The organism is Nitrospira sp., assembly GCA_005116745.1.
Classification (GTDB): Bacteria; Nitrospirota; Nitrospiria; order Nitrospirales; family Nitrospiraceae; genus Nitrospira_D.
In genome coordinates, this window is record SWDS01000010.1 from 236,308 (window position 1) to 292,706 (window position 56,399).

The window sequence follows — 56,399 nt, forward strand, 5'->3', positions numbered from 1 at the left end:
ATCGGCCTTTTGCGCGTCACCTCACCGCTGGAGCTGTTAAGTAAGTGCCATTCGGTACCGACCCGATTCGTCAAAAAATTCTTTTATAATGTTTTGAGTGAACACCTGATTCGTCGGCGAAACCAAGGGATCCCTTGTCTGGGCTGCCGGTATCATTCAAGTCGATACGGTAGTAGCCACGAACTTGCTCCATGGCCACCTCGAATGGAACGCCATTCGGATAAAGCGTCCCGGGCGCATGGGCTCCTCGTGTCAGCGTACGGATCGTATCTACTTCCGCGAGTTGCTTGTCTGAAAAGATGTAGATGTCGGCAATGGTGTGATCACCCAGTTTGTGGCCGGGTGTGGTCGAGGGAAGCAATTCACCGAGGGTGCCCTTCAGGCGTGCTTGCTTGAGGCGTTGCAAGAGAGCGACGATCTGGCTATCCGTCGCTTGTGAGGGAACGATTAAGCCCAGGGTGTTCATCTCCAAGATCGTCGTCTGGACCTTAAACATGACAGGCGCGGCTTCCGGATCCTCGATGACCGAGACAGTGGGACCTTCAGTCCCGGCGGCTTGTTTGTTCCTCGAACTGGGGACGATCAGGGCCACGAACAACCAGAGTCCCATGAGGATGCCGAATACCACGAGCAGCGGATGAGCGCCGGCACGCTTTCCCTCTTCGTAGGGTCCTTTGTCCTTCGTCATGGGGCGCGATCTCCGGCGTGAGAGGTGGTGTCCGGCTGTGGTTTTTGTAATCGTCGCTTGGCTTCATCCCACAGCTCGTCCATTTCGGCCAGCGTCATGTCCGTTAGCGCCGTGCCTTTCACCGCTGCTTGCGTTTCAACCAGATGAAATCGATCGATAAAGCGATTGGTCGACCGGCGAAGCGCCTCTTCCGGGTTGACCTTGACGAAGCGGGCGAGATTGACCAGAGAGAACAGAATATCTCCTAGTTCCGCTTCAATATCGGTTTGCCTGCCGGGCTGGTTTGGGCCTGACTCTGCCTGAGCCAGCGCCTCCTTCAACTCGCCGACTTCCTCCGCCACTTTTCCGAAGATTTGTTCGAGGCCTGTCGCATTCTGCGGCCAATCAAATCCGACCCGGGCGGCTCTGGCTTGTGTTTGATAGGCCCGGAGCAGGGCCGGCAAGGTTTTCGGCACGCCGTCCAGGGCGGAGCGTGCGCCACCGGCCGCCGTTCGCTCGGCACGTTTAATGTCTTCCCATTGACTGATGACCTGTTCGCTATTCGTGACGCCGGCAGTTTGATCGCTGGTCCCGAAGACATGGGGGTGCCTGCGAATGAGTTTCTCCGCGAGCGTCTCCAGCACCTCGTCAATCGTGAACGATTTGCTTTCAGCGGCGATCTGGCTGTGAAAAATAACTTGTAGGAGCACATCGCCTAGCTCCTCCCGCAGTTTGGCATCGTCGCGCTGGTCGATCGTCTCCAAAACCTCGTACGTTTCTTCAAGCAGGTAGGGCTTCAACGACTCGTGGGTCTGCTTCCGATCCCAAGGACAGCCGTTCGCGGCGCGGAGCGCCGCCATGATACCGACGAGGTTGGCAAATCGTTCTGACATGGCTCTACCGTCGGAAAAAAAACAGTCTCGATGCAATGGATTGGCTCGCCACTGTATACCGAGAACTGCCGTCGCTTCAATGGCGTCGGTGAGCGACGGGTAGAACTTGACGGTGGGTATGAATCGGCGGAAAATGTGCCCGGCTTGTTATTGCCCCTTATGAACAGCGCGTACGAAACGAGCCACGTGCCATACGTTCAGCCATTCGTTTGCCACGCACCTAATCGAAAGCGGCTCTGACATTCGAACCGTCCAGGAGTTGTTGAGGCATTGCGATGTCAAAACGACAATGATCTATACGCACGTCCTTCATCGCGGGCCAGCCGGGGTCCGTAGTCCGCTGGATGGGATGTAAGCCTCTTCAATGAGGGGATGTTATGCGGATCCGTATAACCTCCCGTGAGAAATGGCCCCGCAGTCGCAACTCATTGGACTGACAATGGTTATAGCGTATTGTTCAGGAACAATAGCAGTGTGTTACACGGACAGATATAGACAGATCCGGTTCTTATGCGGATGGGCCTAAACATAGTTGAGCCGACGCTTCGCGTCGACTCAATGGCCCCGCGGATGGACCTCCGCTGGCTGACCCGCGAAGCGCGGCCCAACCCGCAGATCAGCGGACACCCGCTGCGCAAAAGTCGTTTGTTCTGCGGCCGCCGCTGATCCGCGGGGGCCGCTGAGGTCAAAAGGTGCCTCCCTCTCACTACCAGGGCTACTGCTTCCGAATCGACGAGGCAAAGCGTCTCGCCAGCCTCGCGGGAGCGGAAATTGATATGCGTGCTGTTGTCGACGTCTGCGAACGTCTAGATGCACTGGGGGATACTTCGAAGTTGGACTTTGTTCTTTGGGAAGCACTGTCTGGTGCCGCGGTTATCCGCTACGGTCGGTGCTTTAAGCAGGGCGTTCGTCATTACCTTCCTACACGAGCCCTTTCGGCGGCACCGCACGAACTTCAAGAAACACATGCGTTCGTCATCGCGCTTCGAGACAAGCACGTTGCTCATTCGGTGAACCCATTTGAAGAAAATGAGGTCACGGTGCAGATAGGTGACCATTTCAACTCATCACAAGAAATCACCTCAGTGAACACCGCCCATGGTCGTGTTCTTGGTCTGTTGTTCGGAATGCCCGCCCAGTTGGGCGAGCTTGCGAAATGGTGGCTTGGTTGGCTGAATCGCGAAGGCAAGATTGAACGCGAAAAGTTGGTGTCCCTTGCTAGAACATTCACTCTTGAGGCATTGAAACGCCAACCCCAAGGAGTTCTCGGTGCCGATACAGGCCGCCATACAGTTACAAAGAGACGGAAGCGTCCATGACCTCTAACATGGCGCTCAACCTCGGTCCCTTCGGTCGCTGGACGCTGCGCGATAACGCCGCGCAGCGCCGGTTAGCTCTACGTTAGGCGAGCAAATATGCCGTACCGATCATCCGCTGGCTTGCTTCTGATTGTCAGCGCATTCGCATTCGTCTTGGGCCTATGGCGTCTTGCGAAATCGCGTCGGTGGCGTTTGTTTGCCGTGGTGACAACTGCGTTCTTTGGGTACGCAGCCCTCCTCTACGCCGTCTATCTGATCCCTGACACCCACCTCCGGCTGTGGACCGCGGCCGTGGTCCTAATTGGCTTTCCCGTGTGGATCATGGCTGGCCCCATCGTGTATGGCATGTCGTCGCCTACACCAGAACAATTGTTGGGCGAAGGGTCACCTCATTCTTCTGCTCGCAGCATTCGGCGTCGGGGAGGAATCGTCTTTTTCCTCGGCGCGGCTGCGTGGTGCTATGGCGCATTCGGTTCAAATCTACCGCGCCAGATCGAACTGGTCGTACTCGCAGTAGCGCTTTATGGGTTTCTTCTCGGTGGCTATTGGCTACTCAATGGGCGGAAGCTCGCCTAACCACACAATCGAGAGGGACGCCCCGCAAGAGGAACGCCACTCATTGTGAACGTTGAGGCTGTAGACCCTCCCCCCAGGCCCCTCTCTCCCATAGAGATAATTTGACGCACTGCGAACAAAGCATGGGGGCAAGTCTTGTAATTACGCATCCAGCCTAACTGGACGCTCAACCGGAGCGCGGTCTTATTTTTCAGCTTTCCATGCCGCGCCCGGTAGCTTTACGTCAGCCGGACAGACAAACGCAGCAGAGAGCCACGATGAAGTGTTTCGTGATCATGCCCTTCGCCCCGGAGTCTGGAAACGTCTATGCCATGATTCGCTGAAGCCACCTATGGGTCCGGATCTTCCATGATGCATCCCTGTAGCCAGCGGCTGCAGGTGTCCGATGCATACATCAAGAATATGGCCTCAATTCCGGGCTACAGAATTGAATTGAATCGTCTCCGTGGCAAGTCTACAATTACCGCATGATTGATTGGTCTTCTTGCCCAGCCGTTGAGCGTGACCCCGAGCGTGTGAGTGGCGCGTGGGTGTTTCGCGGCACACGTGTTCCTGTGACTGCCCTCTTCCAGAATCTCGAAGATGGGGCACAGGTCTCAGACTTCATTGTCTGGTTTCCGGGTGTCACGCTCGAGCAAGTCCGCGCGGTGCTTGAGCATGCTGCCCGCTCTCTAGAAGCAGCTTAGGTGCGCGTTCTGTTTGACCAGGGTACTCCGGTCCCTCTTCGCAAGTACCTTGCAGCTCATCAGGTCACTACCACTTTTGAACTTGGTTGGAACTATCTGAAGAACGGTGAACTGCTGCAAAAATCGGAAGAGAGCGGCTTTTCCGTTCTGGTCACGACCGACCAGAATCTCCGATATCAGCAGAACCTCTTGAGTCGCAAGATGGCAATTGTTGTGCTGACGACAACCAGTTGGCCACGCATCGAACGCGAGGTTGAGAGGGTGACAAGGGCGGTTGATTCTGCCGAACCAAGCAGTTACGTTGAGATCCTTATTCCGTGACCGCTACTACTCCGTTAGTCATGCGCAGCTGTCAGGAACTCCACTCTTGTATCCCACTTCTTCCTTTCTTCTGATGGCGAACACCGGTCACAGGGGACGGCCCGCTGCACAACTCGCTGCTGAACCGGACCGTTAGGCGTCATTGATAGTACGGCTCATGCTTCACCCCAATCAATTTAACGTCAACGATGCTTGGATTGCTTTTCGGCTCAATGATGCGCCTATTGTCATCGAGCGAGATGGCGACTTTGATTGCATCGCCTTGATGGACGCGGCGAGTTGCTACATTCTCGGTATGGAAATGTATTCTGCCCGCGCCACGGGTCCGTCCGCACCAGAGTTGCGCCACTTGCTGCGGCAGGGGCAGGGACGCGAAGGCAAGTTGCCGCAAAGGCTCTTCGTTGCAGAAGGATACGTTGCAGGCGCGATGTATGAGGAAGCAGCTCGCCTGAACATCGAGGTTGTCGTTGTTCCGGAGGATGACCTGCTCGTGTTCATTGGCGAAGCACGTGACGGGTTCAAGGAACGGTTTGGGAGAACCCAGTGACGCCTATGTTGCGCCATTGTCAGCAACGATGAACCAGCGTACGTGGTCCACAAAGGATTTCGAGTCAATATCCTGGCAGGACTGCCATGTTCCGAATACAAGTGCCAGGCAGAGCGAACGCAGTGCTGGCTAACTGGGCGGATTCAACCGGTCGACGCAACACCTTTGATTGAGGAGGTGTTTATGGGCCGACCTGCGGGATGGATGCAAAAGTTGACGGGGCGAGGCGCGATGCGCTCACCGGGTGCCCCGTCGGCTCGCGCACGGACGGCTGGCGCCTTGCGACCGAATAGGCCCTATGGTAGGGTACTGGGAATATTTGGGTGAGGGGAAAAATGGCAGAGGAAGAGCAAGGGTTTGTTGTTCGTGATCGGCGAGCCAGCGGAGGAGCCGAGGCCGCTCCGGTCGCAGCGTCGCCTTCAAAACCGTCGATCTCCGCGACTTCGGCGGCGGAACCAGCGCAAGTGCCTCCGGTCACCTTCTCGTCGTTTGTGATCTCATTGGGCTCGTCGTCGCTCATGCTCATGGGCGAGCAACTGGACCCGAATCAGGCATCGATACCTGTCAACCTGCCTCAAGCCAAGGAAATCATCGATCTGTTGTCTGTCTTGGAAGACAAGACGAAAGGCAATCTGACCTCTGACGAGCAGACGGTCCTGCGTGACATGCTGTATGCACTACGCATGAAGTATGTCACGCTGGCATCACCGAAGTAGTATCCCATCTTTCGGTCCTACTACGCCGCCGGGTCTCTGGACGCTGCGAGTTGTGCGGCAAACTTTGAGACTGTCTTGTAAGTCGGCTATAGTGAGACAGGCTTCTGTTTCCATGCACTAATAGTCTCTAGAGGGGCGAGTGAATGCCAGAGCTCAACCATCCCACGGGTGCATTTAGATCAGCCTCTGGAGGACTTCCGGAGGTTCTGCCCGTGGTGATGGGCGGTCACGTCCGTACAGCGTTGGCCGACCAACCGAAGAAGCTGGAGCGAAAACCACCTCATCTTCGCCCTGTCTGGATCGTGCTGATTCTCTTGATCCCCTGCGTGGCCCTCACGCTGTATTACTCACAAGTTGTTGCGCCGGGCTCCGAAGAGAACGGCTCTTTCCTGCCGACGACGAGCTACGCACTGGTTCTCCTGCTGGTCAATCTGGACCTGATCGGCTTTGTTGTGTTGGTCCTGTTGTTGTCGAGGAATCTGATCAAGGCCTATTTCGAACGCCGGCACCGTCTCGTTGGGTCAGGATTTCGCACCAAGCTCATCGCGGCCTTTATCGGCTTTTCGCTGATCCCGACGCTGCTCCTGGCAATCGTCGCGAGTGGGCTGGTTAACAAGGCGGTCGATGTCTGGTTCAGCGAGCATATCGAAAAAGTGATGAAAGATTCGTACGAGGTGGCTCGCATGCAGCATGCGGGGCATGTCGCGCTCGCAGTGAACAGCGCACGGGCGATTTCTCAAGAATTGTTTCGCGAAGACCTGTTGACGCCCGTCCAGCGGGATCTCTTGATTGCCGCGATGGCTCGGAAACGCATGGAATACGGCGTGGCCGGGATCGAAGTGTTTTCCAACAAGATGGAGACCCTCACTAAGGCCCTTGATAGCGACATTCCCTCCGGGGTGTTGGATCTGCCGATCAGTCAGCTGGTCTTACAAGTCATTAACGGCAAGCAGGAGTTTACCTCTGTCCAGGAAGCCCAGACGGGACGGTTAGTGCGCGCCGCCATCCCGGTGGCCTCCGGAAGCCGGCGAGGCGAGATTGAGGGGGTCGTGGTCGTGGAAACCTACGTCCCTGAATCCCTGTTGACCAAGATGGAGGGGATTGGCCGTCAATACACGGCATACAAGCAGATCAAGGCGATGAAAAACCCGATTAAGGCCGGGGCCTACCTGTTTGTGGCCGTCGTGGCGGTATTGATTCTCTTCAGTGCGACGTGGTTCGGGTTTTATGTGGCGCGCGGTATCACCGTTCCGATTCAACGATTGGCGGAAGCGACCGAAGCCGTCGCCCAAGGCGACCTGTCGGTACAGGTCGATGCTAGGGCAACTGATGAAATCGGGACGCTGATCGAGTCGTTCAATAGGATGACGCAGGATCTGCAGGGCAGCAAGTCGAAGCTTGAGGAAGCCAACCTGACTCTGCGGAATACCAATGTCGAGTTGGATCGCCGCCGTGCCTATATCGAAACGGTCGTCGATACGATCGCCGCCGGCCTGCTCTCGATCGATCGGAGCGGAATGATCACGACGTTCAACCCATCGGCTGAACGTATTCTTGGGTTGGCTGCCGACCGGTTCAAAGGACGGCTGGCCAATGAGGCGTTCAAGGAGTTCGGCCTCGACTCGTTCCAGACTGCCTATGACCGTATGCTGGCCGATGAGCGAGACGATTTGGATTTGGAAGGGCAGTTGGATATCCAAGGGAAGCTGATCACGATTGGGTTGAAAGGTTCCCGCATGCGGGATGAGGCGAACAAGGATTTGGGGTTTGTGTTGGTCTTTGAAGATCTGACGGAATTGATCAAGGCGCAGAAAGTGGCCGCGTGGCAGGAAGTCGCGAAACGCGTCGCCCATGAAATCAAGAATCCACTGACTCCGATTCAACTATCGGCGCAGCGATTACGTAAGAAGTTCTTCGAGAAGTCCCCGGACCTGGATCGCGTGTTCGACGACGCCACGAATGTCATCATCAACGAAGTCGGGAGTCTGAAACAGATGCTGGACGAATTTTCAAAATTCGCCCGTCTGCCTGTTCCGCAAATGACGCGGCAATCCCTGCACGACGTGGTACGGGAAGTGATCACGCTCTATCGCGAGGCGCAGAAGGATATTGAGCTGATTGTGGAACTGGATGAGGATCTGCCGGCCATCAATTTCGATCGGGAACAACTGAGACGTGTGTTCGTCAATCTTTTCGACAACGCGGTTCAAGCCATGAATCAAAAAGGGCGACTGTGGGTCGGGACGAAGTATGATACGAAACGCCGTCGCGCGGTCGTCGCTGTCGCGGATGAGGGGCCAGGGATCACGCCGGAGGATCAGGAACGGTTGTTTGTACCGTATTTTACCCGTAAGAAGACCGGAACCGGGTTGGGGTTGGCGATCGTCCGCCGGATTATTACGGACCATGATGGACAGATCCAAGTTGGGAACCATCACCCGAAGGGCGCCGTATTTACATTCGATTTGCCGGTGTAGAGTAGACCGGTGAGACGTACACGGTAAGGAGAGGGGGAGTATGTCGGCATCGATTCTAGTGGTGGACGACGAAGAGGCAATTCGCACGTCCCTGCGAAGCATCCTCGAAGATGAAGGGTATGAGGTGTCAGTAGCCGCCAATGGGGTCGAGGCGTTGAAAATCTATGGGACTGATCCACCGGATCTCATGATTCTGGACATCTGGATGCCGGTAATGGACGGACTGGAGACGTTACGTCGTGTCAAAGAATTTGTGCCTGCGACTCAGATCATGATGATGTCCGGGCATGGGTCCATCGAAACGGCCGTGAAAGCCATCAAGCTGGGTGCGTACGACTACATCGAGAAGCCGTTGTCGCTAGAGAATGTCACGTTCCGTGTGAAGCAAGCGTTGGAGCAGTTCCGATTGGCGCAAGAGAACCGGTCATTGCGGACCAAGGTTCAGCAAAAGTTCGAATTGGTCGGACAGTCTCCGGCCATGCTGCGGCTACGGACGCTCATTGAAACGGCAGGCCCCACGAACAGTCGCGTATTGATCGGGGGCGAGAACGGAACAGGCAAGGAGTTGGTTGCTCGAGCCATTCATCTGCACAGCACCCGATCGGATCATTCGTTCGTGGCCGTCAATTGTGCCGCCATCCCTGAGACATTAATTGAGAGCGAATTGTTCGGTCACGAAAAGGGTTCTTTCACCGGAGCCACATCCATGAAGCGCGGTCAGTTCGAGCAGGCCGATGGGGGCACGCTGTTTCTGGATGAAATCGGCGACATGAGCCTCAGTACGCAGGCAAAAGTGTTGCGGGCGTTACAGGAACAACAGTTCACGCGAGTCGGCGGGACCAAATTGATGAAGGTCGATGTGCGGGTGCTGGCGGCTTCGAACAAGGACTTGGAAAAAGAAATCGGCAAGGGACATTTTCGAGAGGATCTGTACTACCGTCTCAACGTGGTCCCGATCGTTGTGCCTCCACTGCGGGAGCGGCGAGAAGATATTCCGGCTCTTGTGCGGCATTTCATGAAGACGCATGTTGAAGAGCAAGGATTGCGAATGAAGGATGTCTCGCCGGAGGCGATGGCCGTATTTCAGCAATACGAATGGCCCGGGAACATCCGGGAATTGAGGAATTTGATCGAGCGGCTCATGATCATGGTGCCGGGATTTGTGATTGAAGCCTCGCAGGCCACCGTGTCGCTACAGGGACGAACCGTCGGGGTGGTGCCGGTGGGCAATCACACGGCCAATCCACTTCTCAGTAAATCTTATGACTCCCTACGAGACGCTCGGAATGCGTTCGAGAAGGAATACATCAGCCGTAAACTTCGGGAACACCATTGGAATATTTCACGGACCGCGGACGATCTCAAGATCGAACGAAGTCATCTGCACCGGAAGATTAAATTGCTCGATGTGGAGATGCGTCCGGAAAGCTAAGGATCGCAGCGGCAGGATCAGCGCGCGGCGCACGCGGAGCAGACGAGATCCTGAAACTTCGTCTGGGGGTGGCTCTGTACATATTCGTCGAGAGCGGTGTCAGACATATGCGCGGGATGAGATTTCTTGCATGATGGGCAGACAGGGATCAATTGCTGTAATGTCGCCATGTCGCGCAGGGTACGATCGAGCTCGCTGATGACTTTTGTCAGTTCCTGTTCCCAGTGATTTCGTTCCTCTGTTTCCTGTTTGAGTTTGAGCGTAGCTTTGACTCTCGCCAGGAGTTCCACCCGTTCCACTGGTTTTCTGATATAGTCTGTCGCCCCGGCGTCGAAGGCGGCTTGTAAGAAGTCCCTTTGGTCCCGCGCCGTCACGATGATAATCGGAATCCCCACAAATGCGTCGATGGCTTTGATGCGACGGCAAGCCTCCACTCCGTCCATGTCTGGCATCTTGATATCCATCAAAATAAGATCCGTCTTGACGCCGTTTGCGCCTTCATGATCGTAGTCCAAATGCATGAAGACATCACGAGCGGAGGAGACCGTGATCAAATCCCGATACCCCGCGGTCTTCAAGATGTGATGGAGTAACAGACGTTCATCGGGAGAGTCGTCAACGATTAAAATAGCCACCAACCCCTCCTTGGTCGGATTGTTCGCCGGAAGAGTGCAGACATGTGACAAGCCTAGTATAGGGCGTATTCCAAGAGCGGCAAGAAAAAAACAGAAGGCGGGGTAGATGGAGTCGTGTCGGGTGGCTTCAGACAGCCGCGTTGACCTCTGTTGGACCCTCCGCTAAGATGCGCCACGAACATATGTAAGGCTGAGTTTCAGCCTCATCACAACCGTAGCTTTTCGGGATATCTATTCATGACGACCTATCGTGATGCTGGTGTGGATATCGATGCAGGCGATGAGTTTGTCGATCGCATCAAGCCGTTTGTTCGATCGACGTTTCGCCCTGAAGTTCTGACCGACCTCGGGGGCTTTGGCGGCCTCTTTGGTTTTCAATCCGGGAAATATAAGGAGCCGGTGCTCGTATCCGGAACCGATGGGGTCGGGACTAAACTGAAGATCGCGTTCATGATGGACAAACACGATACCGTCGGAATTGATTTGGTGGCGATGTGTGTCAATGACATCGCAGTGAGTGGGGCGGAGCCGCTGTTTTTTCTCGACTATTTCGCCACCGGGAAGTTATCTGTTTCAAAGGCTCAGGAAGTGGTAGCCGGTATCGCCGACGGCTGTCGTCAAGCCGGATGTGCGCTGATCGGAGGTGAAACCGCAGAAATGCCTTCATTCTATCCTGATGGGGAGTACGATCTGGCCGGTTTTGCCGTCGGCGCCGTCGATCGCCCAAAGATGATCGATGGTCGGCACATTGTGCCCGGGGATGCCGTCATCGGATTGGCTTCATCCGGACTTCATAGCAACGGCTACTCACTGGCCCGGCGGGTGCTGTTTGAGCAAGCCAAGTTGACGGTTGCCAGTCGTCTCTCAGAGCTTGAGGGGACTATCGGCGAGGTGCTTCTGACACCCACCAGAATTTATGCGAAGCAGATTTTGGCGCTCGTCGAACAATTTCCGATTAAAGGCATCGCCCATATTACCGGAGGGGGCATTACGGAGAATTTGCCACGCGTGTTGCCGAAGGGCGTGCGGGCGAAGATCGCTAGGACGGCCTGGTCGGCACTGCCGATCTTTGGAGTGATGAGCCGGTTGGGACAGGTCGATCGTGAGGAGATGTATCGGGTGTTCAACATGGGTATTGGATTGATTCTCGTGGTCCCACCTGATTTCGTGTCCGGAGTGCTAGCTTGCGCCGAGGCTCTGGGAGACCGAGGCTGGCAGATTGGCGAAATCGTTTCCTCCACCGGAGAGGAGCCGGAGGTCGAGTATGTCGATTAGCCGAACGACTCCGTTGCGGGTGGCAGTGCTGGCATCCGGACGAGGCTCGAACTTGCAAGCGATCATCAATGCGATCGAAGCAGGGCAGGTGCAGGCGAAGCTCGTTGCTGTCATCAGTAACAAAAAGGATGCAGTTGCATTGGAGCGGGCACGGAAGCACGAGATCAATGATCTGTTCGTCGATCCGAAGCCATTTGCCGGACGGCCGGACAGCCGTGAAGCCTACGACCGATCATTGCTGGAAGTACTTCAGCAACATAATGTCGAACTTGTCTTACTCGCAGGGTACATGAAAATCGTCACGGCAGTGCTGGTCAATGCCTATGCCAACCGCATGATGAATATCCATCCCTCTCTGCTGCCGTCATTTCAGGGACTGGACGTGCAGAAGAAGGCCATCGATTGGGGTTGCAAATTAGCGGGCTGTACGGTGCATTTCGTGACAGAAGGTGTGGATGAAGGCCCAATCATTATCCAAGCAGCTGTGCCCATCTTGGACGACGATACGCCAGAAACCCTCGCCGCCAGAATCCTCGTCCAAGAACACAAAATCTATCCCCGTGCCGTGCAGTTCTTTGCTGAAGGCCGACTACGGGTCGATGGGCGACGAGTCCTTATCGACGCCGCCAAGCCGGACGGAGAGGCGATCATCAGTCCCACATAACGGGTCTCACATTACCGGTATCCTTCATGGCGTAGGTAACTTATGAGTGCCTGCACTGTGAGTGGCGCATTACCTTCGGATCTGTTGTTCACCAGCACATAGGCCTGGCGATTCTCTCCCACAGCCTGCCTGATGAGGGTTACGGCTTCTTTGCGCATCTGAGGCAACACTTCCACGATCTTGTTGTAGGGTGCCGCTCGTTTCTTGGCTGCTTCGTAGCTCATGTTGAGTGGCGTGAGTAGGCGGATCACGGTGAACGGCGCGGTGAAACGTTCTTCCATGTTTTTGTGCTGTTGCAGCAACGGCGGCATGTAGGACCAGTGGTTGTAGGCGTGTGCCACACCATGGCTCTCTAAAACCTTCCGATAGTTCTCCTCAAGCAAACCTGCATTACGGATCTCGACCGCATACCGGAAATCATTCGGTAGCTGGCCGAGGAACTGATCGAGCCGTGAGCAGAACTCCTCGCTGGTCAGGCCGTGCCTCTGAAACTCAAAAATGAATGGCCCCATGTGCGGCTCGAATTTGGTTTCACGGTATGGCGCCAGAACCAGATCATTGAACAGCCTTGCGTCGAGAAAGCGAGGATTCGGTTGTCCGGCCTTGGGACCGTAGCGAACGTGATTCGCAAAACGTGGAATGGTAATTTCTTCCCAGACCTTGAAACACATCTCGAAGTCTTCTGGAATCTGCGTGAGATAGTGATTAAGCTGGTTTGTGGTGGGAGGGTGGTAGAAGGTGGAATCGCTGCCGACTGTCAGAAAGAGCGGTTCGCCGGTATGGAGATACTGACAATATTCACCTAAACATTCACGTGCAAAGGTGGTTTTCGTGTACGGCCGCTGATAAATCTGTCCTTGCCAGCCTTCATAGGCCCACGTTGAAGTGCCGAAGCGAATCAGAGGAGAGAGGGACATGGGGCCTGTATTGTTCAGCGAACTAGTGGGAGCAGGAGTAGAGTCAGTCAAGGTGTGTTGTAAGGAGAATGACTACAACCGGCAGTTTTAGTGAAGATTTGGTGGAGGGCAGGGGAGTTGAACCCCCGACCCCTACGTTGCGAACGTAGTGCTCTCCCAACTGAGCTAGCCCCCCACCCATGGGATATCGTGACCGCGACCTCAGGATCTCGCATGGTTTGCTGCACATGCAGTATGCAGTGTTATTGCTGCGTTCGAAGAACGGTTATGAATGTAGGGTCGCGTTTCCCCTGGGTCATTATACACAACCTGTTACAGAGTCTCCACCAGTACTTGATCACACAGGAACGGAAGATATCATCATCCTAATAGGGCATTCCAAAATTCTCGACTTCATGTCTCCTCAGGGATGGCATTGCCTGTGGTTGCATGATGGCCTATGACGATCGTGATGCTTCTTGCAAAATTGCAGACTGGTAGCTCTCGAAGCAAGGCAGGCTAGGGCACTGTCATGGCATTGAACTTCCTCCGCCAGAGGTAGTAGCTGGCATTGAGGAACTGATGCTGTCGATACAGATCTTTGACCGTGACCCAGGCCGCTGCCTCCGGTAAGAACGCAATAATCAGAACCTTTGAAAATCGCTTCTTGAACGACCGCCAATCTCCTTCCGGCTGAGAGATTGAATTCCAAATCGTTCCGCTACTCAGTACGGGGGTGATCTCTGGTGTGTAGGATAAGCAGTACAGATTTTCTACGAGCATACTTCATACTCTCATCTATCTTTCGGTCCACCACATTTTGAGTTCTTCAACGATTTCAAACTCTTTGGCCAAGCCGATGATCAGCTTTATTGGCAATGCTGGAGAGTGGCATCGCTTATGCTCGGAATCCCCATATAGTTGGGTATCACTATAAATATCTCGTATGTAATGTAGGGAGAGTATGTCGTCTCAATTTTACTATAAACTCCGAATCCTTATTCACAAGAAACGGTGGTTGCTTCGCGGTACGCAAATAGTCCGTGGATGGTGGATGGTAGGTCCATTCAGGAGGTACGTGGTCCGCTACTACCAACGGCGCAATTATGTCCAACCCATTCGGATTGAGAGGCAGGACATATTTCAAAAATTTGATGTTGATCCTGTGGTTCATTCGCTGAATGAACGAGGGTATGCAAATGGATGGGAGATTCCAGAAGAGTATGTGTCGCGGATCGTCCAGTATACGAAGGACACGAAGTTCCTGAAGTACTGGAATCCGCATCGAGAGTGTGAGGCTATAGATCAGATTGCCAGGAACGAGAAGCTGGTGGAGATTGCCCGGCAGTACTTAGGTGCTGAACCAATTTTGTGGTTGAGTCAATTAAAGTGGTCGTTTGGTGATCAGGCGTCCAAAGAAGAACGGCAAGGTTTGCTGTCGAGTAATAACGAGCCTGAACAACATGATGGGGATGCATTTCACTATGACACGTTGGATTTTAAGTCCTTAACCATTTTTATTTATCTCACCGATGTAGACGCTTCTTGTGGTCCGCATGTTCTCATCGAGAATACTCATAACGCTAAGAGTTTTAGAGACATTTGTCAGATTATTCTGAGTGATACGGCTGCTCGGCAGAGGTTTGGCGATCGCATTAAGGTGATTCTGGGAAAGAAGGGGACCATGTTATTCGAGGAGACCAGCACTTTCCATAAGGCTAGTCGATGTCAGACCAAGAGGTTGATGCTTTCAATCGACTATGTGTTGCAGCGATCACCACCTCCTGAACATCCGGTTCTAGCTTGAGGATGAGGAACCTTTCGAATGACTATGATGTGGGAACTGCTGTCCGAAGCCGATGAAAATTGAGGGTCGGATGAACAAGGTCGCGTGCTCTATCCTCTAGCGGTAGACAACCGTCACGCGTTTGAGGAAGTCTTCCAGCTGTACAATATGTTGTTCGATTGTTGAGTGGTCCTCGAGTTGTGCTGCGCGCTCCATCGCCGCTCCGATTTCAGTAATTCGATCAAACCCAAATCCGCCTCCATCGCCTTTCATGCGATGGCCCAGATTTTGAACAGTCCTGAGGTCTTGCTTGCTCAGTGCGCTTCGAAGTGTCTGGACATCCTTTTTCCGGTTATCTAGGAAGATCGGAACAATAGTTTCAAGGTCTCGACTAATCTCTACAGTGAGTTGGTCTGTTGGTTCGGGTTGTGAGGTGTACATCGTTAGACGACGTGCTCCTTGTACGCTCGAAGCACTTCCAGTAATGTGGATTTCTTTACAGGCTTCGTGAGATGTGTGTTGCAGCCTGCTTCAAAGATGCGGGCCGCTTCTTCCTTGAGGGCCAGTGCAGTGAGCGCGATAATTGGTGTGGGTGGAAGATCATGATCCCGTTCCCACGAGCGGATTGCCCTTGTCGCGGTATAGCCGTCCATGACGGGCATTTGCACATCCATCAGGATGACGTCGTAGTGAACGGACTTGAATTTGTCCAACGCGATGGCGCCATGTTCTGCTACGTCAAGGAAGTAGTCGGTCGGCGTCAGATATGCTCGTACGAGCAATTGATTGTCAGGGGAATCTTCCACTAACAATATCCGTAAGGGCCGTGTCGAAGCCGTCGACGGTGGCGTTGTGACTACCACACTCGTTGGTGGTGTTTCTTTTGTCCGGCCGATGGCGATTTCGATAGTTTGTGCAAGATCGGACCGTCGGATGGGTTTAATCAGATACCCGCCGAGACCAAGGTCATACGTCCGTGCGATATCGTCCGCCCAATGATGGGAAGTCAGCATAATGACGGTCGGGCAACTCCCCTTGGGCAGGGACTTCAGCTGTTCCACAACATGAAAGCCGCTCATCTCAGGCATGCGGCAGTCGAGGAGCAAGAGCTTGTACGCCTGTCCTTGTTCGGATGCGTGGCGGAGTTCGTCCAACGTGGTCATCCCATCGCTCGCTTCCGTCACCTGAGCCCCCCAGGCACTCAGTAGTTCACGGAGGATGAGGCGGTTGATGGGATGATCGTCCACGACCAGAACTCTGATTCCCTTGAGGTTGATCGGTGTTGCAGATTGCTGATGGCGCGGTTCTGTTTGAGCCTGAAGCAGGAGGGAGCAGTGGAAGGTGCTCCCCGTTCCCACAATACTTTCAGCCCAGATCCGTCCGTTCATATGTTCGGCAAGGCATTTGGTGATCGCGAGGCCGAGTCCGGTCCCTCCATACTGCCTGGTCGTTGACGCATGTGCCTGCGTAAAATTGTCGAAGATCGAGACGAGTTTGTCGGACGGGATCCCGATTCCGGTATCGGTTATAGAAAACCGAACAGCACCGGCGATATTCTTATCGGAGTCGTTGGTAACACGTATGATAACCGAACCTTTCTCTGTGAATTTGATGGCATTGCCGATGAGATTGATCAATATCTGCGTCAGCCGCGTTGGGTCACCGACTAACTGATACGGCACGTTCCGATCCACATGGCAGGCAAGCTCTAGTTCCTTCTCGTTGGCTCGCATCGCCAGTATATCGATGGCCTTATCGATGACTTCATTCAGGTCGAATGCGATAGATTCCAACTCCAGCCGGCCGGCTTCGACTTTCGAGAGGTCCAAAATATCATTGATCAGATTCAAGAGTGTGCCACCCGCACGTCGGAAGATCCGTAGATACTTTCGTTGGTCTGGTGTGAGCGGAGTATCCCAGAGGAGATCGGCCATGCCGACGATGGCATTCATGGGGGTTCGGATCTCATGACTCATGCTGGCTAAGAATTCACTCTTGGCGCGGTTGGCCACTTCGGCGGCTTCCTTGGCAACACGGAGCGCTTGTTCCACTTCACGCCGTTCAGCCGCTTCTAAGGCAAGGGATGTCATGGTTGCGAGTAGGCTGATGAGGTCTTCTTCATGCCGAGTCCATCGCCGAGATGTGCCGATGGACTCGGCACAGAGTGCTCCTACGAGCTTTCCGTTCTGCCTGATCGGCGCACTCAGCATGGCATTGATACGGAAGGAGGCCAGGTACCACGGTGCTAGGTTCTTGAAACGTGGATTTCTGGAAACATCGTGAACTGCGATGGTGCGCTGTGTGCGCGTCAGCGATCGAAGATGTGCAGGCCAGTCTGAGAGCCAAAACACGAAGGAAGGGTTGGAATGGTGTCGTCCGGATGTGCACACATTGATCAGTTCGATGGCCGCGCGCTCATGAGTCAGCAGCCAGAGGCTGGCGCGTTTGACGTGCAGCATGCTGCAGCAGGCCTCTGAAATAACGCAAAAGACACGGGAAATGTCGCTGCTGTTCAAGGCCTTACTTTGTGCTAGTTTTCGGAGTGTGCCTTGATACTGCTTGAGCCGTGTGGTCGCACTCTGCTCCAATAAAGGGAGTGTTCGTTCAGAGAGTTTCCGTTCAGGGGAAGTGGTTCGTCTGGTCTTAGTGCGGGAATGACGAACAGCTCTCATGGTTGCGAGACTCGCTCTTGATGTCGTACCCATGGATGGCGTGACATGGGGGTGTGAATGACCAGCGAATAGTTGGGGCGGTCTCTAGTCGTCGTGTGACTCTTGAACCAGCGACAGAATACTGGCTGATTTGGTCCGATTGCGTCCCTCTTGTTTCGCTTGATAGAGGGCCTGATCGGCGGCCCTGATGAGATCGGTAGGAGAAGAGTTTCTGTTCGGGACCATGCAGGCATACCCAACGCTGATCGTCACGAGCTCCCCATCTGTGTGTTTCATACCTAGGGATTCAACCCGGCGTCGAAGATTTTCCGCGACCTGTGCGGTGCCATCAATCCCTGTGCCTGGCAGGACCGTCACAAACTCATCTCCGCCATAGCGGGCAACCAAATCGCCTGGCCGATTCACGGAGCTCGAAATTGCCGCAGCGACCTGTCTGAGACATTCATCGCCGATTGTGTGGCCCTTGGTGTCATTATAATTTTTAAATCGGTCGATATCGAAGATAATGAGTGATACCGGAGTTGATTCGCGCGCCCCTCTCCTCCATTCCTGATCCAGAAAGTCATCGAACTGGCGTCGGTTGGTGATACCTGTCAATCCATCCAAGCAGGAGAGACGGAGCAACATCTGATTGGCTTCTTGGAGTTGGCGCATGACCTCGAGAAGTTCCTGCTCACGTGCGCGGCGGCGGTCGATTTCGTGGACAAGCCGGAGCACCGACCGTACTCTAGTCAGGAGCTCGACCTTATTGACCGGTTTGGCGACGAAATCCATGGCTCCGGCGGCAAACGCGAGTTGAAGATCGACCGGATCGGTCTTGACGGTGACCATGATAATCGGAGTGTCTCGGAACCGGTCGGCGGCTTTGATCTGGCGACAGGCTTCAATACCGTTCATCTGCGGCATCAAAATATCCATGAGGATCAGATCAACTTGCCCGCCGCTGTGCTTACCTCCGTCCAGGCCGAGATGCTGAAACGCGGCTGCGGCGGAATCCGCGGTCAGAATATTTTCATAGCCGGCAGCCGACAAAATGGCCTGCAACAGGAGTCGATCATCTGCGGAATCGTCGACGATGAGGATGCTCATAAGTTCACACAGTCTTGGGGCAAGAAGCTTTTAAACGGTACCAGCTACTCTTGATAAACGCTAGGATAAAGCTTTTTGAGGCAGGGTTGACAGAGTCCGTGGCTAAACTCCGCTTCGGAATGTTCGCCGATATATTCTTCGAGTTGTTGCCAGAATCCACCATCATTACGGATGTTCTTACAGGAGGCGCAAATCGGAATGAGCCCGCGAAGCACTTTGACTTCACGAAGGGCGCGTTGGAGTTCCTCATTGCTGCGGCTAAGCTCCGTTTCCCGTTTCTTGCGGCAATCCATCTCGTGCTTCAAGGTAAGCGCCGAGGAGACGCGGGCAAGCAACTCTACTCCGTTCACGGGTTTATTGATGTAATCCATGGCGCCGGCAGAGAACGCTTCCTTGAGGCTATTAAGGTCATTCTTCGCGGTCACCATGATGATTGGAATGTTTCGAAGATGCTCCTGCTGTTTGATATGTCGGCAAGCTTCCACGCCATCGATGTCGGGCATGAGAAGATCCATCAGAATCAAGTCGACCTTGACTGATGTTGGTGGGCCATCAAGGTTTAAGGCGGTAAACGCTGCCCGGGCCGAATCAACGGTGATAATCTCATCATGACCGGCCTTTGTCAGGATAGACCGCAGTAGGAGATGCTGGTCGGGAGAGTCATCGACTATGAGGATCGCCATACCACTTCTTAACGGCTAAGAGTAGACGAAACTAAAGCCACCCATGGAATAGGATTCAGTATAGCAAACGATGCTAGAGACGATCAGGAGAGCTTGCTTTTGACCAGGTCGCTGATTTGCTTGCCGTCGACGGATTGCTCGGCGAGGCGGGCCATCACAGCCTTCATGACGACTCCCATATCTTTCTGGGTGCGGGAGCCTGTCTCTGCAACGACCGCTACGACAATGGCCTCAAGCTCTTGAGGGGAGAGCGGTTTGGGGAGGTAGGCCTCGATAATTTCAATTTCCTTTCGTTCCTTAGCAGCCAGTTCCGTCCGTTGAGCTTTTTCAAATTGTTCGACGGATTCCCGGCGCTGTTTGACGAGAGTTGTCATCACGCGGCTCATTTCAGCATCATCAAGGTCCCGCTTCAACTCGACTTCTTTGTTCAGGACGGCGGCTTTAACCATTCGGATGACATCCATGCGAAGTTGATCGCGTGATTTCATCGCATGCTTGAGGTCTTCGGTCAGGCGATCGGACAGTGACATGGGAGGCCTCATGGATTAGTGATTGAAACGGTTTTCGAAGCATACCCTCTTGGTTTCAATGAGTCAACGAGAGGAGTACGGAATGGTATTCAGATAAAGGGATGGTATGATACCGGTACGGATTGTATAGGTATCATCACGAAGGGGAGGGTGTGTATGTCGGAGAAAACGATATGGATGACGGGGTTCAAGAAGGAGTTGAGCGCTGCTGGCGTAGGGGTCGTGCTGTTGGCGATGGGAGGTTGTGCCAGCGATGCACCAAAGCCTGCCCAGACGGTGACGCAGGACCAGGTTCGAAGCAATGCTGACAAAGCGTTTGAAAAACTGAAGCAAGAGGAAAAGAATCGTGCGATCGACTCTGGAGTAGGTCCTTACTAATTAAGGTTGATCGCCCGGCGTGAGAGTCGTCGCAGGGGTTTCAATAGCGGCAGTTCCCAGAGTAAGTGCTGGTGGGCACGCTGCTCCACATGGCGAGGCTCATGAAACGTGCGGAGAAGTGTCATCGAGACAATCAAGCGCAATAGACCGGAGAGAAAGAAGATAAACGGGAGATTGGAGACGGGCTCCAGCATCAAGTTCCAAGCCTGCAGCCTATCCGGTAGCGTGTTGATCAGTATGCTTCCGATCACGGTTCCTATTGCCCATCCAATACCATTCACAATGCTTGAAATAGCAACCGCTTTCCCGCGATCCGTAGGCTGGACCACGTCGAAGACGTAGTTATTCAATCCAAGTCCAAGTCCTGCCCAGACCACGCCTCCAAAGAAATTGACGATGACAAGAAACGGCCATGCGGTCCCGAACAGATACAACATCGGCAGGAATGCTACAAGTAGCCCAGTGAAGGTGAGCAATGCCTTATTCCCAAAGCGATCGCCGAACTGCCCCCAGGCTGGCAGGGTCAGAAATTGGCCGATGATGCCGGCGGCCAGCCAGGTTCCATATTGCCAATGTGCGAGATGCAGGTCCTGAAGCAGGTAGATGACGAAGAATGGACCAGCAACCAACACAGCCGAGTGCATGAGACCTGAAAAGAGCAGGAAGTGGCGGAAATTTTTAGACGTGCCGGTGCGGAGAAAGACCAGAAATCCAGTTGGATTGCCACTCGGCTCATGCGATGGTAAACCGCGTACCTTCAGTAGTAAGAGAGCTGACGTGCTCCGGCAGAGCCCAGCCGTGAGGAACATCACGGCAAAGCCGATCCAAAGGAGTTGCTGTTGCTCGAAGAAACTCAATAGCGCTCCAGCCAGGCAGAGTGCGAGAAAACTGGTCATTGCAATGGTGCGTGATCGTCTGGCGAAGTACGTGCCTCGTTCGTTAGGCTCAAGCAAGTCGGTGATGAGACTATTCCATGCAGGAGAAGTGAAATGAGTAAAGGTGAAATACACGGCGACGGCTGCGATGAGCAGCCACGGTCCTTGATCAGGCCAGAGCAAGGGCAGTACGAGAATGGGGATCCAGGCGAGGGATTGTCCGATGATGCCCCAGAAGACTTGAGAGGCCAGGCTGGGGAACCAGTGGGCGACTTTGACAGAAACCAACTGCGCCCATGTGCCTAAGAGCTGGGGAATAGCCGAGAGAATACTCAATTGGAATGGTGTCGCGTGCAAGAGTAAGGCAAAGGCCGAGAGATACTGCTCGCCTCCGCCTTGGGCAATAGCCTGGAACAGTCCATCACGAATGCCAAAACGACGACCGGATTCGTGTGGCATGATGGGAGCGGGATCGTTGTCAGGAGTATGTCTAGTTGAATGTGGTGATGCTGGTTGGGCGGTCATAATAGGAAAGCCAAGAGCACTCTAGCATAGAACCAGCCTGGCACAAGGATTCATCGGATGATGGCTGGCAATCATTGATCCCCATGGCGTGCTTCAGTACGATAAATTCTATGGCGCAGGATGCTCCGGCAACAAGATGGTCAAGAGGTTGGTTGGCCGTTGGCGTGGTGTGCGTCGCCTTGCTCCATGAGCAGGTAGGGATTGCCAAGGACCTCCTGCCTCCCAAAGCGCAAGAGTCCACGGAGATTGGATCGACCCAAAGCCCCTCCTTCGACTATCAGGAAAAAGACATTCCGCAGTCGCTTTTTACTTGGATCAAGATGGCGAAAGGGTTCGAGGTAGAATGGGATACGTTTGGACGTAAAGGGTGGTATACCCAGGATCCGCGGCTGAAACCGATCGGACTGAGTTCTATATTCACGCCGGAGATTCCAGCAATCTATATTGTTTTTGAAGTAGCCCCCTTGGAGGATCCGGCACAATTTGCAGTGCAATGGCATGTAGAGAAACTCAGCGGCCAGTTGAATGAGAAGCCGTTAGGGAAAGATGTATTGGAGGTGTCAGGACACGAGCGATATGGGTACCTTGAGTTGAAACGGTCAGGCGAGAAATGGCCGGTGGGCAATTATCTGGCGAAGATCTATATTGCGCCGCTAGGCCAACAACCGTTTCACGCCGTCAACCACGTCGGCGTGATGCGTTTTACCATTGCAGATGCTGTTCCTACCTGGTCTCCTGAACAGAAGTCGGTCAGGTAGGTCCCTGGAGAAAGGATATTCATGGGAGCGCGTGTGAAGGTCACAGATCCAGAAAAACTAGCCTTGCTCTATGAACGGTTTCGAGATGTGTGTTTGGTTGAGAAAGAGGTCTGGAAAGAAATCTTTATGCCACGGGAGGTGACCGGAGGGCCGGTCAGAACGAACATTCAGGATCGGTATGACGTTGAGATTAACGACCTCGACATTGAGCATGCCATTGAGGCCAACATCTCACGGGGGAGTACGATCTTGGGCGCGGCCATTGATGAGTACCGCGCCCACATCGTGTTTTTCAAGAAACAGGATTAAAGCCTCTCCAACGCCGCGATCCGTACCTCAAGCGGGGGGTGCGTTGAGAATAAGCTCATAAACCCACCAGTGTTGCCTGAAATCTTCATCGTTGCGAGTGCGTCTTGCGTGGAGTATTCGAATTGAGCACGATTCACCCATCGATCAATCGCTCGGAGCGCACTGATCATCGAGTCTTTCCCGTACACCTTGGCAGCAAACGCATCGGCTCCAAATTCTCGACGACGTGAAAACCAACTGATGACGACGGAGGCCAGGATGCTGACGATGATCTGTATTACCAGTGACAGACCGAAACCTAAGGCTGCCTGATCCCGCTCCGCGAAGAAACGCCGTACCCACATGGCGATGTAATACACAAAGGTGTTCATCAGCCCGGCTAGCACAGTCGTAGCGAACATGTCTCCGTTATAGACGTGACCCATTTCATGAGCCAGAACAGCCTTTACCTCATCTTCTTTGAGGTTCTCCAGTAATCCGGTTGACACCGCCACCATCGAATTGTTTTTGCTTGGTCCCGTCGCGAAGGCATTGGGATCGGGAGAGTTGTAGATCCATACCTCAGGCATGGTGATATTTAACCGTTGGGCGATTTCCTGCACGGAACCATACACAACCTGTTCCGCGTGAGAACGAGGCTGGGTGATCTGCTGGCAGTCGAGCATGGCGCGCGCCATTTGCTTTGAGAATGCCAAACTGATGAATGCCCCACCGAACCCGAACATGGCAGCCCATACCAACGATGTTAGATCGACAGAACCGCGGACATCGACTCCGAACATCGGTAAGATCACGTTGATCACAATGGGGATGGTGATTGACAGCGTCACCATGATGAGAATATTTGCGATCAGCAGCAGACCTACGCCTTTAAGCCACTTCATTATGAGCCTCCTTGGAAACAAACGACCGCCTCATGTGAGGCAACGAGCTGAACTGCCATGATTATACACAAACCCGTTGCCTGCGACACACTGTCAGTCATAGAGTGCATAGGGCTATGAGTAAGACCTCATTATTCAAAGTCAAGATGAGTGAGGTCTCTGAAAGTACGTGGATAACCTTGACCGTCTCCCGACGCTCCTGTTAGAAAGCCATGATCATGAGGGTTGATGCAACATGCTTCTGGACACTGGTGATAGGGAGTTGGTTGACCCTAGTGCCTATGTCGGTTGGACTCGCTGCGGATACTTTCATGCCAGGCCCGCCGACCATTGTCTCCATTTCTCCTGATGGAGTTCAACGGGCTACCATTATTCTCGACAGTTATTCCTACTCACCGAACCATCTGGTCGTGGAGAGCGGCAAGCCAGTTGAGTTGACCTTGACGAGTCGTACGACATTCATACCCCATAACTTCGTCATGAAGGAGTTGTTGGCCGGTCTTTGGATTGAGCAGGACGTTGGTGCAGGGAAAACTATCATCGCGAAACTCGTTCCCACTCACCCTGGGTTCTTTCCGTTCTTTTGTGATAAACGACTGTGGCCCATCCCCAGTCATCGAGATAAGGGAATGGAAGGACTATTGGAAGTCAGGTAATGGATCTCCCCACGACGACCCTATCTTCCAAGCACGAGCTGCTCTGTGACCTTCTCAAGCAAGTTTCCCGTCTGTTTTACACAACGTTAGTTGTTGTGCCGGCGAATGTTCGTGATCAAGTAGGATTGGCGTATCTCTTTGCCCGGGCCGCCGATACGATTGCCGATACGGAACTGATCGACCGATCGCGTCGTCTCAGTTTGCTTCACCGCTTCAGCGAGCAATTTCTCGGTGAGCAGCTCGACTGGGCTCAGATTCGTACGATTCAGCAGGCTGTGGGACCGCTTCAACGCGTGTCGGCTGAACGAACCCTGCTCGAACGGTTGGACGAGTGTTTCCGCCTTTTGCTCACCTGTTCGCTGGACGACCGACGTAGGATTCAGCGGGTGATGACGACCCTGACTCAAGGAATGGAAATGGACCTGAGTACGTTCCCTGGGGCTTCCGTGGAGGATCTCACCGCGCTCAAGACCTTTGATGATCTGGACCTTTACACCTATCATGTGGCCGGATGTGTCGGCGAGTTCTGGACCGATCTCATGTGCGCTCATCGCAAGGCGCTGGCGAGCTGGAATATTCAGCAGATGTCGGACATCGGAGTACGATTTGGCAAGGGGCTGCAACTGACGAACATCGTCAAGGACATTGCCCATGATCTGCAAAATGGGCGTTGTTATATTCCAGAAATGATGCTCCATGAAGCTGGACTGAAGCCGCAGGACCTGTTGCAGCAGACCAATCTTCCTCGCTTCAGACCTGTGCTCCGCAAACTCATTCGTCTGGCGGTTGAGCACCTTGATCAGGGTTGGCTCTATACGATGGCCATCCCACGCTACGAAACTCGGTTGCGGCTGGCTTGTATGTGGCCGATTCTCTCTGCCGGAGAATCGCTCAAGCTCGTCATGGATTCCCCTGATCTGTTGAATCCCGCCGTGAAGGTCAAAATCCCGCGCAGCAAGGTCTATCAGATCATAGCGATGACGACAGGTACCGCTGCGTGCGCATACGCCGGAACTGCCTATTGGGGGCATTTACGCAAGCAGATTGTGTGAGGATCTGCAGGCCTTCGTCCTACCCTATTTTTTTCTGCGGTTCCAAGAGCTTGTCGCCCTTCTTGAAAACGGCGTAGATTGCCTGTGAGGGGCAAGCGTCGAGGCAGAGCCGGCAGCTTTCAAGACAGCGCGAAGGATCAAATTTGTAAGGTGGTGTTGAGAGCCAGGCGCTGGTCGGGCAAATCGGCACACAGACGGCCTGGTGCGTGCAGCGGTCAGGGTGGCGGACGAGGTGATCACGAATGACTAACATGGGCTTGACTCCTTCAAAGAGGCCTTGAGAGAAGATCTCGAACATATTTCTTTTCGGCAAGCTGCTCATTTCCATTCCTTGACGAGTTCTTTGAGCCGATCTTTGAGCTCAGGAATCTGTTCGAGATTATTCTGAATCGCACCGATGATCTTTTCCAGCCGAGCCGAGCGAAGCGCTTCCTTATCCTTCTTCACCACACGGTCATAGTCCTCATAGGCTTGTCCGTGTTTGGGTTCCAGATGTTTCCTGGCATCCACCAGGGCTTGGCCCAACTCCCACGGTTCCGGCGCCGGGAGAGAAGCGATCGTAAACGACCCATCGGTAAACACGATGACCGAGGCACTCGGTTTCCCGGTCAAAGGAACCACGGCTTCAATCGTTTTGCGTTCGCAGACGTTCCAGTCCAGCGTGAGTCCAGGAAACTGTTTGGTGAAGGCCACCTTTTCCATGTTGGCCTTCCATTTGTCTTCGGTTGGCATGGATGTATAGTGGTATCGAACAGGAAGCCTTACAGTTTTTTGAGCGGTACCAGCTGTTCTGGAACCGGATGGTCAGGCATGAGCAATCGAGTGACGATTTCACCGTTCAGCACGTGCCGCTCCATGATCTCGGTGACATCGTCCTCCGTACCGACCCAGTACCACACGCCTTCAGGATAGACTACGACACTTGGCCCGAGGTCACAATGATCGAGGCAACCGGCTTTGTTTGCTCGGACAACCCCTTTGAGATTTAACCGCTTCGTTTCACTCTTGAAGTGCGCATGAAGTTTTTCCGAACCCAAGTTCGCGCAGCAGCCGCGTGGATCGTCTTTTGGACGCTGATTCGTACAGATGAAGATATGTCGTTGAAATGATGGCATTGGGTTAGGTCGCTAGACGGGCATCGTCAGGGTATTGAGCCGTTCCATCAGGAGCGTCACATCGTCGCCCCTTAAGAATGGAGATGGGTGCTGGGTTGTGTTCAGGATAGTCGAGATCTCATGTAACCGCAATGATGCTCGTCGGAACTCGTCGCCCTTGGCGAGTTCCGATACGTGCTCAGCACGTAACTTATCGAATTCAGTACAGATGTCACGGAAGTCACGTTGTAAGTTTTTGTGTATCGAACACGGGGTGCAATACCATTTTGGACTTTGATCTGATAGCGGAGACAGGCGATCGTAAGGGCGGCCGAAAAAGTCTTTTCCCAGGGAAAGCTTTGTCAGTGGACCGTTGCCGGCTCCGCAGGCCTGACAGGATTCGCTCCAGGAGTCCATCTTCACCTCCATACTAAACCACATCGAAGAAGGGTGCATCTTACAACACGCTTTTCCAGACTGTCCACGGGCAGCACCGCAGATGGTGTGGCGATCAACCCGATCACGTTGTGGATCCATGTATAATGACACAATGAGGCTTGCAGTGCTCATAGCCGGAAGGGGGGACCTTTTATGGTCATCGGTGTTCCGAAGGAAATCAAAGATCATGAGTATCGTGTCAGTCTGACGCCGGAGGGTGCAGCGACCCTTCGGCAAAGTGGGCATGAGGTCTGGCTTGAATCGTCTGCCGGGCAGGGCAGTGGATTTAGCGATGATGAGTATCGTAAGGCTGGGGCCTCGGTTGCCGGTTCGAAAGAGGAGGTCTTCAAGAGAGCTGATTTGATTGCGAAGGTGAAAGAGCCGTTGCTTGCTGAGTGCCATCTGTTTCGTCCAGGCCAGGTCCTGTTCACGTATTTACATCTTGCCTCACTCGTGGATGTGACCAAGGAACTTCTGAGTGGTAAGGTCACGGCTATTGCGTATGAAACGACCGAGTCGAAAGATGGCAGTCTTCCGATGCTCAAGCCGATGAGTGAAATCGCCGGACGAATGTCGGTGCAGATTGGTGCTCAATATCTGGAGAAAATCAACGGAGGTCGAGGTGTGCTGTTGGGGGGAGTTCCGGGAGTGGAACCGGGCAAGGTCGTCGTACTTGGAGCCGGGATCGTTGGAAGCTCGGCGATTCGTATTGCGGTCGGGATGGGAGCCCAGGTGACGGTGATCAATTTGGATGTTGAACGGTTGCGGCGTCTCGATGATCAGTACCAGGGCCGGATTATCACGCGCGCTGCGAGTTCTACGACCATTGAGGAGGCTGTGTGCTCAGCAGATCTTGTTATCGGCGCTGTACTGGTCCCCGGAGCCAAGGCACCCACGCTGGTGTCCCGTTCGCTGGTCTCACGGATGAAGCCTGGGTCGGTGATCGTGGATGTTTCTGTCGATCAGGGGGGCTGTGTTGAGACCACAAAGCCGACGACTCACTCGGCGCCTGTCTATGTCGTTGATGGCGTCGTACATTATTGTGTTGCTAATATGCCAGGAATCGTTCCTCGCACATCCACCTACGCTCTGACCAATGCGACGTTGCCGTATCTGCTGCGGCTCGCGTCTGACGGTGTGGATCGAGCGATTCACGCTGATCCGGGGTTGGCGAAGGGGGTTAACCTTAAAAATGGAAAAATTGTTCATCGAGGTGTGGCTGAAGCTCATGGGTTGCCTTTTACCCCCGTCTTGTAAGACAATCAGACGTTCGGTTTGTCTACTTGGTCTTGTCGGGGCGTAGCGCAGCCCGGTAGCGCACTGCGTTCGGGACGCAGGGGTCGGAGGTTCAAATCCTCTCGCCCCGACCAAACCAAGCTTCCTCCATCAGAAGTCTACTCTTTCCAAGTCAAGGGCGACAGGATACAGGCCTCCAGTAATCCTTGTCTGTTTTCACCTCGCTCGGCTAGGTCCTCCCGATAACTCTATATCGTGATTGACAGTGAGAGGATGAAACCCAACGGTGTTTTTCTTTCATGGCAAACTGCATGTTCTGCGAGCGGTCTCTACATTCAGGTATGTCATACATTGCTCGTGCCGAGCATTTACAAAATCTAGATCGTGGGCTCAGTTTCTAGCGTGGAAATGTAAAACGCGTGACGCATCTGAAGAGGTGTGAGAGTATCCGCTGGGTAACGCCGCGCAGGGTAGTTGACGAGTCATGAGTATGGTAGAGCCAGATGCCTCAATCGGGCGATGAACCACCCGTTCGAGTACACGTTCTCGTGGTCGGTCGTGTGCAGGGAGTAGGGTTTCGTGCATTCGCGGCACGTATCGCCACCAGGCTGAATCTGTTGGGGGGCGTCCGCAATCTTGTTGACGGCCGGGTTGAGCTGGAGGTCGAGGGTGGGAAACTGGTGATTGAAGACCTTCTGCGAGAATTGAAAGTCGGTCCTCCAGCTGCGCATGTCAGGACGATTGCGGTGGAATGGAGCGTCGCAACCGGCCGGTATTCACACTTCGACATTTGGCAGTAAGGAACGAGGAGTCATGAGTCGACAGGAAGACGAGGAGTCCGAGTTGAGCGAAGCTCGACGGCACACTGCCGATGATATGGACACCTCAGAACCTGTGACCGCATCTGATCAGGGCGAGCGAGAAACAGGTCGATCAGAAGGTCTTGACACGCTGAAGAGCTACTTGCGGGAGGTTCGTCGATCGACACTGCTCACCTTCAAGCAAGAACAGCAGCTCGGCAAGCGAGTGATGGCTGGCGATGAGCAAGCCCGGCAAGAGATGATCGAATCGAATCTGCGGCTTGTCATCAGCATCGGGAAGCGCTACATGCACCGAGGGTTTCCGTTTTCCGACATCGTGGAGGAAGGCAATTTAGGACTGATCAAAGCAGTCGAGAAATTCAATTATAAGCGGGGCTTCAGGTTTAGCACCTACGCGTCTTGGTGGATCCGGCAATACATCGAGCGGGCGATCATTAATCAAGGTAAGCTGGTGCGTCTGCCTGTGCACGTGGTGGAGCGTCTCAATCGTTATCTGAGTCGTGTCGAGCAGTTGGTGCAAACTCTCGGGCGGGAGCCGAGGGCGGCCGAAGTGGCTGCCAAGATGAAGACATCGGAAGAAGAGGTATTGGACCTGAAGCAGTTGGTGCGTACGACCTGCTCACTCGATAGTCCGCTGAATGACCACACTGATACTTTTCTGCGCGATGTGATCGAGGATCCCGTTGGGCTCTTACCTGATGAGACCGCCGATGGGGTTCGGCGGAGGACGGAACTGATGGCGTGGGTAAAGGAGTTGCCTGAGAAAGAGCAAACTGTTATTGTGTCAAGGTTCGGACTCGACGGTGACGAGGCGAAGACGCTCGAAGAAATCGGTCGTACCATGGGGCTGACTCGTGAGCGCGTCCGACAGATCGAAATGGCGGCGTTAGTTCGGCTTCGCAACACGATCGGCAGAAAAGCCATGACACAGGCAGACTTGCTCTAAATCCAGTGACCACCGTCAACTATCAGGCACTCATTCGCGAAGTGCCGGACTTTCCGAAGCCCGGTATTCTCTTTTATGACATCACCACACTCTTAAAAAATCCTGCTGCGCTTCGGAGTCTTGCCGACCAATTGACGACTCGGTATCAGGATCGAGAGATCACCAAAGTTGTCGGGATTGAGTCGCGGGGGTTTATTTTTGGCGGGATTCTTGCCGCCCGTCTCGGAGCTGGATTTGTTCCAGTTCGTAAGCCTGGAAAACTTCCGGCTGATTGTTATGAAATCAAATATAGTCTTGAGTATGGACAGAACAGTCTTGCCGTGCACCGTGACGCGATCCAAATCGGAGAGCCTGTGCTGATCGTCGACGACTTGTTGGCGACCGGAGGAACGGCAGAAGCGACGGTCCAGCTTGTTCGTCAACTTGGTGGGACGATTGTCGGACTGGATTTTCTGGTTGAACTGAAGAGTTTGAGGGGACGCGACAAACTCGCTGGGTACGAGGTTCATTCAACCATTACCTATCCATAATGGTTAGGTATCCTTCTGAGCCACTTGCCCAAGGGGCACAGGGCGTGGTATACAAGCCGGAATTTTCTGACCCTCCAACTACGTACCTTATTTCTGGAGCGGACTCTCTTTATGGCAACAAAAATACAGGCAAAGAAGAAGGGTGAGGCAAAGACGAAATCAGTGGATGCTGTCATCAAGAAATCTCAGTCAGCGACCACGGAGGCAGCTGCGGTGCCTAAGGTGACGTCCGAGGTTGAGATAACGGTGCCGGTGCGGCCTAAGGAAACGGCGAAGGAGCGGGAAGCACGGGAACAGCGTCAGGATGTGCTTCATAAAATGCTCATTAGCAAACGCCAAGAGATTATTAGAGAGATCGAAGAGAGTTTGGGGCAGTCGCTGACTGAAGATCAGCAGCGGCGCCTGGAATCAGCGCGTGATGTCGGCGACCAAGCCTTAATGGATCTTGAGCGTGAACTTGGGATTTCGTTGATGGAGATGCGTAATCGCCGTCGCCAGTCGATCGATGAAGCTCTCACTCGGTTACATGACGGGACGTACGGGATGTGTGCCGAATGTGGGATTGAGATTAGCGAAAAGCGTCTCCAGGTGGTCCCCTTTGCCAAGCTCTGTGTGGAGTGCCAATCGCGCGTGGAATTGCTGGAGAAAATCGAACGCGAAGAGGATCGCGACTAGCTTACAACATTCCCTCTCCCTTCACCCTGCATCCTTTCCTTTCCCCTCATGAATGGGCAGATTTCAGAGCGAGCGGTCGTTCTTGCTAGTGGCGGATTGGACTCCACTGTCACGGCAGCCATTGCACGACGCGATGGGTATGCGTTGTACCTACTGACCATTGCATACCAACAACGTCACGCGGTGGAGGTTGAGCGGTCGAGACAGGTGGCGACGGCTCTAGAAGCTCACCAGCATGTGGTGATCAACGTCGATTTAGGGACGATTGGTGGATCGGCCCTGACCGGCAATCTGTCGGTGCCGAAGCTTCGGACTGAATCTGAACGGAGCCGGGATGTGCCTGTGACCTACGTCCCAGGCCGAAACCTGATTTTTCTATCTTTGGCTGCGGCTCACGCGGAAGCGCTGGGAGCCTCGATCATCTACTTCGGCGCCAATGTCATTGACTATTCTGGTTATCCAGACTGCCGTCTGGAGTTCATCCAAGCCGTGGAGGCAGCACTTCAAACGGGAACAAAAGCAGGAATCCAGGGCAAGGGCATTGAGATTCGAGCGCCACTGCTTCGGATGTCGAAGGTGGAAATTATCAGGCTGGGCCTGACTCTGAACGTTCCCTTTCATCTTACGCATAGTTGTTATGACCCAATCGGGGCGATTGCCTGTGGGCAATGTGACAGCTGTCTGATTCGGAAACGGGGATTTGCGGAGGCGGGAGTTGTAGATCCGATTCAGTATGCGGTATGTTGAGCCAATAGTTCGACTCGAATAAGCAGATCAAGATCTATGCAATCATCATCACTAATACTGTGTGCGAGTCTTGTTGTCGTGATTCTTGGTGCCACATCGGGGTGTAGCCAACATGAGGTGGAACCAAAGGGAACGGCTACCGTGGCCTCTGCACCGGTGGAATTGCGGGAAGGAGAGCAGAAGTTCAACGCCAACTGTTCACTCTGCCATGGGATCGGCGGAGTCGGAACGACTCAAGGCCCGTCGTTTCTTCACAAGGTCTATGAACCGAATCATCACGGCGATGAAGCGTTTCAACGAGCGGCGGCTAATGGAGTAAAGGCGCATCATTGGCAGTTTGGCGACATGCCGAAGATCGATGCCGTCAAACCTGGTGATGTGGACCACATTGTAAAGTACATCCGCTGGCTTCAGAAGCAAACTGGCATTTTTTGACCGTCCTACCTCATTGTCTCTCATCATCTAGAACAATCTGACGTGATTACTGTCGGGTGGGTGTCCATTTCTTGGCCCGTTCTTCGGATTCGGTAATCTGGCTGCGAGTCATTCGTGTGGCGATAGTGTCGCGTGATTCAACAGCTCGCTTCTCACCATAGGCTGCTGAAAGGCTGTACCACATGTGCGCTTCAACAAGACTCTGAGGCACGCCCCGCCCGCGTTCATACATCATTCCGAGCTTGGCAAATGCGAGCGCATGTTGCTGTTCGGCTGCTTTCTGAAACCAGAACAACGCCATGTGATCACTGTACGGGGCTCCCTGTCCAAGTGAATAGAGTGTTCCAAGATTGACTTGAGCACCTGCGTGTCCTTGATCGGCGGCCTTTTTAAACCAATCCTTGGCCTCGAGGTAGTTTTGTGGAAGACCATGCCCTTCGCTATAGTGTATGCCCAATTGATTTTGAGCATTGGGATCGCCGGTCTGAGCATGTTTGAGGACTTCGCTCACGGCTGGTTCGCCAATGAGTAGTTGTGGTGGACTAGAAGGGGGAGTGGTGCAGCTTGATGTGAGAAAGGATACCAAAAGAAGTCCTACGAGAGTCACATACTGGTAGGGTAGCCGGTGAGCCATTCTGAATGATTGTGAACGTGATTAATGTCTGCTGGCCAGTTAGCGAACTACAGCTCGATATCCTACGCAGTGGGAGGGCGCAACTTCAAGGGGGCCAATCGCTGGTAAGGGGTAGACTGATGGAGAGCCCTGAAGGTAATCACGTTCTCCAAAGGCGTTCGTGTAGCCTACGGTATGAGTGGCGAGCAGGATAAGCCGACTTCAAGGAGTGTATCTCAGTTGGTGGTCGCAGATGACAAAGAGCAAGCTGAAGAAACCCATGGGCTACTGTTCTTGAAGTGAATTATGGGCTTTGGGCTTCCAATTCCGTGCAAGAAATTGTGCCTGTTCGATTTGGGTCGGCGTCATATTCGTGGCCAGACGATCTCGCCACTTCGCTCCATTCTCCTGCCCGTTAGCCGCCGCCAAGTTGTACCACTGGTAGGCTCGGATGACATCCTTGGGAACACCCCGTGCCTTTTCATGATAGGTGGCGATTAGGAACATCGCTGGTCCATGCCCCTGGTCCGCGGCAAGGTGGCACCACCGTAGAGCTTCCTGATAGTCCTGCGGCATCCCACGACCGATGTCCGACAGCACACAGAGCCGATAGAAGGCACCGATATGTCGCTGGGTGGCCGCCATGCGGTACCATCGAACGGCTTCCCTATGGTCTTTCGGTAAGGCGTTCTCATATCGCAAGCCCAGGTTGTACTGATCCTCGGCGCTCCCTTGTTCTGCGGCTGACTGCAACTCATCGATCCGTGACGTTGTGTCCCGCACGTCGACGTAGGGGGATTTCGGTGGATCGATGCATCCCGACAGGGTGCAAAGAGCGGTCATCATTATGAGATATCGCAGGCAGGTCTTCATAATCCCTCTCATTCGAAACGTCCCTGCATTGGCTGCTGCCTATCTGAGCAGCAGCCAATGCAGGAACTACTCTAGCACATCTCGCTCTCTAGAAAGCTACCATACCAAGCGTACCATCACGAGCTTCTTCTGCCACGCCCTATTGCTTTCACTGAAGAGAAAAGATATTTGTTAGCCTTGGCATCAAGGTGAAATCTTGGCTCTTGTTGTGGTGCGGAACATTACGAGAAGCACCCTCCTTATGGGAACCTTGTTCCTTGTGTCCACGTTATCGGCTCAGGCTCAACAAGAGTTTTCGCCTGGGTCGCTCGAAAAGGGCATACTCTTGGTCGCGAGTCCCTCGCTGAGTGATCCCAACTTCCATCAAGCCGTCCTGCTCATTATCGAACACGGACGAGGCGGGACGGTTGGGCTCATTCTGAACCGCGCTACGAATGTGCTGGTATCCGAAGTCTTGCCGGATTTTACTGCGCTGAAGCGTACTACTCACCGGTTGTTTGCCGGAGGGCCAGTCGAGCAAACGCAGCTGATCCTGTTGTTCAGACTCACGCAGCTCTTGCCTGATACACGTCAGATTGTCGATGGAATCTACGTGGGCACGCCTCGCGTCCTGGAACGCATCATGACTCAGCCTAAACCGACCGAGACCTTCCGCGCATTTTCCGGATTCGCCGGATGGGCACCGGGGCAGCTCGAACATGAAATGCTCGAAGGGGCATGGGGCGTTTTGCCGTCAAATGCGTTCAATATATTCGACATAGACCCGGCCACACTCTGGCCGGACAGCATCAGCCGTCTTCAGGCCCCCAGAACTATTTCCATTGTGCGATAGACGGGTAGACCGGTTTCTCTGTGCGCCTGTTGGAAAGGTGAGGTCGTCTTAAGCGACCTAGCCCCGTTCGATTCAATCACTCGACTCCTGCTGCACGACATGCTCCGAAGAACGTTGTGATGTCTTCCACGACGGGGACTCTCTGTCGGTTCCACCATGACAGGGCTTCGATAAGATCGGTGTGATCGGCATTCGGATAGATGCGTGATCGTACGCAGCCGCCTCGTTGCTTGATACGCTGCTCCAGCCTTTCAAGATTGGCAAGTTTCACGGCTGTGTCTTTGTTGCCGTAGAGCAGCAGCATCGGCGGTTGTGTGCCGTCGATGAACGTGGTGACCTGCATGTTTGGATAATTCTGCGGTGGGCCGAATATGTCTTCCAGATCAGGTTCGTCAGGAGTAAAGGCGTAGGGGCCGGCGAGGCCGGCGAAATCGTGAACGGTCAGTGAGCGGTCTTTTCCCACGTCGGCAAGGTAGTGGGGATCAGCGGCGAGCAACGCGCCGATATGAGCTCCGGCGGAATGCCCTACCACATGGATTCGAGCTGGATTGCCGTGCCACTCGACGATGTGATCAGAAACCCATGCCAGAGCCCTCGCCCCGTCTTCGACGAATACTGGAAAACGCACTTGGGGATACTTTCTGTAATCGGGAATGACGACAATAAAGCCCTCCTTTACGAATGTCGCAGCGATAAACCGATAATCTTCCTTGGCCCCATAGGTCCAGCGTCCACCATAAAAAAAGACAAGCACGTCGAGTTGTTTCTCCATAGTGTTGGCGGGAATGTAGACGTCGAGTTTCTGTAATAGCTCTGAGCCATACGCCCGATCATGCTCAACAGCCATCTCGACCAAGTGGGTGGGAAGGTTGGCGGCTGTGAATGCCGCTTGGGTACAGGCAGACATCAGAAGCAGGTGGGCAAGGAGCAGGATTCTGGAGCATCGGTCTTTCACGTCATTCATCGGATATGGCCTCACATCGTTCTCGCTACGGCAGAAGTCAACTGTTCATAGCATGGGTTGATCGCGAAGGACTCCTGCACGTCGTAGTTCGTATAGTAACTCCTTAACTGCTTTGTGTCCTCTTCAAGAAGTTGACAGGGTTTGGAGGTTCCAGTAGGATGACAAAACCTTTAATGCCCATCCAGTGAGGTGGGCAAGGAGCCAATCATGAATTTCTGTCCGGCCACGGCCGGTTTCACATCAACCTTCTCACTGATAGGCAGTGGGGAGGTTTTTTTATATCAGGATTCGACAAGAACCTGGATCGCATAATCATCTTGCCCATGACGACTTCTACGAATAAACCGACAGATCGAAAAAATGAAAAATTGATCATGGATGCGGGGGATATCTCTCGCGCCATGATGCGCATCGCGCACGAGATTTTGGAGCGGAATAAAGGGGGGAAGGATCTGGCACTGGTGGGAATACGAACCGGTGGTGTGCATCTCGCCCATCGGCTTGTGAAACGTATCCAAAGCATCGAGGGTGTACAGGTTCCCATCGGCGAATTGGATATTACCTTATATCGTGACGATCTGGCCTTACGAAAGAATCAACCGATTCTGAGAAAAACGTCCGTACCATTCGACATGACGCATAAAGTCGTCGTGCTTGTCGATGATGTCTTGTTCACTGGAAGAACGATACGGGCGGCGATGGATGGGCTGATGGACTTGGGACGTCCAGAGGAAATCCAGCTGGCGGTATTGGTCGATCGTGGGCATCGACAGCTGCCGATTAAAGCGAATTATATCGGGAAAAATCTACCGACCTCCCGAGAGGAGCAGGTTCAGGTGCTGTTGGATGAAGCTGGGGAAGATGACCGGGTGGTCATCTTACAATCCTGAATCGGAGGATCCCATGAGCCTCAAGCGCAAAGATCTGCTGAGCCTCGCTTCGTTGTCTGTGGACGAGATCATGCTTGTCCTGGAGACCGCAGATTCTTTCAAGGAAGTGACTGGGCGCGAAATCAAAAAAGTGCCGGCTCTCCGAGGCAAGACCGTCGTGAATCTTTTCTTTGAGCCGAGCACCAGAACGCGTACGTCCTTCGAATTGGCGGCCAAGCGTCTCAGCGCCGACGTGATTAACTTTTCTCCCTCCTCTAGCAGTGTGGTGAAGGGAGAAACATTGCTCGATACCGCCCGCAACATCGAAGCCATGCAGGCGGACATCATCGTCCTCCGCCACTCCTCGGCCGGCGCCGCCGAAACCCTGGCGCATGGCGTCAAGTCATCCGTCATTAACGCAGGCGATGGATGGCATGAGCACCCGACGCAGGCATTACTCGATCTCTACACGATCCGGCAACGAGGCATGAATTTCAATGGGCTGCGCGTGGCGATCGTGGGAGATGTGTCGCATAGCCGTGTGGCTCGATCGAATATCTATGCGCTCATCAAGCTGGGCGCCGAGGTGCGTCTGGTGGGACCGCCAACGATGATGCCGAGTCGGGTGGAGAAACTAGGCCCGAAAGTTTACTACAACATGGATGAAGGTTTGCGCGACGTACATGTGATTATGATGCTTAGGCTGCAGTTGGAGCGGCAGGGACGTGCGCAGTTTCCGACGATCCGGGAATACTCAAGGCTCTATGGCTTGACTGCTGAGCGAATGCGACTGGCCGACGCCGGCGCGATCGTGATGCATCCGGGACCGATTAACCGAGGAGTGGAAATTGCGCCAGATGTCGCCGATAGTTTGTCCTCGGTGATTCTCGATCAGGTGGCCAATGGCGTCGCCGTGCGCATGGGAGTTCTGTACCTCATGTCCGGGGCAAATTCCTAATCTGATGATTCATGAGAGAGGAGCGTTGCGTGTCGATATTGATTAAGGATGGTCGGGTCATTGATCCAGGTAAGTTTGACGGCATCGCCGATGTGCTGATCGAGAACGGTCAGATTGTCGCGCTAGGGTCGAATCTTTCAGCCCCGGTCGGCGTCCGGACCATTCACGCTACGGGGAAGTTGGTGGTACCGGGGTTCGTTGATGTCCACGTCCACTTTCGGGAACCGGGATTCGAGTACAAAGAAACGATTCAGAGTGGCAGTGCTGCGGCGGTTGCGGGCGGATTTACAACGGTGTGTTGCATGCCAAACACGAACCCGGTGAATGACAATCAAGCCGTCACGGAGTTTATCCTAGAGCGATCCCGGCTGGCCGGCCTCGCCAATGTGTTGCCGATCGGGGCCATCACGAAAGGCTCGGAAGGGAAGGAACTTGCGGAGATCGGTGATTTACGGCGGTCTGGTTGCGTGGCGATTTCTGATGATGGTAAGCCGGTCATGAACAGCCTGGTGATGCGGCGAGCGATGGAATATGCCGTGGCCTTTGATCTGACAGTCGTCGACCATTGCGAGGATCTGCATCTGGCAGAAGGCGGCTGTATGAATGAGGGGTTGATCTCAACCGAGCTTGGGTTGCCGGGGATCCCGTCAGCAGCTGAAGATGTGATGGTGGCGCGGAATCTCTCACTTTCGGAGCTGACAGGAGCTCGTTTGCATCTTGCCCATATCAGCACCGCCGGGTCTGTTCGCATGGTGCGGGAGGCGAAAGCTCGGGGTATCCGCGTGACGGCCGAAGCCTGTCCTCATCATTTTACGCTGACGGAAGAACTAGTGCGCGGCTATAACACCCACGCCAAGATGAATCCCCCTCTGCGTACCTGGGCCGATGTCCAGGCGATCAAGGAGGGCTTGCGGGATGACACGATCGATGTGATTGCGACCGATCATGCCCCCCATGCGACGCAGGAGAAACAGCAGGATTTCACCGAGGCCCCATTCGGAATCGTGGGACTTGAGACGGCGCTTCCGCTGACGTTGGGGTTAGTAGAGGAAGGGGTGCTGTCGCTGGAACAAGCGATTCAGAAACTGACCTCGGCTCCGGCTGCGGCATTCGGACTCAAGAAAGGGACGTTGACGGTCGGTGCCGATGCCGATGTCGTCCTCATCGATCCGCAAGAACTGTGGGAAGTTGACCCGTCCAAGTTTCGATCCAAGAGCCGCAATACGCCGTTTGTGGGGTGGAAGGTGAAAGGGCGAGTGATGACAACCATTGTAGGGGGCAAGATAGTGTTCGAGGACGGTCCGGTGGAGCGGTAGTGCTGTGCGACGGTTGCCCCACTGGGGGATGGTCGGGTGTCTTGCTCTTGAGTGGGTCGCGCTGGCTGTCTGGGTTGGAGGCATGATCGTACTGAGCGGAGCGGTGATCCCGGCGGTGTTCAATACATTCGGAGGACAGGATTCTGGGGGCATGTTGTTGACCCGAGCATTCGACGGGTACCATCGTTTCGTCATCGGAGCTTGTGTGATCCTCAGCGCTGCGGTGTGGTATCGTTGGTGGAGTGGGAATCCAATCGTGGCGGTCGGTCGGGGTGAGGTGATCGTCCTGGCCAGCATGGTGCTCATAGCCGGGCTCATCATGATGGTATTGCACCCCAATGCCGTGGCGCTTCAAGCCCAGGCATTCGCAACAAAAGATGAGACAGCCAAGAAAGCGGCGTTAGAGGCGCTGTTTCGTGTGCTTATGCCGACTCGGTCGTTGTATATGATGAATCTGGTCTTGGGCATCGTGCTTGTCGTGATCAAGGTGAACGGTTCACTTGATCTGAATAGAAAGCAGTCGTGAAAAAAGCATTACTGGCACTAGCAGACGGAACGGTGTTCGAAGGCCGCGCTCTTGGCTACGAGGGCGAAACGGTTGGAGAGGTCGTCTTTAATACGGCGATGACCGGTTATCAAGAGGTTCTGACCGATCCATCCTATAAAGGACAGATCATCACGATGACCTGTCCCCATATCGGAAACTATGGTGTCACACCTGAAGATGTAGAATCCGGTCGGTCATGGGCAGAGGGGTTCGTGGTCATGGAAGCCAGCCGTCTCGCCAGTAACTGGCGAAGTCGACAGACCCTTCAGGAATCACTTGCGGAAGCAAAGGTGGTTGCGATCGAGGGCATCGATACGAGAGCCTTAACAAGGCACTTACGCGAGCATGGGTCACAGCAGGGAGTCATCACGCATCTTGATCTCGACCCCGATCGAGCTGTGCAACGAGCCAGGCAGGCTCCCGCTATTATCGGTCGAGATTTGGCTGCTGAGGTCACCTGCGCACGTTCCTATGACTGGACAATGGGAACCGGAGATTGGGCACCGTTGGCACACGGTAAGGAACGTGGACCGTCCAGGCCTTGGCGAGTTGTAGCCTATGATTTCGGTATTAAACACAACATTCTGAGACGATTGGTGGATGTCGGCTGTCAGGTGACGGTAGTGCCAGCTGCGACATCAGCAGAGGAAGTCTCGGCTCTACAGCCAGACGGCATTTTCCTTTCAAATGGACCTGGCGATCCGGAAGGCCTTCCCTATGCCGTGAAGACAATGGAGAAACTGATCGGCCGCTATCCGATCTTTGGCATTTGCTTGGGCCATCAGATTCTCTGCTTGGCCTTTGGCCTCAAGACCTATAAGCTGAAGTTCGGTCACCATGGGGCGAATCATCCTGTGATGGATCTGCGGACGAGAAAAGTCGAAATCACGTCGCAGAACCATAATTTTGCCGTGCAGGGTCCTACATCATTCCGTGAAGTACCGAAGTTCCCACCAGTGGTCGATACCCGCTATGGCAACCTGTCGCTCACCCATGTCAGTTTGAACGACTACTCGATTGAGGGGATGGCCTGTCTCGATCACCCGGTCTTCTCGGTCCAATACCACCCGGAAGCGGCACCGGGACCTCATGATGCTGCCTATTTGTTCGATGAATTCGTGCGTCTTATGGAGACTCATCATGCATAACCGTGTTCTCATTGGGGTCATCGGACTGGTGCTGTCTGGATGCACGTTTAATTTCCCACTGTTTCCAGGCCCGGGGCCTCTGCAAGAGGCGCAGGTCGAGGGGACCGGTAAAGCAAAAGTGCTGCTGATCGAAATTTCCGGGATGATCAGCTCTCAGGAAAAAGATGGACTCCGGTCCGCACCCAGCATGATTGCAAGCGTGAAGGAACAGCTGACCCGGGCGGCTAAGGATGAGAACATCAAAGCCGTTGTGCTTCGTATCAACACGCCTGGGGGAACAGTGACGGCGTCGGATATTATTTATCACGAGCTGAAAACGTTCAAAGCCAGTCGCAAGGTCCCCATTGTGGCATCTATTATGGATCTAGGGACTTCAGGGGGCTACTATATCGCCGCCGCCGCGGACACGGTACTGGCGCATCCTTCATCCGTGACCGGCAGTATCGGCGTGATCATGCTCACCATGAATGCGCGAGGGCTGTTGGAGAAGGTGGGCGTGGAGGCTACGGCTGTGACGTCGGGGCCTCGCAAAGATATGGGTTCGCCGTTTCGGACCATGACGACTGAAGAGCGCGCCATCTTTCAAGGGCTGATCGATTCGTTTTATCAGCGGTTTTTGAATGTCGTGCAGGAAGGCCGCTCTAATTTACAGATGGAGCAGATCAAACGGTTAGCTGATGGACGAATCTATACCGGAGAGCAAGCGAAGGAGGCTGGTTTGGTCGATGGGATCGGCTATCTCGAGGACGCAGTCGAATTAGCCAAGAAGAAAGCTGGTCTGACGGAAGCTCGAGTCGTGACGTACCAACGGCCTGGAGAATATTCGAACAACGTCTATTCCAAACTGTTGGCGCCGAGTGGGCTTGCTAGTCTTGCCGATCTCGATCTCCTGACAGTTGTCCGTGGGGGAACTCCCCAGTTCATGTATATGTGGATGCCATAGGGAGAGAAGGCGCCAATCGCATGACTGAGAGTATCGAGACTGATAAGATGATGCGAAGCGGCCTTGATCGTGAGATTCGAGATGACAGAGTCGGCAGATCAGCAGATCGACCTCCTGTTTTCAACGCCCATCGAGCGTCGTGCGTTGCTTCGCCATTGGGCTCGCGGAATATGGGGAGTGACGTGCCTTTCGTGTCTTGGAACAACGGCTGGTGTGCTTGCAACTCTGGGGGGATGTGTCCGCGCGCCAGGAACGGCACGAGATCAATTCATCTATATCTCTGAGGAAAAAGAAATGGCGATGGGCATCAGCGGCTATCGCGAATTACTGCGACAGGCTCCAATCAGTAACGATCCTGAGTTAACTGAGATGGTCAACCGGGTTGGTCAGCGAATTGCCGCGGTGGCCAATAAACCAGAGTATGAGTGGGAGTTCGCCATTATTCGGGACGACCGCATGATCAACGCCTTCGCGCTTCCGGGTGGCAAGGTTGCCGTGTTCACGGGCATTCTAAAGTTGACGAAGAACGAAAACGGGTTAGCAACCGTGATTGGGCATGAGGTGGCGCATGCGCTTCAACGCCATGGGGCAGAGCGGTATAGCCGAAGTATCCTTGAAACGATCGGCCAAGTCGGTGCGTTGGCAGCCGGAGCCGCAGTCGGTCGTCCGGATGCGGCGATGGCGGCGATGAGTGCCTATGGAGTTGGGGTTTCGCTGCCGTTTGGAAGAAAACAGGAATCGGAGGCCGACTATATCGGACTGAAGTTAATGGCGCAGGCTGGCTATGACCCTCGAGAGGCCGTGCCATTTTGGGAGCGCATGAGCGGGTGTCCCAGGCAGATGATCGATAAGGTCTGTTTTCGGTCGAAACATAATGTCCCGGAGTTTTTGTCCACACACCCCTCCGATCTGGCGCGTATCAACCAGATTGAAACGTGGCTGCCGGAGGCCATGAGGTATTATCATGCGGCGCAGGGCGATGCTCCCTCTGTACCGCCGGTCCCGTATCACCCACGGATTGGTCCCGCGCTTCCGTCCAGCTGATCGACCATCACAACACCATGCCAAAACGTACGGACATTCAGTCAATCCTCATGATCGGTTCCGGTCCGATCGTCATCGGCCAAGCCTGTGAATTTGATTATTCCGGCACACAGGCCTGCAAAGCCCTCAAAGCGGAGGGGTACAAAGTCATTCTCATCAACAGCAATCCGGCGACGATCATGACGGATCCAGAGATGGCTGATCGGACATATGTCGAACCGATTACCTTAGATGTGGTTGAGAAGGTAATCGAGCGAGAGCGCCCGGATGCCTTGCTTCCGACCATGGGCGGACAAACGGCGCTGAACACCACCATGGGATTGGTGAAGCGAGGGGTTCTCGAGAAATACAAAGTCGCGCTCATCGGCGCGTCGGCGGAAGCGATTCATAAAGCGGAGGATCGGGATGCCTTCAAACAGGCGATGCATCGAATCGGCCTGCGAGTGCCGACGAGCGGCACGGCGCATACGCGACAGGAAGCGCTGGCCATTCTGGAGACGGTCGGCTTCCCCGCGATCATTCGGCCGTCCTTTACCATGGGGGGGACCGGCGGAAACATCGCGTACAATCGTGAGGAATTCGAGCGGCTGATCGATTGGGCGTTGGCCATGAGTCCGGTCAGTCAGGTGTTGATCGAAGAGTCGGTCATTGGATGGAAAGAATATGAATTGGAGGTCATGCGCGACCTGAAAGACAATGTTGTGATCATCTGCCCTATCGAAAATTTCGATCCGATGGGCGTGCATACAGGAGACAGCATCACGGTCGCGCCAGCCATGACGTTGAGCGATAAAGAATACCAACGGATGCGGAACGCAGCACTGCGTATCATCCGAGAGATCGGGGTTGATACGGGAGGATCAAACATTCAGTTCGGTATCAACCCTGCCAACGGGGAGATGGTTGTCATCGAAATGAATCCTCGGGTCTCTCGAAGCTCAGCGTTGGCCTCAAAGGCCACCGGGTTCCCGATCGCCAAGATCGCGGCCAAGCTCGCTATCGGCTACACGCTGGATGAGATCTCCAATGACATTACCGGTGTCACGAGGGCTTCCTTTGAACCGGCGATCGATTACGTAGTTGTTAAGATTCCGAGATTTGCTTTTCAGAAGTTCAAGGGGGCCGATCCGACCTTGACGACGCAGATGAAATCGGTCGGGGAGGTGATGGCGATCGGACGTACCTTCAAGGAGTCTCTCCAAAAAGCCATTCGCTCCCTGGAGTTAAACCTCAATGGGTTGGCGTCCCGGTTTGGGCTTGATCGAGGTATTTCAGCCGAGTTTAACCGGTCAGAAGCGATCGAGAAGCTCAACCGGGTGCTGCGGACACCAGTAGCTGAACGACTGTGGTATGTGGCCGATGCCATGCGCCTGGGATTCACGGACGAGGAACTGTTTGCCACGACCAAGATAGATCCCTGGTTTTTAGACCAAGTGAGACAACTGGTGGACTTCGAACACATGCTTGCTGGTCATGCTGCCAACCCAGCGACCGTGTTGGGTAGTGAGTTGCTCTGGGAGGCGAAAGAACTCGGATTTTCGGATGATCGGATCGCACAATTGCTCGGATGCGAGCCGGGTGCAGTTCAGATCGCACGGACACAACAAGGGGCACGCGGAGTCACCTATAAACGAGTTGATACCTGTGCTGCTGAGTTCGAGTCGCAGACACCGTATCTCTATTCCACCTACGGCAGGGAGTGTGAAGCCCGGCCATCAAACCGACAAAAGGTCGTGATTCTTGGCGGAGGCCCGAATCGAATCGGGCAGGGGATTGAGTTTGACTACTGCTGTGTTCATGCGGCCATGGCGCTTCGAGAGGAAGCGGTCGATACGATTATGGTCAACTGCAACCCGGAAACCGTCAGCACGGATTACGATACCTCCGATCGACTGTACTTTGAGCCACTGACGCACGAAGATGTGCTCAATATTGTGCATCGTGAGCAGCCGCTTGGAGTGGTCTTGCAGTTTGGGGGGCAGACGCCGTTGAAACTCGCGCTTTCGCTCTCGAACGCCGGTGTGAAGATTCTCGGGACTAGTCCTGATGCGATCGATTTGGCGGAAGATCGAGAGCGGTTCCGGGAACTTCTCAATCGGTTGGGGTTACGGCAGGCGGAAAGCGGAATCGCCCGATCCATTGAGGAAGCGGTGCAAATCGCCGGACGGATCAGCTATCCGGTCATGGTCCGTCCATCCTATGTGTTGGGTGGCCGGTCGATGCAGATTGTCTATGATGAAGTCGGCTTGCTGGAGTACATGCATTCCGCCGTCAAGGCGTCGCCCAATCATCCGGTCTTGATCGACAAGTACCTGGCCGATGCCATCGAAGTCGATGCCGATGCGATTTCGGACGGTGAAACTGTGGTCGTGGCAGGAATCATGGAGCATATCGAAGAAGCTGGTGTCCATTCAGGCGATTCGGCCTGCTCCCTTCCTCCCTATACACTCGACAAGACCATTGTGCGTGAGATTGAGCGTCAGATGTGCATGTTAGCGCTGGAGTTGGGGGTTATCGGGCTCATGAATGCACAGTTTGCCGTCAAAGGGCAGACGATTTTTGTCCTTGAGGTCAATCCACGCGGATCTCGGACCGTGCCATTCGTCAGCAAGGCGATCGGCGTACCCCTCGCAAAGTTGGCCATGAAAGTGATGATGGGGAGAACGCTCAAGGAACTCGGATTTACGAGCGCTCCTCTCCCCAAGCATTTTTCGGTCAAAGAAGCGGTGTTTCCATTCAATCGATTTCCCGGGGTCGATGTGCTGCTGGGGCCGGAGATGAAATCGACCGGTGAAGTGATGGGTATCGACGAAGATTTTGGATGGGCGTTCGCAAAATCACAAGCAGGGGCAGGGGCGGTGTTGCCGACGTCAGGAACTGCCTTTATCAGTGTGAAAGCCTCCGACCGTCCCGCTGCGTTGGAAGTGGGTAGGGCGTTAAACAAGTTGGGGATGCGTATTCAGGGAACGAGTGGGACAGCGGGGTATTTACGTGAACATGGGCTTACCGTGGAAATTGTGAACAAGGTGACTGAGGGGAGGCCGCACATCGTCGATCACATCAAGAATGGCTCGATCGCCCTCGTCGTGAATACGGTACGAACGGCCTCGGCGCATCTGGACTCGTTAGCCATCCGGCGGGAAGCCCTTCATCGCAGCATTCCGTATTTCACGACGATGAGGGGCGCGCATGCTGCGGTGATGGGTATCGAAGCGATCGTCAAAAAGGGCTTAGCAATTCGCACATTGCAAGAGTATCATCGGCCATAACCTGTTCAGGAGCGACCAGAGCATGCCGACACCAATTACGAAGAAAGGCTACGAGGCGTTAAAGGTAGAATTGGATCGTTTGCGCAAGGTCGAGCGGCTCAAAAACATCGAAGCCATCGCGGAAGCCAGAGCGCATGGCGATCTTAGTGAGAACGCCGAGTATGACGCCGCCAAAGAGCGCCAAGGCTTCATCGAATCGCGCATCGCTGAACTCGAAACCAAGCTGGCCGATGCCCGCGTGGTGGAGATCGCCGGACGCATCAGCGAGACGATCGTCTTCGGTGCGACGGTCTTGGTTGTTGAACAGGAGTCTCAAGCCAAGAGACAGTATACCTTGGTTGGACAAGACGAAGCCGACATGAAATTCAACAAGATCTCAGTGCAGTCCCCTGTTGGGCGAGCGCTGATTGGAAAGCGTGTTGGAGACTTCGTGGAAGTGAAGACACCTGTCAAGATGGTCGAATACGAGGTCATGGAGATCAAATTCGAGGAACTCTGACGTGCAGGATGCACGCCCCCTTATCACGCTGCTGACGGATTTTGGCGAGCGGGATTGCTTCGTGGCAAGCATGAAAGGGGTTATTCTGTCGATCAATTCTACCGCTGCCGTCGTCGATCTCTCTCATCAAATTGCCTCTCATCAGATTCAGGAAGCCGGGTACTTTCTCAAGTCTTGTTATCGCTATTTTCCAGCAGGAACTATCCATGTTGCTGTGGTCGATCCCGGAGTCGGAACCGAGCGACGGGCATTGCTCGTGTCCGCGGCCGGTTCATTTTTTGTCGGACCGGATAATGGGTTGTTCAGTGAACTCCTAGAGCAGGAGCAGGGGGCGAAGATATGGCAGATCGTGAATCAGGACTATCGTCTTGAAACGATAGGGTCGACCTTTGATGGGCGAGATGTGTTCGCGCCGGCTGCTGCATGGTTGAGCAAAGGCGTGCCACCGGCATTTTTTGGGCCGGTGGTCCAGGATCCGATTCACCGTTCCGTGGCGATCCCCGTGTGGCATGAAGAAGTGCTGATCGGCAGGATTGTCTCCGTCGATCGCTTCGGGAATCTCATCTCTAATATCACTGCGAGGCAGGTGAGGGAGTTTCGGGCAGTCGGGGGGCAATCTCTCGAGATTTATGTTGGAGCCTATGTCATCAATGATTTGGTTGGGAGTTACAGCCAGGGCAATCGAGAGAGTCCCTCTGCGCTCATCAATAGTAGTGAGAATTTGGAAATCTTTTTGCAGGAAGATAGCGCGGCGCGCTGTCTGCAAGTTGGTGTGGGAGAAGAAGTTCGTCTGTGCTAAGTCGTCTCAGCCGATCACATTGTCGATGTGATCGCACACATGGCTGGCGAAGGGGAGCGAGCAGGTAAAGGCGGGAGACACGGCGTTGAGCACGTGCATGGAGCGGTTGTCGCCTTCCAGGACGAAATCCATTTCAAGCTTTTTTTTCGTGATATCGAGGAGCTGGGCTCGAATTCCTGGACGCCCCCATGTATGGTAGTTGCGCTCGGCCACGCCTTCGGCGAGTACCGAGGCAAGTGCCACCATCTTGCCCCGCGAGTATTTGGCAACCTCCTCCATCGCTAAGCGTCGGAAATCAAATCCAGCTCCGGTCAGTAACCCGATTCCTCGACTTGCAACTTCAACAAGTTCACCGAAATTGAAGTTGCCGAACCCCTCATAATTCTCTCGCCACAACGCTGGAATGGCTGTTGGGCCGATCTTGGCTTTTCCGTCGGCCGTGATTGTGAAGTGGACACCCAGGAACGGATTCCTGAGATCTGGAACGGGATAAATATTGGTACGAATCGCACCTGCTGGTTCATCGGAATAGAGATAGAGGCCTTTAAAAGGCAGGATGCGATACTTTTCTGAGAATCCATAGTCCATCGCAATTTTGTCGGCATACAGGCCAGCGGCGTTCACGACGTAGCCGGCCTCAATGCTGTCGCGGTCGGTGTACACACTTGTGTTGTCTCGTCGTCGATAGGCTGTGTTGCACTGAATTTGAATACCCTCCCGGAGTGCATCTTCCTGCATCGCGTTGACCACTTGAAGCGGACTTACCGTCGAGGTACGTGGCGAAAAGAGGGCGCGTTGGTAGGTCTTGACTCGTGGCTCAATGGACTTGGCTTCTGCTTCCGTGAGAGGCTGGAGTTCAATGCCGTTGACTTGTCCTCGACGGAATAATTCATCCAGCGATGGCAAATCGGCCGCATCCTTCGCGACGACGAGCTTGCCGCATTTATTGAGGGGGATGTGTTTGTCCTCGCAGTAGGCGGTCAGTCGTTCGTTCCCAAGACGAGTAAACTTCGCTTTCAGGCTGTCGGGTGAGTAGTAGAATCCCGCGTGCAGGACTCCGCTATTGCGTCCACTGGCATGGGCCCCGCAAGAAGGTTCCTTTTCAATTAACAGCACGCGGGCATCTGCCTGGCGTTTGCGAAGCTCACGCGCGATGCTGAGGCCGATGACTCCACCTCCGATGACGAGAAAATCACAGGTTTGCATAATGTGTCGTGGCTCTCTTGGCGATTGGGTGACGCATCTCAGTGAGACTCAATCACTGTGCAGAGTCTCTATGGATTTCTTGATGATTTCTAGCATTTTCTTTAATTCTTCTGTTGTTGTCGAGAGGGGAGGTATGAGCACAAGTATGTTCCCGATAGGTCTTAAGATGAGTCCCTTCGATCGGGCGATGGCCGCCACGTGATGACCAGTCTTGGCGCTGAGGGGGTACGGTGTTTTGGTTGTTGTGTCTTGGACCAGCTCGATCCCAACCATGAACCCACGCTGTCGGATGTCGCCGACATGAGGAATATCAGCAATCGGCTTCAGCCATTGGGTCAACATCTTGATCTTTGCGGACAGTCGGGACAGTGTTTTTTCCTGGCGGAACACTTGGAGATTGGCCAGGGCCACGGCACAGCCCAGGGGATTTCCGGTAAAACTGTGCCCATGAAAGAAGGTCTTGAATTCGTCGTAGGTGCCTAAAAATCCTCGATAGATTTCATCGGTTGTGAGGGTCGCCGCAAGCGGCATATACCCGCCGGTGAGTCCCTTGCTGATCGCCATCAGATCCGGTGTGATCCGTTCATGCTCGCACGCGAACATCTTGCCGGTTCGCCCGAAACCCGTTGCGACTTCATCGGTGATCAAGAGGACGTTGTATTTTGTGCAAAGTTCTCGGACTCGTTTCAGATACCCGGCCGGCTGGGGAATCATACCGGCAGCCGCTTGCATCAGCGGTTCGATGATGAACCCGGCTAGTTCGCGATGACGACGTTTCAAGATTTGTTCAATTGGGTCGATGCACGCGATCTTGCAGGAGGGGTAGGCGAGTTTGAGCGGGCAGCGGTAACAATAGGGTGGCTCTGCTGCCAGCGTTGGGAACAACAGCGGTTTGAACCGAGAATGAAACAGCGCGATATTGCCGACGCTCACGGCTCCGATCGTATCCCCGTGATACGCCATCTTGAGATGGAGAAAGGTATTTTTGGGGCCGGCCTTCGGATGCCGTTGCTGCCAGTATTGGACAGCCATTTTGAGCGCGATCTCCACGGCGGTAGAACCGTTGTCCGAATAGAAGACGCGCGTGAGCCCCTTCGGTGCGATCCGGATCAAGTCGCGGGCCAGTTCAATAGCCGGTGGATTGGAGAGACCAAGGAACGTGCAGTGGGCGATGTTATCGAGTTGTTTCTTAATGGCTCGATCGAGGACAGGATGGCGATGCCCATGGACATTGACCCAAATGGATGAGGTGCCATCGAGATACCTCTTGCCCTCCGTATCAATGAGGTAGGAGCCCCGGCCACGCTCGATGATGAGCGGATCTTCCTGTTCCCATTCCTGCATCTGGGTAAACGGATGCCAGAGATAGCGGTGGTCCCAGTTCCTCAGCTGCTTCGTAGAAGGTGGTCGAGTCATGACTCCATGAATGCTCGTTCGTCAATCCTATGATCAGCCTGGACGATCTGTAATTGATTCTTGACGACTGCCGATGGACGAGGAAATGGCCTCGATGGCGGCGCGTGATTATAGGTGGAGGCGATCTCTTTGACAACCCAGGAAGCAGTTACTATAATGACCCATTTTTCACCAATGAGCTAGGATTTGCAAAGCCTTATACGCAATTTTTCCATTATTGCTCATATCGATCACGGCAAATCAACCCTCGCTGACCGGTTCCTCGAAGCTACTGGCGCAGTCACTGCTCGAGAGGCGAAAGAGCAGATCCTTGATGCCATGGACCTCGAGCGGGAACGTGGCATTACGATCAAGGCGCATGCCGTGGCGATTCGGTACAAGGCTCAGGACGGGAAGACATATGCCTTGCATTTGATCGATACGCCGGGACACGTCGATTTCACCTATGAAGTGTCGAGGAGTCTGGCTGCCTGCGAAGGGGCGCTCTTGCTGGTCGATGCCACACAGGGAGTGCAGGCGCAGACGATTGCCAATGTGAATTTGGCGATGGCCAACAACCTCACCATTATCCCGGTCATCAATAAGATTGATCTGGCGAGTTCGGATATCGAGGGCACGAAACATTCGATTTCGGAGGTGCTGCAGCTTGATGCCGCAGAGGCCTTGCCGATCAGTGCGAAAGAAGGCAAAGGAGTCCCTGAGGTATTGGAGGCCATCATTGCGAGGGTTCCTCCTCCATCTGGTGATCCCCAGGCTCCATTCAAAGCGCTTATCTTCGACTCCTGGTTCGATAATTATCAAGGTGTCATCGTCCTGGCGAGACTGGTGGATGGGTCCATCCGGCCAGGGATGAAGATCAAAGTCATGTCGAACAATCGGACGTTTGAAGTCATGGAAGTGGGACAGTTCACTCCGAAACGGACAAAGAAGACCGAGTTGTTGACCGGTGAGGTTGGATATCTCTGTGCCAACATGCGAGAGGTTGCCGATGTTAAAATCGGCGATACACTCACGGATGCGGTCGAACCTACGAGTGCGCCATTCCCTGGCTATAAAGAGGTGAAGCCGCTGGTATTCTGCGGGCTCTATCCCACCGACACCGGCCGATACGAAGATTTGCGCGACGCGTTAGTCAAACTACGATTAAACGACTCCTCGTTCGTCTATGAACCTGAGACATCGCTCGCGTTAGGATTCGGCTTTCGCTGTGGGTTTTTGGGCCTGCTGCATATGGAAATCATTCAGGAACGGCTCGAGCGTGAGTACAATCTCACGCTCCTCACGACGGCTCCGACCGTCGTCTATCGTCTCCTCACCACGAAGGGCGAGGTACTGGAGGTCAATAATCCGTCGCAGCTCCCGCCTCCCAGTAGCATTGACTCATTTGAAGAGCCGTTTATTTTGGCCTCGATCATCACGCCCGAACGATATATGGGGGCCATCCTCCAGCTCTGTCAGGAACGCCGAGGCATTCAAAAGGGCCTGAGTTTTCTCGATCCGACCAGGGTCATGATCAGTTATGAACTGCCTCTTAACGAGGTCATTCTCGATTTTTACGATAAGCTCAAGTCGCGCACACAGGGCTATGCGTCGCTTGACTATGAAGTGCTTGGCTACCGCAACTCCGATCTTGTCAGGCTCGATATTCTCTTGAACGGTGAAGCGGTCGATGCCCTGTCGTTTATCACGCATAAAGATCGTTCTGTTCAGCGTGGGCGGCAGCTTGCTGAGAAGATGAAAGAGCTGATTCCACGGCAGATGTATGAGATTGCGATTCAGGCGGCGATCGGCAGTAAGGTCGTTGCGCGTGAGACCATCGGTGCGATGAAGAAGAATGTGCTGGCAAAATGCTATGGTGGCGATATCACGAGGAAGCGCAAGTTGCTGGAAAAACAGAAGGAAGGGAAGAAGCGCATGAAAGCGGTCGGCAGTGTTGAGGTCCCGCAGGAAGCGTTCCTGGCGATCTTGAAGGTTGGAGACGAATGAGCCTCGATCAGAATCCGAGAAATGTGGATAAGTTGCCAGGTGCTCCGCGTGGGGGGGGAGATCAGGCCGCGCTCTCGGAGGCCAAACTCGCCGACAACACGGACCAATCGGGGCGAAAGTCTCTTGTCCGGGAATATGCGGAAGCGATCATTGTGGCGATGCTCCTGGCATTTGCCATCCGCGTGTTCGTCGTGCAAGCATTTAAGATTCCATCAGGATCAATGATTCCGACCTTGCAGATCGGCGATCATATTTTGGTCAGTAAGCTCTCCTATGGCCTGCAGTGGCCGACGGACTGTAAAGTGCTATGGAGTTTCCCACCGCTCAATTGCTACACGTCCGAAACGGTTGTGACGTTCGGCAAGCCGCAGCGGGGCGACATCATCGTATTTCGGTTTCCCGAGGATGAAGAGAAAGATTTCATCAAACGCATTGTCGGTCTGCCAGGGGATATTGTCCAACTGAAGAATAAGAGCGTCCTTGTAAACGGCCAGCCACTCGACGATAAAGCCTTTACGCAACGAATCGATCCCGGCGTCATTGATGGGACGATCAACCCCCGCGATAATTTTGGACCGGTGACGGTTCCGGATGGATCGTATTTCGTGATGGGCGATAATCGCGACCAAAGTCTGGACAGCCGGTTTTGGGGCTATGTGCGCGAAGAAAAGATTCGTGGGAGAGCGTTCCGTATCTATTGGTCCTGGAATGGGCAGGGAAATTGGACGGAGTGGGTCAGATGGGAACGATTCGGAAAGGCGATTCAATAACAAAACGCAGCGTCTCTTCCCTTCCGAGTGCAGACTCGAATGGGAAGAGTGATGCGTTGTCGCCCAAGGTGCTCCGAGAGTATCTTCAGCGATTTCCGCAGGCATCGATTCTCGTTGTCGGCGACCTCATTCTCGATCACTATGTGATGGGACGGGTCAGCCGGATTTCCCCAGAAGCTCCGGTTCCGGTAGTTCATGTTGAGTCGGAATCTCTGCGGCTTGGTGGGGCTGCGAATGTGTTCAACAATGTCTTGGCGCTTGGCGGAAAGGCCGATCTCTGCGGTGTGATTGGGTCGGATGAAAGCGGGCGTCTGTTGATGAAGGAGCTCGGCAACAAACGATCAAGCCGCGGGGGGGTGGTGATCGACCATGATCGCCCGACGACCAGAAAAAGTCGCGTGATCGCGCATAACCAGCAGATTGTACGGTATGACATCGAGGGACGGAGCGAACTGAAAGTCGCGCTGCGGCAGAAGATTCTCCGGTATGTGGAGTCACGGATTCGAGAGTTGTCCTGTATCGTGGTGTCGGACTATGCCAAGGGAGTCGTGTCGCCGGCACTCATGTCCGACCTCATACGACTTGCTGCGTTGAGAAAAGTTCCGGTCATTGTCGATCCGAAGGTCGAACATTTCAGCTACTACAAAGGCGTCACCGTGCTGACGCCGAATCATCTTGAAGCGGCTCAAGCCTCTGGGTTGCACGGAGACAGTGACCAGACGATCGACGAAGCCGGCGCGATGATTCGGCAGCGTCTCGGATGTCAGTCCGTCTTGATTACACGCGGTGAAAAAGGCATGAGCTTGTATGAGCGCAACGGCGCGTCGTGGCATTTGCCGACGAAGGCTCGGCAGGTCTACGACGTCACCGGTGCCGGGGATACGGTCATCGGAACCTTGGCGCTGGCCCTGTCGGCTGGAGCCAGCATCAAGACCGGAGCGGTTATGGCGAATTATGCGGCAGGAATCGTGGTGGGTATGGTCGGCACCGCGACGGTCTTGCCGAAACAGTTGTCCGAGGCGTTTGGAGATGAATAAGGGTTCACGGTCCGTCACCGTTGTGATTCCAGCTCGATATGGCTCGTCACGGTTCCCGGGCAAGCCGCTCGTCGAGCTGAATGGGAAGCCGATGATTCAACATGTCTATGAACAGGCTGTGGCCTGCCGTGCCGTTTCGAGCGTGTTAGTTGCGACCGATGATGAGCGCATCAAGCAAGCCGTCGAGGCCTTTGGTGGACGTGTGGTCCTTGTCGTCGGTGACTATAAGACCGGAACAGACCGCGTCGCGGCAGTGGCTCGCATGTTTGCGGGAGAGTACTTTTTGGACTTACAGGGCGATGAGATTCCACTGAACCCAGAGTTGTTGACTGATCTTATTGAGCCGTTTCTTGAAAGCGGCGTCGGCATAGGGACGTTGAAGCGGGTCATGGACTCTCTAGAGGATCTCCACAATTCCGCAGTGGTCAAAGTCGTGACGGACGCCAAAGGCGAGGCCCTGTACTTTTCCCGATCTCCGATCCCATTCGTCCGTGATGAGCCAGGAAGGCAGGTGATCGGAGGGCTCCACTACATCCATCTGGGCTTGTACATGTATACGAAGGAGACTTTACTGCGATTCGCGGCTCTGCCGTCCAGTCGTTTGGAGGACGCCGAAAAGCTTGAACAACTCCGTGCATTGGACCATGGGATTCGTATTCGGGTGTGGGAAACCAAACACGCCTCGTTGCGAGTTGACCGTCCTGAAGATGTGCCTGACGTCGCGGAACGCCTGCAGCAATACGAGGCGGTCAGGCGTGAGTTGCAGAACAGTGGGGTATTGTTTAAACGATGAGAAGTATATTCGAATTGGGGTGCTCTGACGTCCAACAGAGGGGACAACCATGAGCAAGTTTATTTTCGTGACTGGCGGCGTGGTCTCATCACTTGGGAAAGGGCTGGCGTCGGCTTCTATCGGAAATCTGTTGGAAAGCCGAGGCTTGAGAATCACCTTTCTAAAGTTGGATCCCTATATCAACGTCGACCCCGGCACGATGAACCCCTATCAACACGGAGAGGTCTTTGTCACGGACGACGGAGCGGAGACGGATCTTGACCTGGGACATTATGAGCGATTCACCTCGTTATCGCTGACGAAAGAGAGCAATTACACGACCGGTCGAATCTATCACTCGGTTATCACGAAAGAGCGTCGCGGGGATTATCTTGGTGGAACGGTCCAGGTCGTCCCGCATGTGACGGATGAGATCAAACAGGCGATCATGCGCATCTCCAAAGGCGTCGATGTGACGATCGTCGAGATCGGCGGCACGGTCGGCGACATTGAAAGCTTACCGTTTCTCGAGGCCATTAGGCAGATGCCGTACGACGTCGGGCGCGACAATGTGTTGTATGTCCACTTGACCCTCGTGCCCTACATCGGGGCGGCTGGTGAATTGAAAACCAAGCCGACGCAACATTCAGTCAACAAGCTTCGTGAGATCGGCATTCAGCCCCATATCCTCTTGTGCCGCACCGACCGGTATATTCCCCCGGAGCTCAAGGGCAAGATTGCCATGTTCTGTAATGTGGATAAGGATGCGGTCATCACGGCCAAAGATGTCGAGACCATCTACGAGGTTCCGATCGTCTTCAGAAAAGAGGGGTTGGACGAATTGATTGTTCGTCAGCTTCATCTGGAGACCGGCCAGCCTAATCTTCGCGAGTGGGATGCGATGATCCAGAAGATTAAGCGGCCAAAGCATGAAATTTCCGTTGCATTGGTAGGCAAGTATGTGGGGCTGAAAGAATGTTACAAGAGCCTGGGAGAAGCGCTGGTTCACGGTGGAATCGATCATGAGACCAAGGTCAACATCAATTGGATCGAGTCCGAAGACATCGAGCGGCAAGGGACGGAGCGTATCCTACGCGAGGCTGATGGCATCTTGATCCCCGGTGGATTTGGGACGAGGGGGATCGAGGGAAAAGTGACGGCCATTAGGTATGCGCGGGAACGTCAGGTCCCGTTTCTCGGTCTGTGTTTAGGGATGCAATGTGCTGCGATCGAGTTTGCGAGAAATGTAGCCGGATTGGCCGGTGCCAACAGCGCCGAGTTTGACGAGCACACCCCCCATCCGGTGATCAATCTCATGCCCGATCAGCAGGGCGTGAGCGACAAGGGTGGGACCATGCGACTGGGCTCGTATCTTTGCAAGTTGAGCGACGGGACGCTGGCGCAGAAAACGTATGGGGTGAGCGAGGTGCGTGAACGCCATCGCCATCGCTATGAATTCAACAATGCCTATCGAGAGCAGCTGATCTCGAAGGGGCTGGCCTTGAGTGGAGTGTCTCCCGATGGTCGCCTTGTCGAGATTATTGAGTTGAAGGATCACCCCTGGTTTTTAGGCACCCAGTTCCATCCTGAGTATAGTTCCCGCCCGCATCGTCCACATCCCTTGTTTAGCGGATTCGTGGGAGCGGCATTGCGCAAGAAGCTAGGGCATTAGTTGTTGGCTATGGCACAACTCGTCGAAATCGGTTCGTTCAAGGTCGGCCAGGGACAGCGTCCGTTTCTCATTGCCGGGCCTTGTGTGATCGAGAGCGAGCAGCTCGTGATGGACACGGCCGGCCAGGTTGCGGACATTGCGAAGTCACTGGGAATTCCGTACATCTTCAAGTCATCATTCGATAAGGCCAACCGAACGTCCATTACTTCATTTCGTGGTCCTGGAATCGAGAAGGGCCTGGCGGTATTGAAGAAGGTAAAGGACCAATTCGCTCTGCCTGTCTTGACTGACGTGCATACGGAGGAGCAGGCGACTGAAGCGGGGAAGGTGGTGGATGTCCTTCAGATCCCAGCTTTTCTCTGTCGGCAGACGGATTTGCTGATTGCCGCTGCAAAAACAGGAAAAGTCGTGAACGTGAAGAAGGGGCAATTTCTCTCGCCGATCGAAATGGGCAATGCAGTCAAAAAAGTCGAAGAATGTGGAAGCCGTCGGCTTCTGCTCACTGAGCGTGGGTCGTCATTCGGCTACAACAATCTTGTTGTGGATATGAGATCCTTTCCTCTTATGAGAACTTTTGGGTATCCTGTCGTCTTCGATGCGACGCACAGCGTTCAGCTGCCGGGTGGTGGTGGAACGAAATCCA

At 54.1% G+C, this 56,399-nt stretch carries 61 protein-coding genes, 2 tRNA genes and 1 pseudogene (1 of these 64 running past the window's edge); 42 read left to right on the forward strand and 22 right to left on the reverse strand.

Annotated features, from left to right (window positions below; translation table 11 throughout):
- Positions 1–70: 70 nt before the first annotated feature.
- Together E8D52_15925 and mazG are read right to left on the reverse strand one after the other, a co-directional pair.
- Positions 71–688: a hypothetical protein gene (locus tag E8D52_15925; protein ID TKB65879.1), complete on the reverse strand. Its 618-nt coding sequence runs from the start codon at positions 686–688 to the stop codon at positions 71–73.
- Positions 685–1,560: a nucleoside triphosphate pyrophosphohydrolase gene (gene mazG / locus E8D52_15930; protein ID TKB65880.1), complete on the reverse strand. Its 876-nt coding sequence runs from the start codon at positions 1,558–1,560 to the stop codon at positions 685–687. Before mazG ends, E8D52_15925 begins: the two co-directional genes overlap by 4 nt.
- Positions 1,561–1,732: 172 nt before the next feature.
- Here mazG and E8D52_15935 point away from each other — a divergent pair.
- From E8D52_15935 to E8D52_15975, 9 genes and pseudogenes are all read left to right on the forward strand, one after another.
- Positions 1,733–1,915, forward strand: a pseudogene (locus tag E8D52_15935) (integrase).
- Between the two features lie 421 nt (positions 1,916–2,336).
- Positions 2,337–2,879, forward strand: a complete 543-nt coding sequence (locus E8D52_15940) for a hypothetical protein (protein TKB65881.1) — start codon at positions 2,337–2,339, stop codon at positions 2,877–2,879.
- 96 nt (positions 2,880–2,975) lie between these two features.
- Complete coding sequence (locus E8D52_15945; protein ID TKB65882.1) at positions 2,976–3,455, forward strand: hypothetical protein; 480 nt, start codon at positions 2,976–2,978, stop codon at positions 3,453–3,455.
- Positions 3,456–3,922: 467 nt separating this feature from the next.
- The gene (locus E8D52_15950) at positions 3,923–4,141 is read left to right on the forward strand and encodes a DUF433 domain-containing protein (protein ID TKB65883.1); all 219 of its coding nucleotides are present in this window, start codon (positions 3,923–3,925) and stop codon (positions 4,139–4,141) included.
- Positions 4,142–4,462, forward strand: coding sequence for a hypothetical protein (locus E8D52_15955; GenBank protein ID TKB65884.1), 321 nt, complete (start codon positions 4,142–4,144; stop codon positions 4,460–4,462). It abuts the gene before it with no gap.
- A 157-nt stretch (positions 4,463–4,619) separates the two neighbouring features.
- Complete coding sequence (locus E8D52_15960) at positions 4,620–5,009, forward strand: hypothetical protein (GenBank protein TKB65885.1); 390 nt, start codon at positions 4,620–4,622, stop codon at positions 5,007–5,009.
- 335 nt (positions 5,010–5,344) lie between these two features.
- Positions 5,345–5,725, forward strand: a complete 381-nt coding sequence (locus tag E8D52_15965; protein ID TKB65886.1) for a DUF1844 domain-containing protein — start codon at positions 5,345–5,347, stop codon at positions 5,723–5,725.
- A gap of 143 nt (positions 5,726–5,868) precedes the next feature.
- On the forward strand, positions 5,869–8,202 hold the full coding sequence (locus E8D52_15970; protein TKB65887.1) for a HAMP domain-containing protein: 2,334 nt from the start codon (positions 5,869–5,871) through the stop codon (positions 8,200–8,202).
- Positions 8,203–8,242: 40 nt separating this feature from the next.
- On the forward strand, positions 8,243–9,634 hold the full coding sequence (locus E8D52_15975; GenBank protein ID TKB65888.1) for a sigma-54-dependent Fis family transcriptional regulator: 1,392 nt from the start codon (positions 8,243–8,245) through the stop codon (positions 9,632–9,634).
- A gap of 17 nt (positions 9,635–9,651) precedes the next feature.
- Here the strand turns inward: E8D52_15975 and E8D52_15980 are convergent, their stop codons facing one another.
- Positions 9,652–10,404 carry a response regulator gene (locus E8D52_15980; GenBank protein TKB65889.1) on the reverse strand — a complete coding sequence of 251 codons (753 nt, stop codon included), beginning with the start codon at positions 10,402–10,404 and terminating at the stop codon, positions 9,652–9,654.
- A gap of 102 nt (positions 10,405–10,506) precedes the next feature.
- On the opposite strand from E8D52_15980, the gene E8D52_15985 reads away from it, so the two are divergent.
- Complete coding sequence (locus E8D52_15985; GenBank protein ID TKB65890.1) at positions 10,507–11,544, forward strand: phosphoribosylformylglycinamidine cyclo-ligase; 1,038 nt, start codon at positions 10,507–10,509, stop codon at positions 11,542–11,544.
- The gene (locus tag E8D52_15990; protein ID TKB65891.1) at positions 11,534–12,208 is read left to right on the forward strand and encodes a phosphoribosylglycinamide formyltransferase; all 675 of its coding nucleotides are present in this window, start codon (positions 11,534–11,536) and stop codon (positions 12,206–12,208) included. Before E8D52_15985 ends, E8D52_15990 begins: the two co-directional genes overlap by 11 nt.
- An 11-nt stretch (positions 12,209–12,219) precedes the next feature.
- On the opposite strand, the gene E8D52_15995 is transcribed toward E8D52_15990, so the two are convergent.
- The 3 genes from E8D52_15995 to E8D52_16005 all read right to left on the reverse strand — a co-directional run bounded on the left by E8D52_15995 (position 12,220) and on the right by E8D52_16005 (position 13,887).
- Positions 12,220–13,125: a DUF72 domain-containing protein gene (locus E8D52_15995; GenBank protein TKB65892.1), complete on the reverse strand. Its 906-nt coding sequence runs from the start codon at positions 13,123–13,125 to the stop codon at positions 12,220–12,222.
- 99 nt (positions 13,126–13,224) lie between these two features.
- Positions 13,225–13,300: transfer RNA gene (locus E8D52_16000), tRNA-Ala, on the reverse strand.
- A gap of 323 nt (positions 13,301–13,623) precedes the next feature.
- A complete protein-coding gene (locus tag E8D52_16005) occupies positions 13,624–13,887 on the reverse strand; it encodes a hypothetical protein (GenBank protein ID TKB65893.1) in 264 nt (87 codons plus the stop codon).
- 295 nt (positions 13,888–14,182) lie between these two features.
- Between E8D52_16005 and E8D52_16010 the strand changes: the two genes are divergently transcribed.
- Positions 14,183–14,911, forward strand: coding sequence for a hypothetical protein (locus E8D52_16010; protein TKB65894.1), 729 nt, complete (start codon positions 14,183–14,185; stop codon positions 14,909–14,911).
- A gap of 96 nt (positions 14,912–15,007) precedes the next feature.
- On the opposite strand, the gene E8D52_16015 is transcribed toward E8D52_16010, so the two are convergent.
- The 5 genes from E8D52_16015 to E8D52_16035 all read right to left on the reverse strand — a co-directional run bounded on the left by E8D52_16015 (position 15,008) and on the right by E8D52_16035 (position 19,864).
- Positions 15,008–15,331 carry an Hpt domain-containing protein gene (locus tag E8D52_16015; GenBank protein TKB65895.1) on the reverse strand — a complete coding sequence of 108 codons (324 nt, stop codon included), beginning with the start codon at positions 15,329–15,331 and terminating at the stop codon, positions 15,008–15,010.
- Between the two features lie 2 nt (positions 15,332–15,333).
- Positions 15,334–16,980, reverse strand: coding sequence for a response regulator (locus tag E8D52_16020; GenBank protein ID TKB66364.1), 1,647 nt, complete (start codon positions 16,978–16,980; stop codon positions 15,334–15,336).
- A gap of 666 nt (positions 16,981–17,646) precedes the next feature.
- Complete coding sequence (locus E8D52_16025; GenBank protein ID TKB65896.1) at positions 17,647–18,651, reverse strand: diguanylate cyclase; 1,005 nt, start codon at positions 18,649–18,651, stop codon at positions 17,647–17,649.
- Between the two features lie 44 nt (positions 18,652–18,695).
- Complete coding sequence (locus tag E8D52_16030) at positions 18,696–19,334, reverse strand: response regulator (GenBank protein TKB65897.1); 639 nt, start codon at positions 19,332–19,334, stop codon at positions 18,696–18,698.
- 83 nt (positions 19,335–19,417) lie between these two features.
- Positions 19,418–19,864: a GatB/YqeY domain-containing protein gene (locus E8D52_16035; protein TKB65898.1), complete on the reverse strand. Its 447-nt coding sequence runs from the start codon at positions 19,862–19,864 to the stop codon at positions 19,418–19,420.
- 156 nt (positions 19,865–20,020) lie between these two features.
- Between E8D52_16035 and E8D52_16040 the strand changes: the two genes are divergently transcribed.
- The gene (locus E8D52_16040; GenBank protein ID TKB65899.1) at positions 20,021–20,242 is read left to right on the forward strand and encodes a hypothetical protein; all 222 of its coding nucleotides are present in this window, start codon (positions 20,021–20,023) and stop codon (positions 20,240–20,242) included.
- On the opposite strand, the gene E8D52_16045 is transcribed toward E8D52_16040, so the two are convergent.
- Positions 20,239–21,642, reverse strand: coding sequence for an MFS transporter (locus E8D52_16045; GenBank protein TKB65900.1), 1,404 nt, complete (start codon positions 21,640–21,642; stop codon positions 20,239–20,241). The two genes, E8D52_16040 and E8D52_16045, sit on opposite strands and share 4 nt — an antisense overlap.
- 110 nt (positions 21,643–21,752) lie before the next feature.
- On the opposite strand from E8D52_16045, the gene E8D52_16050 reads away from it, so the two are divergent.
- Both E8D52_16050 and E8D52_16055 read left to right on the forward strand, forming a co-directional pair.
- The gene (locus tag E8D52_16050; GenBank protein TKB65901.1) at positions 21,753–22,400 is read left to right on the forward strand and encodes a hypothetical protein; all 648 of its coding nucleotides are present in this window, start codon (positions 21,753–21,755) and stop codon (positions 22,398–22,400) included.
- A 21-nt stretch (positions 22,401–22,421) separates the two neighbouring features.
- Complete coding sequence (locus tag E8D52_16055; GenBank protein ID TKB65902.1) at positions 22,422–22,709, forward strand: hypothetical protein; 288 nt, start codon at positions 22,422–22,424, stop codon at positions 22,707–22,709.
- On the opposite strand, the gene htpX is transcribed toward E8D52_16055, so the two are convergent.
- Positions 22,706–23,593 carry a protease HtpX gene (gene htpX, locus E8D52_16060; GenBank protein ID TKB65903.1) on the reverse strand — a complete coding sequence of 296 codons (888 nt, stop codon included), beginning with the start codon at positions 23,591–23,593 and terminating at the stop codon, positions 22,706–22,708. The two genes, E8D52_16055 and htpX, sit on opposite strands and share 4 nt — an antisense overlap.
- Positions 23,594–23,805: 212 nt before the next feature.
- On the opposite strand from htpX, the gene E8D52_16065 reads away from it, so the two are divergent.
- Complete coding sequence (locus tag E8D52_16065; protein ID TKB65904.1) at positions 23,806–24,249, forward strand: quinol oxidase; 444 nt, start codon at positions 23,806–23,808, stop codon at positions 24,247–24,249.
- Positions 24,249–25,301 carry a squalene/phytoene synthase family protein gene (locus tag E8D52_16070; GenBank protein TKB65905.1) on the forward strand — a complete coding sequence of 351 codons (1,053 nt, stop codon included), beginning with the start codon at positions 24,249–24,251 and terminating at the stop codon, positions 25,299–25,301. The genes E8D52_16065 and E8D52_16070 overlap by 1 nt, the downstream gene beginning before the upstream one ends.
- Positions 25,302–25,320: 19 nt before the next feature.
- Here the strand turns inward: E8D52_16070 and E8D52_16075 are convergent, their stop codons facing one another.
- The 4 genes from E8D52_16075 to E8D52_16090 are packed head-to-tail and all read right to left on the reverse strand — an operon-like array spanning position 25,321 to position 26,812.
- Positions 25,321–25,629 carry a hypothetical protein gene (locus tag E8D52_16075; GenBank protein ID TKB65906.1) on the reverse strand — a complete coding sequence of 103 codons (309 nt, stop codon included), beginning with the start codon at positions 25,627–25,629 and terminating at the stop codon, positions 25,321–25,323.
- The gene (locus E8D52_16080) at positions 25,620–26,033 is read right to left on the reverse strand and encodes a hypothetical protein (protein ID TKB65907.1); all 414 of its coding nucleotides are present in this window, start codon (positions 26,031–26,033) and stop codon (positions 25,620–25,622) included. The genes E8D52_16075 and E8D52_16080 overlap by 10 nt, the downstream gene beginning before the upstream one ends.
- A gap of 29 nt (positions 26,034–26,062) precedes the next feature.
- Positions 26,063–26,416, reverse strand: a complete 354-nt coding sequence (locus E8D52_16085; protein ID TKB65908.1) for a (2Fe-2S) ferredoxin domain-containing protein — start codon at positions 26,414–26,416, stop codon at positions 26,063–26,065.
- Positions 26,417–26,428: 12 nt separating this feature from the next.
- Positions 26,429–26,812: a hypothetical protein gene (locus E8D52_16090; protein TKB65909.1), complete on the reverse strand. Its 384-nt coding sequence runs from the start codon at positions 26,810–26,812 to the stop codon at positions 26,429–26,431.
- A gap of 174 nt (positions 26,813–26,986) precedes the next feature.
- On the opposite strand from E8D52_16090, the gene ald reads away from it, so the two are divergent.
- From ald to E8D52_16130, 8 genes are all read left to right on the forward strand, one after another.
- Positions 26,987–28,090 (forward strand): alanine dehydrogenase, encoded by a 1,104-nt coding sequence (ald, locus tag E8D52_16095; GenBank protein TKB65910.1) that lies wholly within the window; start codon positions 26,987–26,989, stop codon positions 28,088–28,090.
- A gap of 36 nt (positions 28,091–28,126) precedes the next feature.
- Positions 28,127–28,203, forward strand: a tRNA-Pro gene (locus tag E8D52_16100).
- Between the two features lie 369 nt (positions 28,204–28,572).
- On the forward strand, positions 28,573–28,869 hold the full coding sequence (locus tag E8D52_16105) for an acylphosphatase (GenBank protein ID TKB65911.1): 297 nt from the start codon (positions 28,573–28,575) through the stop codon (positions 28,867–28,869).
- Positions 28,799–29,836 (forward strand): sigma-70 family RNA polymerase sigma factor, encoded by a 1,038-nt coding sequence (locus tag E8D52_16110; protein ID TKB65912.1) that lies wholly within the window; start codon positions 28,799–28,801, stop codon positions 29,834–29,836. The genes E8D52_16105 and E8D52_16110 overlap by 71 nt, the downstream gene beginning before the upstream one ends.
- Positions 29,837–29,841: 5 nt before the next feature.
- Positions 29,842–30,366, forward strand: coding sequence for an adenine phosphoribosyltransferase (locus E8D52_16115; GenBank protein ID TKB65913.1), 525 nt, complete (start codon positions 29,842–29,844; stop codon positions 30,364–30,366).
- A 111-nt stretch (positions 30,367–30,477) separates the two neighbouring features.
- The gene (locus E8D52_16120) at positions 30,478–31,041 is read left to right on the forward strand and encodes a hypothetical protein (GenBank protein ID TKB65914.1); all 564 of its coding nucleotides are present in this window, start codon (positions 30,478–30,480) and stop codon (positions 31,039–31,041) included.
- A gap of 48 nt (positions 31,042–31,089) precedes the next feature.
- Positions 31,090–31,788, forward strand: a complete 699-nt coding sequence (gene queC / locus E8D52_16125; protein TKB65915.1) for a 7-cyano-7-deazaguanine synthase QueC — start codon at positions 31,090–31,092, stop codon at positions 31,786–31,788.
- A gap of 36 nt (positions 31,789–31,824) precedes the next feature.
- Positions 31,825–32,223 carry a cytochrome c gene (locus E8D52_16130; GenBank protein TKB65916.1) on the forward strand — a complete coding sequence of 133 codons (399 nt, stop codon included), beginning with the start codon at positions 31,825–31,827 and terminating at the stop codon, positions 32,221–32,223.
- A gap of 46 nt (positions 32,224–32,269) precedes the next feature.
- Here the strand turns inward: E8D52_16130 and E8D52_16135 are convergent, their stop codons facing one another.
- The gene (locus E8D52_16135) at positions 32,270–32,857 is read right to left on the reverse strand and encodes a sel1 repeat family protein (GenBank protein ID TKB65917.1); all 588 of its coding nucleotides are present in this window, start codon (positions 32,855–32,857) and stop codon (positions 32,270–32,272) included.
- 264 nt (positions 32,858–33,121) lie between these two features.
- Positions 33,122–33,721: a sel1 repeat family protein gene (locus tag E8D52_16140; GenBank protein TKB65918.1), complete on the reverse strand. Its 600-nt coding sequence runs from the start codon at positions 33,719–33,721 to the stop codon at positions 33,122–33,124.
- 229 nt (positions 33,722–33,950) lie between these two features.
- On the opposite strand from E8D52_16140, the gene E8D52_16145 reads away from it, so the two are divergent.
- On the forward strand, positions 33,951–34,541 hold the full coding sequence (locus E8D52_16145) for a YqgE/AlgH family protein (GenBank protein ID TKB65919.1): 591 nt from the start codon (positions 33,951–33,953) through the stop codon (positions 34,539–34,541).
- Between the two features lie 76 nt (positions 34,542–34,617).
- On the opposite strand, the gene E8D52_16150 is transcribed toward E8D52_16145, so the two are convergent.
- Complete coding sequence (locus E8D52_16150; GenBank protein ID TKB65920.1) at positions 34,618–35,505, reverse strand: alpha/beta hydrolase; 888 nt, start codon at positions 35,503–35,505, stop codon at positions 34,618–34,620.
- A 323-nt stretch (positions 35,506–35,828) separates the two neighbouring features.
- Between E8D52_16150 and pyrR the strand changes: the two genes are divergently transcribed.
- From pyrR to E8D52_16200, 10 genes are all read left to right on the forward strand, one after another.
- Entirely contained in the window at positions 35,829–36,395 is a 567-nt protein-coding gene (pyrR, locus tag E8D52_16155; protein TKB65921.1) for a bifunctional pyr operon transcriptional regulator/uracil phosphoribosyltransferase PyrR, read from the forward strand.
- A 13-nt stretch (positions 36,396–36,408) separates the two neighbouring features.
- Positions 36,409–37,332 carry an aspartate carbamoyltransferase catalytic subunit gene (locus E8D52_16160; protein ID TKB65922.1) on the forward strand — a complete coding sequence of 308 codons (924 nt, stop codon included), beginning with the start codon at positions 36,409–36,411 and terminating at the stop codon, positions 37,330–37,332.
- Between the two features lie 29 nt (positions 37,333–37,361).
- Entirely contained in the window at positions 37,362–38,648 is a 1,287-nt protein-coding gene (locus E8D52_16165) for a dihydroorotase (GenBank protein TKB65923.1), read from the forward strand.
- A gap of 4 nt (positions 38,649–38,652) precedes the next feature.
- Positions 38,653–39,174, forward strand: coding sequence for a DUF4149 domain-containing protein (locus E8D52_16170; protein TKB65924.1), 522 nt, complete (start codon positions 38,653–38,655; stop codon positions 39,172–39,174).
- The gene (gene carA / locus E8D52_16175; protein ID TKB65925.1) at positions 39,171–40,343 is read left to right on the forward strand and encodes a glutamine-hydrolyzing carbamoyl-phosphate synthase small subunit; all 1,173 of its coding nucleotides are present in this window, start codon (positions 39,171–39,173) and stop codon (positions 40,341–40,343) included. The genes E8D52_16170 and carA overlap by 4 nt, the downstream gene beginning before the upstream one ends.
- Positions 40,336–41,286: a signal peptide peptidase SppA gene (gene sppA, locus E8D52_16180; GenBank protein TKB65926.1), complete on the forward strand. Its 951-nt coding sequence runs from the start codon at positions 40,336–40,338 to the stop codon at positions 41,284–41,286. Before carA ends, sppA begins: the two co-directional genes overlap by 8 nt.
- 81 nt (positions 41,287–41,367) lie before the next feature.
- Positions 41,368–42,330 carry a M48 family metallopeptidase gene (locus E8D52_16185; GenBank protein TKB65927.1) on the forward strand — a complete coding sequence of 321 codons (963 nt, stop codon included), beginning with the start codon at positions 41,368–41,370 and terminating at the stop codon, positions 42,328–42,330.
- Between the two features lie 17 nt (positions 42,331–42,347).
- Positions 42,348–45,599: a carbamoyl-phosphate synthase large subunit gene (gene carB / locus E8D52_16190; protein ID TKB65928.1), complete on the forward strand. Its 3,252-nt coding sequence runs from the start codon at positions 42,348–42,350 to the stop codon at positions 45,597–45,599.
- 22 nt (positions 45,600–45,621) lie between these two features.
- On the forward strand, positions 45,622–46,098 hold the full coding sequence (gene greA, locus E8D52_16195; protein ID TKB65929.1) for a transcription elongation factor GreA: 477 nt from the start codon (positions 45,622–45,624) through the stop codon (positions 46,096–46,098).
- A gap of 1 nt (position 46,099) precedes the next feature.
- A complete protein-coding gene (locus tag E8D52_16200; GenBank protein ID TKB65930.1) occupies positions 46,100–46,897 on the forward strand; it encodes a hypothetical protein in 798 nt (265 codons plus the stop codon).
- Between the two features lie 6 nt (positions 46,898–46,903).
- On the opposite strand, the gene lhgO is transcribed toward E8D52_16200, so the two are convergent.
- Entirely contained in the window at positions 46,904–48,103 is a 1,200-nt protein-coding gene (gene lhgO / locus E8D52_16205) for an L-2-hydroxyglutarate oxidase (protein TKB65931.1), read from the reverse strand.
- A gap of 48 nt (positions 48,104–48,151) precedes the next feature.
- Positions 48,152–49,519, reverse strand: a complete 1,368-nt coding sequence (gene bioA / locus E8D52_16210; GenBank protein TKB65932.1) for an adenosylmethionine--8-amino-7-oxononanoate transaminase — start codon at positions 49,517–49,519, stop codon at positions 48,152–48,154.
- Positions 49,520–49,705: 186 nt separating this feature from the next.
- Between bioA and lepA the strand changes: the two genes are divergently transcribed.
- The 6 genes in view from lepA to E8D52_16240 are tightly spaced (at most 49 nt apart) and all read left to right on the forward strand, a layout consistent with a single transcriptional unit that may run on beyond the window.
- Positions 49,706–51,505 (forward strand): elongation factor 4, encoded by a 1,800-nt coding sequence (lepA, locus tag E8D52_16215; protein TKB65933.1) that lies wholly within the window; start codon positions 49,706–49,708, stop codon positions 51,503–51,505.
- The gene (gene lepB / locus E8D52_16220) at positions 51,502–52,275 is read left to right on the forward strand and encodes a signal peptidase I (GenBank protein ID TKB65934.1); all 774 of its coding nucleotides are present in this window, start codon (positions 51,502–51,504) and stop codon (positions 52,273–52,275) included. Before lepA ends, lepB begins: the two co-directional genes overlap by 4 nt.
- A complete protein-coding gene (gene rfaE1, locus E8D52_16225; GenBank protein ID TKB65935.1) occupies positions 52,245–53,312 on the forward strand; it encodes a D-glycero-beta-D-manno-heptose-7-phosphate kinase in 1,068 nt (355 codons plus the stop codon). The genes lepB and rfaE1 overlap by 31 nt, the downstream gene beginning before the upstream one ends.
- Entirely contained in the window at positions 53,305–54,105 is an 801-nt protein-coding gene (gene kdsB, locus E8D52_16230) for a 3-deoxy-manno-octulosonate cytidylyltransferase (GenBank protein TKB65936.1), read from the forward strand. The genes rfaE1 and kdsB overlap by 8 nt, the downstream gene beginning before the upstream one ends.
- A gap of 49 nt (positions 54,106–54,154) precedes the next feature.
- Positions 54,155–55,756, forward strand: a complete 1,602-nt coding sequence (locus E8D52_16235) for a CTP synthase (GenBank protein TKB65937.1) — start codon at positions 54,155–54,157, stop codon at positions 55,754–55,756.
- A 9-nt stretch (positions 55,757–55,765) separates the two neighbouring features.
- Positions 55,766–56,399, forward strand: partial view of a 3-deoxy-8-phosphooctulonate synthase gene (locus E8D52_16240; GenBank protein TKB65938.1) — the 5' portion only. The gene runs 194 nt beyond the window's last position; only the first 634 of its 828 coding nucleotides appear in the window; it begins with the start codon at positions 55,766–55,768; its stop codon lies beyond the right edge, outside the window.

Bases quoted from the DNA above. Each gene is read 5' to 3' on its own strand.
- E8D52_15925 (TKB65879.1), bottom strand. From the start codon at position 688: ATGACGAAGGACAAAGGACCCTACGAAGAGGGAAAGCGTGCCGGCGCT.
- mazG (TKB65880.1), bottom strand. From the start codon at position 1,560: ATGTCAGAACGATTTGCCAACCTCGTCGGTATCATGGCGGCGCTCCGC.
- E8D52_15940 (TKB65881.1), top strand. From the start codon at position 2,337: ATGCGTGCTGTTGTCGACGTCTGCGAACGTCTAGATGCACTGGGGGAT.
- E8D52_15945 (TKB65882.1), top strand. From the start codon at position 2,976: ATGCCGTACCGATCATCCGCTGGCTTGCTTCTGATTGTCAGCGCATTC.
- E8D52_15950 (TKB65883.1), top strand. From the start codon at position 3,923: ATGATTGATTGGTCTTCTTGCCCAGCCGTTGAGCGTGACCCCGAGCGT.
- E8D52_15960 (TKB65885.1), top strand. From the start codon at position 4,620: ATGCTTCACCCCAATCAATTTAACGTCAACGATGCTTGGATTGCTTTT.
- E8D52_15965 (TKB65886.1), top strand. From the start codon at position 5,345: ATGGCAGAGGAAGAGCAAGGGTTTGTTGTTCGTGATCGGCGAGCCAGC.
- E8D52_15970 (TKB65887.1), top strand. From the start codon at position 5,869: ATGCCAGAGCTCAACCATCCCACGGGTGCATTTAGATCAGCCTCTGGA.
- E8D52_15975 (TKB65888.1), top strand. From the start codon at position 8,243: ATGTCGGCATCGATTCTAGTGGTGGACGACGAAGAGGCAATTCGCACG.
- E8D52_15985 (TKB65890.1), top strand. From the start codon at position 10,507: ATGACGACCTATCGTGATGCTGGTGTGGATATCGATGCAGGCGATGAG.
- E8D52_15990 (TKB65891.1), top strand. From the start codon at position 11,534: ATGTCGATTAGCCGAACGACTCCGTTGCGGGTGGCAGTGCTGGCATCC.
- E8D52_15995 (TKB65892.1), bottom strand. From the start codon at position 13,125: ATGTCCCTCTCTCCTCTGATTCGCTTCGGCACTTCAACGTGGGCCTAT.
- E8D52_16005 (TKB65893.1), bottom strand. From the start codon at position 13,887: ATGCTCGTAGAAAATCTGTACTGCTTATCCTACACACCAGAGATCACC.
- E8D52_16015 (TKB65895.1), bottom strand. From the start codon at position 15,331: ATGTACACCTCACAACCCGAACCAACAGACCAACTCACTGTAGAGATT.
- E8D52_16020 (TKB66364.1), bottom strand. From the start codon at position 16,980: ATGACATCCCTTGCCTTAGAAGCGGCTGAACGGCGTGAAGTGGAACAA.
- E8D52_16025 (TKB65896.1), bottom strand. From the start codon at position 18,651: ATGAGCATCCTCATCGTCGACGATTCCGCAGATGATCGACTCCTGTTG.
- E8D52_16030 (TKB65897.1), bottom strand. From the start codon at position 19,334: ATGGCGATCCTCATAGTCGATGACTCTCCCGACCAGCATCTCCTACTG.
- E8D52_16035 (TKB65898.1), bottom strand. From the start codon at position 19,864: ATGTCACTGTCCGATCGCCTGACCGAAGACCTCAAGCATGCGATGAAA.
- E8D52_16040 (TKB65899.1), top strand. From the start codon at position 20,021: ATGTCGGAGAAAACGATATGGATGACGGGGTTCAAGAAGGAGTTGAGC.
- E8D52_16045 (TKB65900.1), bottom strand. From the start codon at position 21,642: ATGACCGCCCAACCAGCATCACCACATTCAACTAGACATACTCCTGAC.
- E8D52_16050 (TKB65901.1), top strand. From the start codon at position 21,753: ATGGCGCAGGATGCTCCGGCAACAAGATGGTCAAGAGGTTGGTTGGCC.
- E8D52_16055 (TKB65902.1), top strand. From the start codon at position 22,422: ATGGGAGCGCGTGTGAAGGTCACAGATCCAGAAAAACTAGCCTTGCTC.
- htpX (TKB65903.1), bottom strand. From the start codon at position 23,593: ATGAAGTGGCTTAAAGGCGTAGGTCTGCTGCTGATCGCAAATATTCTC.
- E8D52_16065 (TKB65904.1), top strand. From the start codon at position 23,806: ATGATCATGAGGGTTGATGCAACATGCTTCTGGACACTGGTGATAGGG.
- E8D52_16070 (TKB65905.1), top strand. From the start codon at position 24,249: ATGGATCTCCCCACGACGACCCTATCTTCCAAGCACGAGCTGCTCTGT.
- E8D52_16075 (TKB65906.1), bottom strand. From the start codon at position 25,629: ATGGAAATGAGCAGCTTGCCGAAAAGAAATATGTTCGAGATCTTCTCT.
- E8D52_16080 (TKB65907.1), bottom strand. From the start codon at position 26,033: ATGCCAACCGAAGACAAATGGAAGGCCAACATGGAAAAGGTGGCCTTC.
- E8D52_16085 (TKB65908.1), bottom strand. From the start codon at position 26,416: ATGCCATCATTTCAACGACATATCTTCATCTGTACGAATCAGCGTCCA.
- E8D52_16090 (TKB65909.1), bottom strand. From the start codon at position 26,812: ATGGACTCCTGGAGCGAATCCTGTCAGGCCTGCGGAGCCGGCAACGGT.
- ald (TKB65910.1), top strand. From the start codon at position 26,987: ATGGTCATCGGTGTTCCGAAGGAAATCAAAGATCATGAGTATCGTGTC.
- E8D52_16105 (TKB65911.1), top strand. From the start codon at position 28,573: ATGCCTCAATCGGGCGATGAACCACCCGTTCGAGTACACGTTCTCGTG.
- E8D52_16110 (TKB65912.1), top strand. From the start codon at position 28,799: ATGTCAGGACGATTGCGGTGGAATGGAGCGTCGCAACCGGCCGGTATT.
- E8D52_16120 (TKB65914.1), top strand. From the start codon at position 30,478: ATGGCAACAAAAATACAGGCAAAGAAGAAGGGTGAGGCAAAGACGAAA.
- queC (TKB65915.1), top strand. From the start codon at position 31,090: ATGAATGGGCAGATTTCAGAGCGAGCGGTCGTTCTTGCTAGTGGCGGA.
- E8D52_16130 (TKB65916.1), top strand. From the start codon at position 31,825: ATGCAATCATCATCACTAATACTGTGTGCGAGTCTTGTTGTCGTGATT.
- E8D52_16135 (TKB65917.1), bottom strand. From the start codon at position 32,857: ATGGCTCACCGGCTACCCTACCAGTATGTGACTCTCGTAGGACTTCTT.
- E8D52_16140 (TKB65918.1), bottom strand. From the start codon at position 33,721: ATGAGAGGGATTATGAAGACCTGCCTGCGATATCTCATAATGATGACC.
- E8D52_16145 (TKB65919.1), top strand. From the start codon at position 33,951: ATGGGAACCTTGTTCCTTGTGTCCACGTTATCGGCTCAGGCTCAACAA.
- E8D52_16150 (TKB65920.1), bottom strand. From the start codon at position 35,505: ATGAATGACGTGAAAGACCGATGCTCCAGAATCCTGCTCCTTGCCCAC.
- pyrR (TKB65921.1), top strand. From the start codon at position 35,829: ATGACGACTTCTACGAATAAACCGACAGATCGAAAAAATGAAAAATTG.
- E8D52_16160 (TKB65922.1), top strand. From the start codon at position 36,409: ATGAGCCTCAAGCGCAAAGATCTGCTGAGCCTCGCTTCGTTGTCTGTG.
- sppA (TKB65926.1), top strand. From the start codon at position 40,336: ATGCATAACCGTGTTCTCATTGGGGTCATCGGACTGGTGCTGTCTGGA.
- E8D52_16185 (TKB65927.1), top strand. From the start codon at position 41,368: ATGACAGAGTCGGCAGATCAGCAGATCGACCTCCTGTTTTCAACGCCC.
- carB (TKB65928.1), top strand. From the start codon at position 42,348: ATGCCAAAACGTACGGACATTCAGTCAATCCTCATGATCGGTTCCGGT.
- greA (TKB65929.1), top strand. From the start codon at position 45,622: ATGCCGACACCAATTACGAAGAAAGGCTACGAGGCGTTAAAGGTAGAA.
- lhgO (TKB65931.1), bottom strand. From the start codon at position 48,103: ATGCAAACCTGTGATTTTCTCGTCATCGGAGGTGGAGTCATCGGCCTC.
- bioA (TKB65932.1), bottom strand. From the start codon at position 49,519: ATGACTCGACCACCTTCTACGAAGCAGCTGAGGAACTGGGACCACCGC.
- lepB (TKB65934.1), top strand. From the start codon at position 51,502: ATGAGCCTCGATCAGAATCCGAGAAATGTGGATAAGTTGCCAGGTGCT.
- rfaE1 (TKB65935.1), top strand. From the start codon at position 52,245: ATGGGAACGATTCGGAAAGGCGATTCAATAACAAAACGCAGCGTCTCT.
- kdsB (TKB65936.1), top strand. From the start codon at position 53,305: ATGAATAAGGGTTCACGGTCCGTCACCGTTGTGATTCCAGCTCGATAT.
- E8D52_16235 (TKB65937.1), top strand. From the start codon at position 54,155: ATGAGCAAGTTTATTTTCGTGACTGGCGGCGTGGTCTCATCACTTGGG.